Below are 57,671 nucleotides of genomic sequence, written 5' to 3'. Positions count from 1 at the left end.
GAAAAATGATACGAATATCAAAGACCGTATCATCGTTGGAAAACGTTGGGTGAAGCATACTTTGCTGACTCTGAATTTTGAGTTATTAAACATACGGAAGTCGTTTTTTTAAAGGACGACTTCCGTATGTTTTCGTGAAATTATTCCTTACTGCCTTGCACTTTTCCGCCAACTTTCTTTTCCATTCCAGGCTGAAAAATTTCAAAATTCTCCTTCTTCTTGGCATCAGCAACGATTTTTTTGACATCATCCAAGAGTTTTTTAGCATCATAAATCACCCCGTCTTTAATCGTATATTTCACGCCACCTACTCGCACGACTTCGTTCTTATCAGTTAATCTAATAGCCCCCGTTCCGTAGAGATTTTTGAGATTTTTTAAAGGATTTTCTTCCATAATGATCATGTCCGCCAATTTTCCAACTTCCACCGAACCAATTTTATCTGCCATGCCCAAAGCTTCTGCACTTTTGAGTGTTGCAGCTCTGATAACTTCCAATGGATGAAAACCGGCCTCACGCAAAAGTTCCAATTCACGGATGTAGGCAAAACCATATAATTGAAAAATAAACCCCGAATCCGAACCCGTCGTCACTCGTCCACCCCGATTTTTATATTCATTCACAAACGCCATCCAAATTTTGTAATTTTCTTTCCATTGCACCTCTTGTTCCGTTCCCCATTCTTGCCAGTATGAGCCATGCGAAACCCTTGAAGGTTGATAAAAACGCCATAATTGAGGTAAGGTATATTCCTCATGCCACTCCGCCCGACGAGCCAACATCAACTCACGATTTGCTTCATAAATATTAAAAGTTGGGTCAATGGTAAAATCTTATTTTAACAATTCGTCCATCACGTCATTCCAACGTTTTGAGCCTTGTTTTGCCGCTTGTTTCCACAATTTCCCCGCTTCTTCAAAACGATTTTGTTCGTTCGAATAATTATAATCGGCCGGGTAATCTTGAATCGTCTGACTGTCAAAAAGTGCCTCTGGAAGTCCGTACCAGTGTTCCATCGAAGTTAAACCTGCTCTGGCGGAGTTCAATACATTCCACCGAGCCACATCCACTTGGGCGTGGTGAAATGCCGAACGTAACCCTAATTCTTTATTTCTACGCAAAGCTGCATCAATTACTTCGGGTCTTGCGCCAAAGAATTTAATGCCATCCGCTCCCTTTTTTGCATTTTCTTCTACCCAAGCTCTGGCTTGTTCTGCGGTAGTGATTGACTCCTTTGAACCCATTCCAAAAGCAGTATAAGCCAAGATTCGGGGAGCAGTAATTTCATTTTTGGCAGACTTCATTTTTTGATCGAGTGTCCAGTCCAAACCATTACCCGCCGATGGGTCACGAATGGTGGTGATACCGTGTCCAAGCCACAATTTATAAACGTATTCCGCTGGTGTTCCTTGCGATTTTCCGCCAATGTGTCCGTGCATATCTATAAATCCTGGAAGCATATACATACCCGTACAATCCAATTCTTTATCGCCCTCATTGAGTTTCGGACGACTTTTGGGGTCAATTGGCACACCCGGATAACCCACTACTTTAATTTCAACGATTTTATTTTTCTCCACCACAATATCACAAGGTCCTTGCATGGGCGAGCCCGTACCATTGACAAGATTTACACCCCTGATTATCAGACGATTAAATTGCCCATCACCTTCAGCCCGTGGAGGAGCTTTTTCTATTTGGGCTTGGGTGGCAAATGTGAAAAAGAATGTGAGGAGAATAAGGGAAAGTTTTTTCATGATTGATGAATTTCTATATGTTTGTATGTAAGTTAATAATTTTACTTCTTTAAAATAAATTTCCTGTAATTTTACAAAACTTGAATCTAAAAGCACCATGAAAAAAATCTATTTTCTTTTCGTTACCAGCCTAATAACGTTTAATACTTACGCCCAAACTACCCTCAAATATTCGGGAAATGCCACTACCACCTATTTTGGATTTAATTACAAAATAGCGGGTATTGGCGACATGGATGTTTCAAATAATGCAGACCAAATTGGAACTCATATTGGATTATTTGGTCAAGCTACTAATGCTCGAGGCATCAATATTGGAGTTTATGGAACAACAAAACAAAATACACTTACCAGTAATGTATATTACACAGCAATATATGGAAACAATCTTTCAAACCAATTGAGTATTCCCAGTGGGTATGTTACTGGAGGTTCATTTTTTGCCAGAAATTATGGTGATTATGCTATTACTAAAGGCATTGAGGTGGCTGCAAGTGGAACTAATAATTCTTCAAATGTTATTGGGATGGATGCTACGGCATATAACACAGCTAATACAACTTCAAATAGAACAATTGCAGTAAGAGGAATAACAACCTCTGGCAATTCCACGACCCTATTTTATCAGGATACTACTAACCCAGGGGGTTACTTCAGTAGTAATGATGGACAAGGAGTTTATGGAACAACCACTGACGGTTATAATTATGCTACCGTTGGCAAAATTTCTCAAGGGGTTACAGGCTATAGTAATATAGAAAATGCGTACATTAATGCTGGTGTTTTAGGGGCTGTTGCGGGTTCGGGAAAGAATAAATATGGTCTTTGGGGCTATCTGTTGGGACCTGCTGGAACTGATTTATCGGCAGCAGTATTTGCTACTGATGTAGTTGGAGCAAATAACACTCATGCGGGATATTTTCAGGGAAAAGTTACTATAAATGGCAATTTAACGATAAATGGAAATTCAAGTGCCTCGGGCGTAAAAACTTTTAGAATTGACCACCCCCTTGACCCTAAAAACAAAATCCTTCGCCATGCCGCCATGGAAAGTAATGAGGTTTTGAATCAATATAGTGGCAATATTACCACAGATACTTCGGGTTACGCTACCGTTACTTTACCCAACTATTTTGAGACTTTGAATAAAGATTTTCGCTATCAGTTGACTGTAATTGGTTCTTTTTCACAAGCCATCATTAAACAGGAAGTAATTAATAATCAGTTTACTATTCAAACCAATCAGCCTTCTATAAAAGTAAGTTGGCAAGTTACAGGTGTACGAAATGATAAACTAATGCAATATACTCCATTTGCAGCTGAAACCGAAAAAACAGATACTGAAAAAGGAAATTATCTAAGTCCAGAAGCATACGGGAAGCCTTCAAATACCAATACATTGCCATCAATTCCATCTTTGAGTTTACCAAAAGATAAGAAATGAAAATTGGGTCAACTCAGAGTTGATTAATTAGTTTTATCAAAATTGGTTTGAAAGCATAATAACTTTCAAACCGATTTTATTTTCTACCAATTCTTCCAAATAAATATGGTTTTTGTTGAAATTGCGTAAATTGCCAACCACTCATTCAACAACATTATGAACAAATTTATCCGAAACAATTTTTTAGCCATTTGCATCACTTTGGCAGTTATTTATGCCTTCGCCAAAAAAGCAACTATTTTTCAGCAAGAATCAAAACCTAAAGTGGAAACTATTTTGTCCATCAATCAAGAGACAAATAAAACGTTTACTGATTATTGGAAAAATGGTAAAATAGAAATTACAAAATACGACTTAAAAGAAGATTCAATATCAGTAGGAGAGGGGAGTTTAACTTTTTCTATTGACTACGTAGAAGGCGTAAATAAAACCGATTCAATTCAAACATTACATTCAGATTTTTCGGGTAAAATTCATCAGGAAAAATATGATTATTCTGCGATGACTTCTACCTATTTACCATTAAATCTTACAGTTCGTCCTCATGCGATGAAAGTGATAAATTCTGTGCAAGAACCAACCGAGAGTTCATTTTTAGCATTATCTCAGATTCCGAAATACTACGAAATGATTGCCAAAAATACTTTTAAGGAAAAAACAAAAGAGCATTTTGTATTAGAACGAAAAAATTTAGAAGATGAATTATGGGCAAAAATTAGAATAAATCCTAATGATTTGCCTACGGGAGATATTGAGATTATTCCAAGTTTCGCTTTTTGGCAATCGGTCAGAAAATCGCCCAATATTTATGAAGCAAAAGCAGAATTGAAAGATTATGTAGGAACAGAATTTACGGGTAAAAAACTAAAAATTTACACATTAGATTATCCCGATTTGAAGCGAAATTTGTCAATCGTTTTTGAAGGAGCATTTCCTTTTGAGATTGTGGGTTGGAAGCGGGTTAGTGAAGGGAAGGTTGCGGTTGGAGTTAGGGAATAGGCCTTATCTACAAAGGTACTAAGACTCCAACAAAACTTTGTGACTTAGTGCCTTTGTGGCTAAAACTACTACACTTTCACCCCCAAAATCCCATCGGGAGAATCATAGAAAGTGATATGTCCAGATTTTTTTGTTAATTCCGCCCACGTCAAATTTTCAATGGTCATTCCCACTACCGCACACGTTGGCATTGAACCAATTTCCTCACCCGTTAGATATTCAGCTAAGTAACTAATACTTGGATTATGCCCCACAATCATGACTGAATCCATACTTTCTGAAACTTCACTCAAGGCATCTAAATAATGCTTTGGCGAACTCTCATACAAATCTTCAACAACTTTAACTACTTGATTATCAAGTTTTAATTGCTCGCAAAAAACTTGAGAAGTCATTTGTGTACGTTCTGCGTGTGAGGTTAAAATTAGGTCAATTCCTTGCATTTTTGAAGCAAGGTGTCTGCCCATACGAGCGGCATCAATCATTCCATTCGCAACGAGCGGACGGATTAAATCTGGACTTACGGAGTCAGATGCCTGTGCGTGACGGACTAAATATAAGGTTTTTGTCATTATTATTTAATGGTAAAGTTTTAAAAATTGAGCATTGAACATTAATACACTTTTAGAATTCCTCCTACCGAATTACCACCGTCCCTAATTCTTTTGCAATATCTTTCTCAATATTTTTGGCTTGCATAAACATTTCCAAAAGGCGAGTTTGCTCGTTCATGTTGGAGGTTTGGGACATTTTTTTCATAATTTCCTTCATCTGTTGCTCGTTATAAGCCTTTTTCAGTCGGAGAATATTTTGATAAGCCAAATCTGCTAACTTGTCGATTTCCGTTGGAACGATAATGTCATGTTTAACCCAAGCTTCAGAAATTGAATAACGTTCAGACGAAAGATTGATTGCTTCATGTTGAATTTTCTCTAATTTGTGGCCAATAAAATGTTGGGCATTCAAGATATTTCCTTGCAAAAGTTGTTCTCGAAATATGGTTAAAATATCTTGATAAATAGGCGTTGCAAAATTCATTCCGTCTATTTCGGCTAAAATATAATGCGTCACCGTTACGCCAGGGGCCACGCCAGGGTCAACATCTTTTGTGCCATGATTTATCAATAACCGAATACACTCCAATTCCTGCAAACCCATACCCGAAATAACCGTTCTGGGCGCTTCGGGAGGATCAATGATGGGTTGAGCAACTTGTTGATTTGGCGCAAAATCTCCTAAAAATCCAGAAAATTCTTCATCTTCCGAAAAACTGGGCATATCGCCCAAATTGATGTTCGGAGCGGGTTTACTGAGCGTTACGCCTTTCGGTAAATCGTTCTGCAAACGTTGGCGATTATTATCTCTTTCTCGGTCTTTATCTTTTTGTCGGCCTCTTTCAATGGTTATTTTATTACTTTCCGAAATCAATAATTGTTCATCAATCTGCATCAAACTGGCCGTTTTTTGAAAAAATATCGACCTTTTTATCGAATCTGGAATTTTGGAAATACTTCCCACCATATCCTTAATTAACTCGGCACGTTTGAAAGGGTCGCCTCCTGCTTCTTTTAAGGAAAGTTCAGCTTTGAAGGTAATAAAATCGGTAGCGTTATCTTGAATATTTTTTACAAATGCTTCAGAACCAATCTTTTGAACATAACTATCAGGATCTTCGCCTTCTGGGAAAACGACTAATTTTACGTTCAATCCTTCTTCCAAAATCATGTCCATTCCACGCAAAGAGGCTTTTATACCAGCCGAATCACCATCATAAAGCACCGTAATATTTTGCGTAAATCGACCGATTAAACGAATTTGTTCAATCGTCAAGGACGTTCCCGAAGAGGCAACTACGTTTTCAATACCTGCTTGATGCAAAGAAATTACATCCGTATATCCTTCCACCAAATAGCAAACGTCCTTCGTTCTGATGGCATTTTTGGCTTGAAAAATTCCGTAAAGAACATTCGATTTATGATAAACCTCCGTTTCGGGCGAATTCAAATACTTCGCTTGCGACTTATCTGCCTTTAAAATTCTCGCTCCAAAAGCAATCACTTTTCCAGAAACGTTATGAATTGGAAAAGTTACCCGATTACGGAAGCGGTCGAATGATTTATGCTGGTTGCTACCAAAGCTTGACTGTTCACTATCCTTAATAATCGTTAGTCCCGCCTTCTCCAAAACCTCTAAACTATACCCATTTTTTAAGGCTTCTTTCGTGAAGGCATCCCAAGATTCGAGACTGTACCCTAATTCAAAAGTATTAATTGTTTTATCCGAAAAACCTCTTTCTTTGAAATATGGATAACCGACAGATTGCCCTTCGTCATGTTTCAAAAGGTTATTTTGGTAATAATTTTTGGCGTAATTCAAGACAATTAAAAGGCTTTCTCGTTCATTTTGCGACTGTAATTGCTCGTCAGTCATGACGGTTTCTTGAATTTCGATGCCGTATTTTTTCGCTAAATGTCTGAGTGCTTCACCGTATCCCAAACCTTCAATATCCATGATAAAACGGATAGAATCTCCCGCTTTTCCACAACCAAAACATTTATAAATTCCTTTGGCGGGCGATACCGAAAATGAAGGTGATTTTTCGCCGTGAAAAGGACAGCACGCCCAAAGATTCGCCCCTTTTTTCTTCAAAGACACATAGTCTCCGATGACATCCGCCACATCGGCAGATTGTCTTATTCGTTCTATGGTTGCTGGATCAATTCTCATGGGTTCTTTCTTTATTCAAAATTACATTTTTTGTTTGATTTGTACTTCTATTTTGCTCGATATTCATACAGACCTACTTATTATACAACGGAATCATCGCTTTGTAATATCAATTTCAAATTATTTTGTAGCTTAGTATTTACCAATTATTCAAAAAAAAACTTCAAAATCTCAATGAAAATACTCTCCATTTTAGGAATAATACTCATTTTAGGCTCATGTACAGTATTCAAAGGTCAGAAAATGACGAAAACCGAACTGTTTTTTGGTCTATCAAAACCTGGTGGACAAATTATTTCAACGAAAGATTGGCAAGCTTTTGCCGATACTGTCATTGCTAAAATTTTCACCGAAGGTTCAACAGTTATTGATGTTCGTGGGCAATGGCTTGGACAAGATGGAAAGCTCGTTTCTGAATCTTCAAAAATGTTAATTGTCATTTCAACATTAAGTTCAGAACGCTCAAAACAGATAGATTTAGTAAGAGAAAAATACAAAAAATATTTTCAACAACAATCGGTAATGCGGGTAGATAAGGCTGTGCGGGTAGAATTTTAAAATAACTTACCAATTAAATTGTAAAAATTGTGACTATTCATAAAATGTCTTGTCATACATAGATAGGAGGTAAATACCTAACCGTTGGTTGTATCGCCTTGCTGTTATTTTTGGATAGTAGAAACTCTTCGCCCTCGTGGTAAAGAGTTTTTTTTTGATTACTTGATTATATAGTTGAAAACTAATAACTTAATGTTCTATTCAAACTCAAAATGTAGATGATTTCTCAACAAAAAGATGGCAAGAATTTTGTTAAGATATTTATGAACACAACCAATTTTATCAATATAATTAATTATGTTCAACCAAAATTTCTTACTGATGAAAACACAACAACTAATTATTTCTTTTAAGAGAATTCTAAAAAAACACGCCCCATTATTGGTAATTGCCCTTTTTACGTTATTTTTAGATTCCTGTAAAGTGAAAGAAACGGACGTTACGCCTGTTACTCCTGCAACGGATACGTCTCCTGCTAATAAATTTTCCGCAGAAGTTGCCACCAAATGGGCTGATTTACAACTTCAACTTACCAAAACCACAGCGGGTTATACGCCACCAGTTGCTTCTCGGGCGTATGCCTTAGGAGGTTTAACGATGTATGAATCCGTAGTGGGCGGATTACCAAATAATCAATCGCTTACGGGGCAACTATCCGCCTTAACGACGTTGCCTACCCCCGAAACAGGCAAAGAATATAACTGGGCTTTAAGTGCTAATGCTGCCGAAGCTACCATGATGCGAGCTTTATACGCTGAGGTTTCTCGTCCACAAGCGGTGGTGAATAAACGAGTTATCGATTCGGTAGAAGTGGTTTTGAAAAATTCTTATAAAGTAAACGTGGCGCAAGATATTGTAGATCGTTCAGAAAAATTAGGACAAGATATTGCCAATGCGATAGTTGAATGGTCAAAAACTGACGGTGGTCACGAAGGATATAAACGTAATTTTCCTGCAACTTACATAGTTCCCGTGTATGATGGAGCGTGGCAAACGACTGAAAATGGGCAAAAAATCCCGATGCAACCTACGTGGGGAGCTAATCGTACGTTTGTTCCTTCCAATCAAAATATGACAGTGCCAATGCCAATACCATTTTCTTCGTCCTTAGTATCGCCTTATTTCTCAACTTATTTTGAAGTTTATACCAAAAGTAAGTCATTAACGGATGAGGAAAAAGCAATTTCAGTGTGGTGGGCGGATAATCCAGTAGAAACTTTTACGCCTCCTGGACACTCGTATAATATTGCTAATATCGCCGTAAAACAAACAAAAGCTGGTTTAGGAAAAGCAGCAGAGGCATTTGCTCGTACGGGAATTACCGTAAATGATGCGTTTATTAATTGCTGGAAATGCAAGTTTAAATTTAATAATGAGCGTCCTTATACGATGCTCCGCAGAACAGTTGATGCTAACTGGAAACCATTTTGGCCAGCACCGCCTTTCCCAGGTTTCCCATCGGGTCACGCCACGCAATCAGGAGCCGTCTCAGCAGTTTTAACGGATTTCTTTGGTGATAATTTTGCTTTTGTGGATGATTCTCACGTGGGAAGAGGAAAAGATCCAACCACTGGTATTGCATTTAATGCCCGTTCTTTCAAAAGTTTTAATCAATTTGCAATCGAATCTGCTGATTCTCGTTTTTATGGTGGAATTCACACTCGCCAAGATAACGAAACGGGTTTGTCAGAAGGGCAGAAAATTGGTAAAAATGTAATTGCTTTGAAATTTAAAAAATAAAGATTCATTAAAAAAATTGCCAAATTTCAGAAGTTGGCAATTTTTGTTCTTTAATCAAAATAAACTTCTTTCTGTGGATTATTTCGATAATCAAACATCATTTTTATTTGTGAAAATACATTTCTTGGCTCTGAAAGCAGAGGGATATTTTCCAAACTAAAATATTGAATATCAGATGTTTCTGTGGTATCTTTTGAAATCTCACCACCAATTTTTTCACAGAGAATAAAAATCTTATAAACGTACCAACCTTCAGGAGGATGCGGATGATTTCGTTTATCGAAAATACCTAAAACTCTCACCGTTTTAACATCCAATCCTGTTTCTTCTTGTACTTCTTTTACAGCTACTTCCGCAGGCGTATAACCCACATCTGCCCAACCACCTGGGAGCGACCAACGGCCATCTACTTTTTCTTTGACCATCAAAATTTCTCCCGATTCATTAAAAACGACCGCTCTAATATCCACTTTTGGCGTTTGATAACCGTCTCTTTCTTGGGTAAAAAGATTGCCAATTTTTTCGATGGGTTCATCCGTTAATTGCCCCAAAATCTGGACACTAATATCCGCTATTTCTTGGTAACGTTCACGGTCAAAAGGTTTGTCATCGCTGTAAAAAATGCCCGCTTGAGCGATTGATTGTAGGCGTTTAGCGATGGAAAGGAGGGTGGTATTTTGCATAAGATTATTTTTTTTGCAAATTTAGCGTAGCTAAGGCTTTAACTGTTATTATTTCATATTATTAAAATATTTTAAAGACTACAAAATGAAAAAGAATATCGAATTATTAGAACCAGACCGTATTTATCACCTTTACAATCGTGGAATTAATGGCGATAATATTTTCAAAGAAGAACGAAATTATTCCTATTTCTTAACAAAATACGCTCAATATATCGAACCAATTGCGGAAACTTTTGCTTATTGTTTACTCAAAAATCATTTTCATATTGCCATTAGAACAAAAAGTGAAGATGAGATAATTGATTTTTATGTGAAGAAAAAGACGAAAAACGTTTCGGATAAGGATGAGAACGTTGGCAAGGTTCAAAACCTTGCCAACGTTAAACCTTTCAAAGATGAGAATATCAATATACCTTCTGCGTCACACATAATTAGTAAACAATTTGCATTTTTATTTAACGGATATGCACAAGCTATTAATAAAGCCAATAATCGAACAGGCGGACTTTTTGAAGAACCATTTCGCCGAATTTTAGTAGATACAGATGCTTATTTTACAGAATTAATTTATTACATTCATTTTAACCCAGAAAGGCATGGCTTTGTAAAAGATTTCAGAGCATATCCTCACTCATCATACCATTCACATTTAAGTAAAGCAATGACAAGGTTAAGACGGGAAGAAGTTTGGGATTGGTTCGGAAATAAAGACGAGTTTGAAAAATTCCATACTGGGAATCCAGATTTGAATAATTTGAATAAATTTATTCTTGAATTTGAATGAAAATAAGCTGTCACTAAAACGTCGTCAAGTTTCAACCAACCGGGGAGGAACTTGACGACGTTAAAACGTTACTTAAATTTACTCTAATTCGCTTTTGGAGCTTTATAATTCAACGGTCTCCAAGTATTATTTTTAGAATTTATATCTGGGAAAACGTGGTCAGGGTCAATGGTTACTGACTTTAACGGTAAAGTTGTCGTACTCTTGAATGTCCAAGAACCACCTCGTTGCCAAATTTCAATGGGTAATGTAACTCTTTCTTTGGTACCTCCCGCCATTTCCATTTCAACGATGGCAGGCATAGCTAATTTTTCCAAGTTTTCAATCGTAATAATTGCCCCGTTTTTTGGGTCTTGTTCAATGTATTGCACATCTTTTACCGATTGGTCGAGTTTCCACGTTTCATAAAACCAACCTCTCCAAAACCACGATAAATCTTCACCAGCGGCATCTTCCATTGTTTTAAAGAAATCATGAGGTGTTGGATGTTTAAATGCCCAACGCTTAATGTATTCACGGAAAGCATAGTCAAAACGTTCTGGTCCAAGAATTTGCTCACGCAACATTTTTAATCCTAAACCTGGTTTGTAATAAGCTTCAAAACCCAATCCGTTTGGTTGAATTACGTCTGGAATATTCATAATTGGCTCAGCAGACTCACGAAATAATTGCTTCGACATTTGGTGCATATCAATTTTTGCTCCTTTGTATTCGCCATTATTAAAGCCATCGGTTGAATAAAAATTGATAAAAGTATTAAAACCTTCATCCATCCAAGCAAATTTGCGTTCGTTTGAACCCACAATCATGGGAAACCAGTTGTGCCCAAATTCGTGGTCAGTTACGCCCCAAAGGCTTTCTCCTGAACTATTACTACCGCAAAAAACAATTCCTGGATATTCCATTCCACCCACAACTCCCGCCACATTGGTTGCCACAGGATACGAATATTCGTACAGCCATTTCGAGTAATATTCAATGGCTCCTTTCACGTATTCAGTCGAGCGTGACCAAGATTTATTTCCATCTGATTCAGAAGGGTAAGCCGACATTGCCAATGATTTTTTACCGCTTGGTAGATTTATTCTGGCTGCATCAATGATGAATGCTTTTGAAGAAGCGAAAGCCACATCACGAGCCATCGAACAACGGAATTTCCACGTGATTTTACCCTCTTTTTTCGGACGAGAATTTTCTTTGCCAACCTCATCTTTCTCGATAATCATAACTGTTTTGTCGCTATTTGCGGCCTCAGCCAAACGCTTTTGCTGTTCAGAAGTCCAACATTCAGTTGGGTTAGTCAATTCTCCCGAACCTACCACAATATGCGTTGAAGGCACCGTAACGGCATATTCAAAGTTGCCATATTCCAAGTAAAATTCGCCCGCTCCTAAATATGGAAGCACGTTCCAACCTTCGATATCATCATACACGCACATGCGTGGATACCATTGGGCGAGTTCAAAAACAGTTCCATTTTTGGCCTCTTGTGTACCCATACGGTCAGAACCATATTTTGGGATATTGAAAGAGAAAGTTACTTTAATTTTTGCGGCACCAGTTCTTTCCACCAAATGCGAAGCCAACTTGATTTGCATGCGGGTGTCAGTTACGTAAAAATCAGCGGGTTTTCCATCAATCGTTACCGATTTTACTTGGTAACCACCCTCAAAACTTGTGTTGCCAAAACGTCCACCCGAGATTGGCGTTGTCAATCCACCCCGAGATTTTGTGTTGAATTGGTTTTGGTCTAACTGTAACCAAAGAAAATTTAATTTATCGGGAGACGCATTTTTATAAGTAATCTCAACGTCTCCATCCACAATATTTTTAACATCATCTAAAGAAACATTGATTTTGTAATCAGCCGAATTTTGCCAATAATTAGCTCCAGGTGTTCCTGAGCCACTTCGAGTAGGCGTTGAGAGGGTGTAATTGAACAAGGGATTGAACAAATCATATTGACTATAATTTGACTTTTGTGGGACTTGTTGGGCCATAGACCCAAATGTGCCAAGCAGGGCGGTGGCAGCAAAAAATAGTTTTTTCATTCCTTAATGTATTTGCGTAAATAATTTTAAATCACAATATAGTCAAATAACAGAAAAATATAATCAGTTGTTGTTTAGAGGGTTTTAATAAATGATATTTGGTAAAATTTGTCAAACAAAAAGGTCTTCCAAAATTTATAGAAGACCTTTTTAGTTAAATTTCTTAAAATTATATTTATTTTTTTACTGGTGGGGCGGTGGTAAATGAAATTGGTAAAACGTGATAAGCACTCACCGCATCCCCTTTTACAGAGGCTGGCAACCAAGTGGGCATCATTTTAATTACCCTAATTGCTTCTGAATTACACTCATCATTTGGTCCTTTTACCAAGTGAACTTTATCTACTCTTCCATCTTTTCTAACGACAAATCTTATAAAAACACGACCCTTAATTTCTTGTCCCTTTAAGACTTCTGGAATCTTTAAATTTTGGGCAAAAAATGCTTTCATAGCATCTATACCCCCCATAAAACTCGGCGCAATTGTTGGACTAATATAAATAGAATCTCTGTCAATTTCATCAAGATCGTTTACTTTTAAACCTCCCGTATTATAAAATTTCTTTTCTTCCTCCGTCAAAATTGTTTGTTTGAATTCCGCTTTTGGCTTGTTTGATTCCGTGACAACCCTGCCATTGATCATCAAAGAAGGTGATTCATAAGTATTTGTAGGATCAGCAATGATTCCCCTATTTTCTTCAACTTTATTACTCACTTCTCTGATTTTAGAAGGAACACTTTTTGCAGAAGTCGTTGAAACATTTTTTATCCCTAACGTTGCTTTTGCTTTTGCGATACTGGCTTCTAATTCATCCAATTCTTTCTCATCAAAATCTTCATCTTCGTCCGCAATTATTTGTTCTGTTACCGATTTTTCGGGCAACAATGACTTCGTTGCTCCTGTCATAGGAGACGTTTGAGTTTCAGCGATTTTTTTAGGGGTAGGTACAGAAGCAGTGTCAATTTTTGATGAACTGACTGTAGGCTTAACGATATATTGGGCAAAGGAGATTAGTCCAAAAAAGCATAAAAGTACGCTTAAAAATAATATCTTTTTCATGGATTGTAAGGGAATAATTGGGGTATAGTCAAACGAAATATTTGCAAATCTTATGCCAAGACAAGCTCATCATTAATGATATTTCAGATTTAAACTAAAAATTTTATACCGCCGCCGATAAATAGAAAGGACAGTAAACATAACACGCTCAGAATGAATCAACAAGCGAATGGCGGTAGGCTTTTGAAATGACTAACCAAAAGTATTACTTTTTTGCAAAATGTAATACTTTTTTTAATACTTTGTTTTATATACTTACTTTAAAAGCTAAAAATCGTGATAAAGTTTGTTTTAGTGATTTTGTTAATACCTCAATGTAAGCACAGTATCGGCTTTAAAATATCGTTTTACGGTAATATCAAGCGAATTTTCTTTCTTCGCAATAGAATTATACGGCAATACAAAATCACCAATATTCGACTTTTCATTTAAGAAACTGATAATTCTCTTTTGATTGTTAGCGGTCTGAATTTCAACCACATATTCAACCTCATTTTTAGGAGGAATTACGTTGTACCATTTCCTCAAAATTTTACCGCTAAAAGGGGCTGCTTTCACTTCATTTTCACCTCTAAAAGAAGTTTTTGGTGCATTTCTTTTCGTAAAATAATCAATCCCAAAGGCAATTACAGCGATGGCAACGATAACGGGTACAATCGTTTTTGTGAGGGGATGAGGTTCTTCTTTAGACCGTTTTGGACCGCCACCACCTCCTCCAAGCATATTGCCAATAAGGGGCATTTTTAATTTTGGTCTTTGGCGACTTACGGGTCTATATGACGAAGGTGTTTGTTCCATTTTATTTTGTGCGTTTTTTTGTAAAAATAAACAAAAATTAGGAGAATAATATGGTTTTATTCTCCTAATTTTGAACGAAATGATTTTCGAAATATTATGAAAGAAAAAGACAAATCTCTTCCGCCATTCATCAAATCTTGGCAGCAATTATATTGGCTTGTTGTGGGAAACTTAGCCTTAATGATTCTGCTATTTTATCTTTTTGGGGAATATTTTGGGTAACTTTTTATGCAGTTACTTTCACCAACTCCACTAATTTATCCACGACAAAATCAATTTCTTCGATTGTATTATATTTTGAAAAAGAGAACCTTACTGATGGACGGTCGAGTGAGGCGTTTAGTGCTGTGAGTACGTGCGAACCGATATCCGAACCGCTTGTGCATGCACTTCCTCCCGAAACTGAAATTTTGTTGATGTCTAAATTAAAAATAAACATATCTCCTTCGTCGGATGGGGGAAAACCTACGTTTAAAACGGTATAAAGGCTTTTTTCTAAGTTATCCGAATCTCCGTTGAATTGTATGTCTTCTATGTTTTGTCTTAATTTATTAATCATTCTTTGCTTCAAACCCTCAATGTGTTTACGGTGTTCGTCCATGCCCGAATAAGCAATTTCTAAGGCTTTCGCCATGCCTATAATTCCATAAACATTTTCAGTTCCACCACGCATATTGCGTTCCTGTGACCCTCCGTGAATAAGCGGTTGAATCTTATTTTTTGAATTAATGTATAAAAATCCTACGCCTTTTGGGCCATGAAATTTATGCGCTGCACCCACCAAAAAATCTATCTTCATCTGTTGCAAATCATGGCGATAATGTCCCATCGTTTGTACGGTATCAGAATGGAAAATTGCCCCGTAATCTTCACATAATTGACCCAAGATTGTCATATCCAAAAGATTTCCCACCTCATTATTTCCGTGCATTAACGAAACCAAGGTTTTTGGATTATCCCGTAATAATTCTTCCAGATGATTCAAATCAATGTGTCCTTTTGAATCCAAATCCACAAAACTGAGTTTGATTTTACCTTTTTTCTCTAAATATTCTAACGTGTGTAAAACGGCATGATGTTCAAGTGGCGAAGTGATGGCGTGCGTAATTTCAAATTTTTCAATAGAGCGAACAATCGCCATATTATCGGCTTCCGTTCCACCCGAAGTGAAAGTGATTTCTGCGGGCGAAGCATTCAAAAGTCCTGCGATGGTTTTTCTGGCACGTTCAACAGCACTCCTCACCTCACGCCCGTGTCCGTGAATAGAAGAGGGGTTTCCGAAATTCATTTCCATCATTGGCAACATGGCTTCAATTACAGCTTTGTCGATGGGAGTAGTAGCGGCGTTATCTAAATAAATTCTGTTCATTACTCTATTATATCTGTAAGTTTGATAGGAAATATATAAAATGTAAAATGTCAGGAACTTCGCCTGACATTTATATTAGTTATTATTATTTTAGTCAATGGTGAAAGATGAAAATTAAGTACAAGGACAATAAAACAGGAAATAGTTTTGCGGAAGTAACAAAAATAAGAAATTTGATGCTATTTTTTTTCTATTTATTAGGAGTAATTACTGTTAATAATTGTGTTGATAATGATTTATCGTAAATTTTTCTAATTCCCAGCCACAAATTCTTTCATATCATTCATCAATTTCTTCGCCAAAGCATCGGCTTTGTTGATTGAATCTGCCTCTGAATATATCCTGATAATGGGTTCCGTATTTGATTTACGAAGGTGTACCCATTCTTTATCAAACTCAATTTTCACACCGTCAATGGCATTAATTGGGTTTTTAGAATACTTCTTTTTCATTGCCTCCAAAACGCCATCAACGTCAATGTCAGGGGTTAATTCTATTTTATTTTTTGAAATATAATATTCTGGATATCCTTTTCTAAGCGCTGAAATTTTTTTGCCAAAATTTGCTAAGTGCGTTAGAAACAAGGCAATACCCACCAAAGCATCCCGTCCGTAATGTAATTCTGGATAAATAATTCCACCGTTTCCTTCACCACCAATCACGGCATTTGAAGATTTCATCAAAGACACCACATTCACTTCACCCACGGCAGAAGCATAATATTTTCCACCCGCTTTTTCGGTTACGTCACGCAAGGCACGAGTTGATGAAAGATTTGAAACAGAATTGCCTTTTTGGTTTTGCAAAACATAATCTGCCACCGCCACAAGGGTATATTCTTCACCAAAAGGAGAGCCATCATCGCACATAAAACAAAGTCGGTCAACATCTGGGTCAACCACAATTCCTAAATCAAATTTCTCTTTTTGAATGGCTTTGGTAATGTCCATCAGATTTTCGGGAAGCGGTTCTGGATTATGCGCAAAGTGTCCTGTGGGTTCGCAGTGCAATTTAGTGATTTGTGTCACCCCCAAAGCCTCCAACATCATCGGAACGGCAATGCCTCCCGTTGAATTGACGGCATCAACGATAACCTTAAAATTACGTTTTTTGATAGCTTCAACGTCCACCAAAGGCAATTTTAAAATCATGTCAATATGCTTTTTAAGCCAAGTGTCGTCGGTGGTATATGAACCTAATTTTTTAACATCAACAAAATCAAAATCTTCATTTTCAGCGATTTCCAATAAATCTTCTCCATCTTGTCCTGAGATAAATTCACCTTTATCGTTCAATAATTTCAAGGCATTCCATTGAATTGGATTATGACTTGCTGTTAGAATGATACCACCCGCCGCTTTTTCAACGGGAACGGCAACTTCTACGGTAGGCGTAGTTGAAAGTCCTAAATCAATGACGTTCAAACCCAAACTTTGGAGAGTTCCCGATACTAATTTAGAGACCATATCGCCCGATAAGCGAGCATCTCTTCCAAGTATAATGAGCTGATTTACAGGCTTTTTGCGTTTAAGCCAAGTGCCGTAAGCAGCAGTGAATTTCACTACATCAAGAGGGGTAAGGCCTTCGCCAACTTTTCCTCCAATTGTGCCTCTGATGCCCGAAATAGATTTGATTAGTGTCAATTTTTTATGAGTTATATGTTGTGAATGATGTGCCATTTTTTGTTTCTAAAATGTGGTTAATCAAAACAACTGTACAAGGGAATATTTGAGTACATTAATAAAGTTATAGAAAAAACGTGAATGTATCCTATAAAATTCAATCAACAATGGTTTTTTCTTATGAAATGTTATCAAACGGTATTACCATTCCATCCTCGGTAAAGGGCTGACTTCTTGCGAACAAAATTCTCCTTGTTCGGCTTTGAAGTGCGCAGCCATTGCAATCATGCCCGCATTATCGGTGCAATATTGAAAGGCAGGAATATAAACATTCCAATTTTCGATTTCCCCCAATTTTTGTATTTCAGACCTTAATCCCGAATTCGCAGAAACTCCTCCAGCAATAGCTATTTCCTTTATTTTATATTCTCTGGATGCTTTTCTGAGTTTTTGAAGAAGAATTTTTATGAGAATATTTTGCATGGAAGCACAAATATCGGCTAAATTTTCTTCTATGAAATTGGTATTTTTCTTTGTTTCTTTCTGCAAAAAATATAAAAATGCGGTCTTAATTCCAGAGAAAGAATAATTCAATCCTTTCATCTCGACCATCGGAAATTCAAAGCGATTTAGGTTACCTTGTTGGGCATATTTATCAATTAATGGCCCTCCAGGGTAGGGTAATCCTAAAAGTTTTGCGGCTTTATCAAACGCCTCGCCAACGGCATCGTCTTGGGTTTCACCGATGATTTCCATGTTTAAGGGCGAGCGTACCATCACAATTTGTGTATGTCCACCGCTTACAGTCAAGCACAGAAAGGGGAAATTAGGTTTTGGTTCATCAATAAAATGGGCCAACACGTGGGCTTGCATGTGGTTTACGTCAATCAACGTAATGTCCAAACCCATCGCAAAGGCTTTAGCAAAGGATGCACCCACTAAAAGTGAACCTAAAAGTCCAGGTCCACGAGTAAAAGCAATGGCGTTTAGGTCGTTTTTGGTTATATTTGCTTTTTGGAGAGCCTCTGCTACCACTGGAACGATGTATTGTTGATGTGCTCGACTCGCCAATTCAGGCACAACACCACCCCATTTGGTATGAATAGCCTGACTTGCCACAATGTTGGAACAAAGTTTGCCGTTGATAATAACAGCCGCCGAGCTGTCATCACAAGAAGATTCAATTGCTAAAATAATCATATTGCAAAGATAATATGTACTACTACAAAATAGACCACGGATTTTACGGATTGTACAGATTTTCACTGATAAAATTTTATAATGGATAATGAAAAGCTATTATTAGAAGATGTTACAGATGAAATCATTAATGCTTTTTATCTCGTTTATAATGAGTTAGGTTATGGTTTCTTGGAAAAAGTTTATCAAAACTCACAGTACTTAGAATTACTTTCAAGAGGGTTTAAAGTAGAGCCTCAAAAGCAAATAAAAGTGTATTTTAAAGGCAGACAAGTAGGAGATTATTATGCTGATATGGTGGTTAATGATTTAATAATTTTAGAATTGAAGACATCTGGAGGAATTGAATTGGAGCATGAAGCACAATTACTAAATTATCTAAAAGGCACAGAAATGGAAATTGGATTATTATTAAACTTTGGTTTAAAGCCTCAAATCAAAAGAAAAATATTTACGAATGATAGAAAAAAATCTTTGTCTAAATGGGCGAATGATTAGACCACGGATTCTACGGTAGTTACAGATTTACACGAATTTTTTTAAGATTTGTTAAATGTGCAACTCAGAATGAACGATAGAATCTATGAATCTGAAAATAAAAAAATCCGTACAATCTGTGGTCTAATATTTTGAATAACCATTATAAGAAAATCTGTGTAAATCCGTGGCATCCGTACAATCCGTGGTCTAAATCTGAGTTCCATTATTATATGTTATTAAAAATTTCTAAAATACTGACAAAACTTGTCCTCTATTCGATAGTAGGACTGCTTTTGCTTGTTGTTTTATTAGTTTTTTTTGGTCGTAACTCCTATGTACAAACCCGTTTAGCGCAATATTATGCCCCTAAAATTTCTGAAAAATTGGGCTATCCGATTGAAATTGACAAAGTAACCTTACGTTTTTTTGACGAAGCAACTTTGGAGGGCGTGCGGGTGAGAGATTATCAAGGAACCCAAATGCTTAATATTGAAAAGTTAGAGGTGAATTTGGATGCGGGAAGATTTTTAAATCTGACCATTCCATCTTTGGGATTCAAGGGAGATTCTACCAAAACTCGCTTGGATTACGTTCGCCTCTATCATCCTATTGTAAGAATAGTGACCGATAAAAAAGGCGACGTAAATATTGATGAATTTATCCGCAGAATTAATAAATTATTGGCTTCTCCAACGCCTAAACCAATTAATGCTAAGCCAACGCCTTTTATTATTACCGAAGCCGACATTGTGGACGGAATTCTGGTCATGGATGATGAAACTGAGAAACCTATGAACGACCCAAAATCGTTCGACCATTATCATTTTAAACTCGATGCCCTCAACGCCCATCTCAACGATTTTACGTTAATTCGTGATACAGTTTCTTTCCGAACCACGCTTCGAGCGTACGATAAAGCCTCAGATTTTAAGATTAAGACCCTGAAAACCAATTTCTTAATCTCGGATACGCAAATGCGATTTGATGATTTATTGTTGCGAGTAAATAATACGGTGATTCGTAATAAAATCACGATGTCGTTTAAAAGTCAGAAGGATTTTAAATATTGGAATTCACGGGTTAGGATGCAAGCGAACTTTGATTCATCGGTTGTTTTTACGAATGATATTGCCCGAATTGTGAATGATTTATACCAATACAAGGACATCTATTACCTCAATGGGAAATTTGACGGAACGGTTAACGACTTCAAACTCCAAAATTTTGATTTGTATTTTGGCAAAAAATCTAAATTGAAAGGAGATTTTTCATTCAAAGGATTACCCACCATTCCTATGACTTTGATGGACTTGAAAATGCGTAAATCTTACGTGCAAGTGACTGATTTAGAGAAATATATTGGAAAAGATGTGGCAAAAACGCTGGAGAAATTTGGTCATGTGATGTTTGATGGCACGTTTAAAGGCACAACTTCTGATTTTAAAACGATGGGTTTAATGGAATCTGATTTGGGCAAAGTTGATGTGGATTTAGCCATGACTTTAAAGTCGAATTCTGCCAATTCTTCCTACGATGGTTCTTTGAAATTAGATAGTTTTAAGCTAAGTAAACTTCTCGAAGATGCCGAATCTTTCGGAGATTTAACGCTTTCGGGGAAGATAAAAGGGCAAGGTTTATCCATTAAAAGTGCCGTTTTGGACTTTGACGGCACGGTTAACCAGTTTACTTACAATAAATATAATTATAAAAATATTCGTATTGACGGTAAACTTTCCAAAGAACTTTTTGATGGAAGAATAGCGGTAAAAGATACCAATTTAACTTTCGATTTATTCGGAAAAGTAGATTTACGAGAAGGCAAAGACCAAGTGGATTTATTGGGAAAAATTTCAAAAGCAAATCTCAAAAATCTCAATTTTACTAAAGAGGATATTAGAATTTCAACGATTTTAGATGTGCAATCGAGAGGGCGAAAATTGGATAATTTAGTGGGACGAGCCAATTTCTTGAATTTCTATTTAACCCTTGATAAAAAGAACTTAGTGCTTGATTCTTTGCAAGTTATCTCTCAATTGAGTGATAATAATCGTCGCTTGGCAGTACTTTCTGATTTAGTGAATTTGAATTTTACGGGGCAATTCAACCCTTCGCAGGCGATTAAAGATTTGAAGGTTTTAATTGAAGAATATAAAATTTATTTTACGGGCGATGAAGCCACTCGTCAGGCCTATTACGCTGCAAAACCTGCCATTATCCCTCAGACTTACAAGATTGATTATCAGTTTTATTTAAAGAATTTTGACCCAATTTTGGCTTTTATCTATCCCGAAGCACACATTTCGAAAAAGACCTTAATTGAGGGGAATTTTGGTATTGGCAATACTTCAACGTTCTCCTTAAATTCTAAAATTGATACGCTTTTATTGAATGAAAGGTATCGTTTTTTTAAATCAGAAATTGACCTCAACTCTTCAAAATTTTATAACAATCCCGAGGTTTTAGCATCCTTGATTTTGAATTCTGGAAGCCAAAAAATGAACGTATTGAGTCCAACAGAAAACCTTGAAGTTGAGGCTTCTTGGGAGAAAGATAGAATTGCTTTCACGAGTGGATTAAAACAAATTGGCACGACCAACAGAGCCAATTTGAATGGTACTTTGCGTTTCATTCAAGATGGGTTAGAATTGCAGTTCAAGAAGTCAAAATTTCATTTGTTGGAACAAAATTGGAACATAAATCCTGATAATTTGCTGACGATTATTGGGGATGAGCTGAAGTCTAAAAACTTGATTATCAATAATATAGAGCAATTTATTTCTTTAAATGGATTAATTTCTCAAGATTCATTGCAACCTTTAAAGTTTTCGGCAAAAAACTTTAAATTAGAAACGCTGGCGCCGCTTATTTCCATGAATTTGAAGGGTATAGTGAATGGCGAAGTTGATTTGAAAAATATTTATAAAAACGTAAATGCCGAGAGTAATTTGCGCATTGAAGGACTGGAAATTGATAATTTTTTAATCGGTAATATTTTTGGAAATGGCGTATTTGACAATGAAAAACAACGATTGAATGTAGATTATTCACTGGAACGTTTGAATACAAAAATTCTGGAAGTTAAAGGGATTTATGACCCAAAAAACACTGAAAATTCTTTAGATTTATTAGCCACTTTGAGCAAAACCGATTTGCAAATTTTAGAACCTTTCGTGAAAGGAATTTTCTCAAAAATGGGTGGCACAGCAGATGGGAAATTGAATATTTCGGGTAAATTGTCGCATCCAATTGTTGAAGGTGTAATTGATATTAAAAGAGGAACGTTATTTTTCGATTATTTGAAATCTGTTTTGAATTTTGAAGATAAAATTACGTTTGAACCCGATGAAATTAGAGCCAAATCCTTGCGTTTGACCGATGACGAAGGCAACAAAGGAACCTTGAAAGGAAGTGTATTTTATGACGGTTACAAGTCTTTTAACGTTCAATTAGCCGCTGAGATGAACCGTTTCAAAATCTTGAATACTACCCGAAGAGATAATGATTTATATTATGGAATTGGATACGCCACAGGGACGTTAAAATTAGGCGGAAGTTTTGATAATTTAACGATAAATACTAACCTTAAAACCGACCGAGGAACCCGCTTGTACATTCCGTTGGATAAAGCACAAGATGCTGGTAGTCAAGAAGATATAGAATTTGTGAGTGCCATCATCAAAAGAGATTCTGTTAATAAAAAACAACTGGTTTCAAACGTAAATACGAGTGGAATTAAGATGGATTTGAACTTTGAACTCACGCCCGATGCTTACGGCGAAGTGCAATTTGACAAACAAACGGGTGACATTATGCGAGCCAATGGTTCTGGAAAACTCAATTTTAAAGTGGATACGAGAGGCGGTTTTGATATGACGGGCGACTATAATATTGAGCGAGGAGATTATACGTTTACCTTCCAAAATATTCTGAATAAAAAGTTTAATATTACTCGTGGCAGTAAAATTTCATGGACTGGCGACCCGTACGAAGCCGTGGTGGATATTAAGGCTGTATACACCCAAAATTTGAGTTATTTAGGTTCTGTCATTGATACTTTGAATAGAGCAAGCCAATTTAAAGATGGACAATTTACTCGTCGTTATCCCGTTGATGTAACCATAAATTTGAGAGATAGACTCTTAAAACCAACTGTTACTTTTGATATGAAAATGCGAGATTTTCCGCAAAATCCCGAGTTTAATTCGGGGGTTACTGCCTTTGAAAATCGCATTAAAACGGATGAACAAGAGTTGAATAGACAAGTAAGTAATGTGCTTTTGTTGAACTCAATGTTACCTCAAAATGCGGGTGCTTTTGCCTCAATAAATTTGGTGAGTAGCCTTTCAGAACTGCTTTCTAATCAAATTAGTAATGTTTTCTCACAGATTGACCCAAATCTAAATGTTGATTTTTCGGTGAATGGAACAGCTTTAAATCAGGATTTAATTAATAATCTTCAATTGCGACTTTCGTACAATTTCAACGACCGTTTCAGACTTACTCGAAGTGGAGGTTTTACCACAACTACCAATCAAACAAATGCCCAATCACTCATTGGTGACTGGGCGTTGGAATGGTTTGTGACCCGTGATGGAAGTCTTCGTTTTAAGACCTACAATAGAAATTTGCAAACATCCTTGGGAGGATCTTTAAATAACAGTCAAACCTTCACGGCTGGTGGCGCAAGTTTCCTTTATACCAAGAGTTTTAATTATTTGTTTTCGCCAGAAAAGAAAGTGGAAATACCTGCCCCCGCCGTTCAAGTGAATAAAGATTTGAGTGAAAAATAAGGGTAAATTTTAAATTACCTCAAATCTTTTCTGAAAAATAAATTCAATATTCCGGCAAATATGATTACCAAAACACAGCCAATCAAATTGAGCCACAAAAAAGCCGTTAAGTCAATCCACCAAGTATAAATCACGATGATTTCTGCCAGAATTGCCGCATAAAAAACGGCATTGCTTTTGATGGATTTGAAGTAAAAGGCGACTAAGAAAACGCCCAAAATTGTTCCGTAGAACCATGAACCTAAGATGTTTACGGCTTCAATTAAACTGCCAATGTTGGCGGTAAATTGTGCTACAATAATGCAGAAAATCCCCCAACACAAAGTTGAGATTTTAGAGGCGTTCAAAAAATGCTTTTCGGTATCAATTGGGTGAATAATTCGTTGATAAATATCCACAATCGTTGAGGACGTGAGCGAACTAAAAGCCGAAGCCATCGAACCCATAGAAGCCAAAAGAATGACCGCAATCAATAAACCCACCAAACCCTGCGGTAAATACTTTGTTACGAAAGATAAAAAGATATAATTTGTATCGTTGGTATCGGCTGATTTATCCGTTTTTTTGAGTAAGTCTTTCACTTCATTTCGTAAATCATTCGATTGTTTATCAGCTTCTTGAACTTTATTTTGCTGGATATTGACATTTGCTTCATCACCCGATTTTAAGGCAATCGCTAATCCTTCAACGGCTGCTTTTTTCTGCCTAAAAATTGTCGTGTTTTTCTTGGTAATTTCTTGATATTCAGTACTTTGCTCTATTTTTGATAATTCGGTTTTGTTGAAAAATAAAGGCGCTTCGTGAAATTGATAGAAGACAAAAACCAGTACACCGACCAACAAAATCAAAAATTGCATGGGAATTTTGAAGATGCCATTCATCAATAATCCCAAGCGACTTTCACCTACCGATTCGCCGGAAAGATAACGCCCTACTTGCGATTGGTCAGTGCCAAAATAGGAGAGTTGTAAAAAGAAGCCGCCAATTAATCCCGACCAGACATTATAACGGTTATTAAGGTCAAATTTCCAATCAATCACGTTCATTTTACCCATTTTGCCAGCCACTTTCAGCGTATCGACAAATCCTATTTCAGTAGGTAATAAATGCACAACCATATATCCTGCCAAAAACATTCCGAATAATGCCACAAACATTTGTTGTAATTGGGTATATGAAATGGTTTTTGAACCACCAAATACACAATAAGCCGTTACGATTGTCCCCGTGAGAATGTTGGTCCAATAAAGATTCCAACCTAAGATAGCAGACAGAATAATGGAAGGTGCGGCAATCGTTACGCCCGTGGATAATGCCCGTGGGAGAAGAAACAGAAATGAAGTTAATGTTCTGGTTTTCAAGTCAAAACGTCCTTCTAAGAATTCGTAGGCCGTAAAGATTTTCATTTTGTTGAACATCGGAACGAAAGTAATTGAGAGTACAATCATTGCTAATGGAAGTCCAAAATAGAACTGAACAAATCGCATTCCGTCCGTATATGCTTGCCCAGGCGCCGACAAAAACGTAATGGCACTCGCTTGAGTTGCCATCACCGAAAGCGTAACGTGATACCAAGGCATTTGTCGGTCTGCCAATAAAAATCCCTCAATATTTTGTTTTGAAACCCGCCCTTTCCAGAATCCGAAACCCACAATTCCCCCCAAAGTAAGTGATAAAACCAACCAATCAATATTTGTCATTTTTGTAAGTGGTAATGGTTAGTTCGATATGTCGATGAAAGTTAATACTCTTTAAAACGCCTAAAGTATCAAAGCTATTGCGGATAATATTAATCTGCAAATTCTTGGCTAAAAAATGTTGAACGTTTACATTTGTTAAAAGCATTTATAAAAATACAAAATATGGCCCAACTCAAAAAAGTAATCAATACTTATCAACTCTGGTCAATTGCAGTAGGATTAGTCATTTCGGGGGAATATTTTGGTTGGAATTATGGTTGGCAAACTTCCGGAACGATTGGTTTTTTGATTTCTACCTTGCTCGTAACGGTCATGTATGTGACTTTCATCTTCTCTTATACCGAATTAACGGCTGCCATTCCCGATGCGGGAGGAGCTTTTGAATATGCCAATCGTGCCTTTGGTTTGGTGGGAGGATTTATTGCTGGATTCGCCACTTTAGTTGATTTCCTGCTCGCTCCGCCTGCAATTGCCTATGCTTTGGGGAGTTATGTTCATTTCTTAAACCCTAATATTTCCGAAATTCCTGTGGCAATCGGGACTTATTTTGTTTTCATTGCCATCAATATTTTAGGCATTAAAGAATCTGCTCGTTTTTCATTAATCGTAACCATTTTGTCGGTGTTGGAATTGGTAATTTTCATGGTTGTGATTTTTCCCTATTTCAAAACGGAGAATTTTATGGCTCATAATCCTCCAAATTTAACAATCAAGGGAATTTTTGCGGGAATTCCTTTTGCCGTATGGTTTTTTGTGGCAATTGAAGGCGTGGCAATGGTTGCCGAAGAAGTTAAAAATCCCAAAACCACTATCCCAAAAGCCTATATTTCGGGCATTATTACCTTGGTAGTTTTGGCATTAGGAGTCATGATTTTGAGTGCTGGCGTGGGCGATTGGCGAACCTTGAGCAACATTGATTATCCATTGCCAGAAACGCTTTCGATGGCTTTGGGAAAGAATAGTTATTTGGCAAAACTCTTTGCCAGTATTGGTCTTTTCGGTTTGATTGCTTCTTTTCATTGCAATACAATTAGTTACTCCCGACAAATTTTTGCACTCGCACGGGCGGGCTATCTGCCAGACTTTCTGAGTGTTGTCAATAAAAGATTTCAAACCCCCCATTGGGCTTTGATTGTGGGAGGATTGGTTGGCTTCGTGGCAATTTTTACGGGAACAACCTCCCAAATTATCATCCTTTCGGTTTTGGGAGCGGTGATTATGTACGGAATCAGTATGTTGAGTTTGATTGTTTTACGTAAAAAAGAACCCAATCTTGAACGTCCTTTCAAAACTCCTTTTTATCCAGTTTTTCCGATAATTGCCTTTGTTTTATCAATGGTTTGTATGGTGGCGATTGTGTATTATAATCAGGATTTAGGAATGATTTTCTTTGGAGGAATGTTGATTTGTTTGGGGGGATATTATTTGAAAAATAAATAAAATGCAAGATATAAATAACAGGACAGACATAGAAAACTTGGTCAAAACTTTCTATGAAAACGTCCATAAAGACCCACTTTTAACGACAATCTTTGAAATGCCCGAAGAAGCATGGAATAAACATTTGATTCGTGCCGTTAATTTTTGGGAAAACTGGCTGTTTCAAACCGGTTCATACGTAGGCGGAATGATGTGGACACACGCCGAAGCACATCAAAAACATGGACTCACAACAGAGCGTTTTGAGCATTGGCTTTCGCATTGGTTTTCGACCGTGGATATGCTTTTTGTTGGCGAAAACGCTACATTTGTCAAGAATAAAGCCTTAGAAATTGGGCAAATATTGAATTCTAAGTTTAACAATTCTCCCTCAACATTATGAAAAAAGCCGTAGTTTTATTACACGGATTTGGTGAAGGTTCCACGATATGGAATGATTATGCTGCCGTTTTAGCAAAAGAATATACCGTCATTCTACCCGAATATGCAAGATTGAGTCATCTGAAAACGATTGAAGATTATGCCGAATTTGTGCATGATAAAATCGTAGAACAAGGCGTTGAGAAATGTGCCGTTATCGGACATTCGATGGGTGGATATATTGCCTTAGCTTTTGCCGAAAAATACCCACAAATGTTGTCTGGATTTGGGCTTTTTCATTCAACTTCTTTTGCTGATTCGGAGGAAAAAAAAGAAGCAAGAAATAAGATTATTGAGACGATAAAAAAGAGTGGTTCAGCCGTATTTGTGCGTGCTTCAACGCCTACTTTATACGCCGAAGAATTTGCAAAAAAACACCCTGAAATTATTGCAAAACATATCGAATTTGCTTCTCAATTTCCCCCAGAAGCATTAATTTCGGGTATGCAAGCCATTCGTGACCGTCCAGACAGACGTTTAGTTTTGAAGGCTCTTCGTGTTCCAGTCATGTTTATTATTGGTGAAAAAGATAAGAGTATTTCTCCTGCCGATGCTAAATCTCAGATTATGATGCCGAAGTTTTTTTCTTCTTCAATTTTGGATGAGGTTGCCCATATGGGCATGGTTGAAGAAACTGAACATTGTTTGGCATTTTTGGAGCGGTTTTTATTGAAATGTTGAGTTCTAAATTGATGAAAAAACTGGTTCAAATCTCCAGACTTGCACTAAACTGAGCGTCCACGCTCAAACGACATAAATTATGTACATAGAAAAAAATGCAATCGCTTTACAACAACTTTTTGCGGGGGAAAATATTTATTTATTGAAGGATGAATTTGTGGATAAAACGTTGTTGTCTGTACCTTTACAAACGACGGTGAAGTTGCCTGTGGAGACACAGACAACAACCTCATATTACCAACCCAAACAAAAAGTTGTCATCATATTAACCAGTTTAAACACAGCCGATAGTGAACTTTTTGGGAAAATCTTGGGGGCAGTGAAATTAGATTTGCAATCAGTAGATATTATTGAATTAGCACAAAATAAAGACGTAAATTTAAGTCAAATTTTTGTTCAAAAATCTGTAAATCAAGTCATTACGTTTGGAATAAATTTATCAGAATTGAAACTGGATGTGCCTTTAACGCCTTATCAAATTCTGGAAAAGCAAGGAATTAAGTTCATTTATTCAGATTCATTATCGGATATTCAAAATGATATTCCGAAGAAAAAAGCACTTTGGGGAAGTTTGAAAGGGATGTTTTGAAATTTTGAAAATATGATTTTAATGATTGTAGTGTAAAAATGTGATTTTAAAAATCAATAGAAATTACGAATTTAAAATGATTGTTTATCTGCTGTTAAACTTCCCGAAAGTTTTAAACTTTCGGGAAGTTAATTAAAGCAATTATTCCACCTCATTACTCAAAACCCCAATCCCTCCAATCGTAATATTTACGACGTCACCACTCAATAAAGTAAAATCATTATCAGGCACAATCCCCGTTCCTGTCATCAAATAAGCACCGTTTGGAAAAGACATTTCTCGGAATAAATAATGCGCTAAATCCACTAATTTTCTTTTGATTCGATTGATAGAAATATCTCCCGAAAACATTGATTTTTTCCCACGTAAAATCTCAATCGAAATTTGAGTATCTGGATGAATTACTTCTTTTGGAACGTACAAACAAGGGCCAATGGCCGCCGCTTTGTCATAACTTTTGGCTTGGGGCAAATACAGTGGATTTTCGCCTTCAATATCCCTCGACGACATGTCGTTGCCAATGGTGTAACCCACAATTTTACCACTCGAAGTAATAAATAAAGTCAATTCTGGTTCAGGAACATTCCATTTGGAATCTTTGCGAATGCGCACTTTTTCGCCCGTACCCACACAGCGGGCAGCCGTTGATTTAAAGAATAATTCGGGACGTTCTGCTTCATAAACTTTAGCATAAAAATCGGCTCCACCAGATTCTTGGGATTCTTCCATCCGTGCCTCACGACTACGCATATAGGTTACGCCCGAAGCCCAAATTTCTTGGTTTTCGATGGGTGCGAGAATACCTTCATAATGCCAAGATATTTCATTAAGTGATTGAATATCAATAGTTAATACTTCAAAAAGATTGTCTTGATTGACATAAGTATCCCAATTTTTAGCGTTTGAAAGATAAAATTTTTCGGATTCTTCAATAATAACACCTTTGTTTGTTTTGTATAATTTCATAGAGATTTTGATAATTTTGGAAATGATGAGATAAAAATAACCTAATTTTATGGACTAAATGAATAAAGAATAATAATGGTTAAATAATACTCGTAAATATAGTTTTATGATAGGTTTTATTTTAAAAACTTCAAATTTGAATAAATATATTGGAAAATTACGGAGGCAAATTATTGAGAATTAGTGCTATTGTTGCCTGATATGTAGGTATTTTTGCCCATTGAAAAATAAAAAATAGAAAGCAAAATTCCATTGATACTAAAGCGAAAGCGTGCTTGAACGGAATGGGATTTTAGAAATTATTACTTACTTTCGTTAATAAAAACACAAAATTCATTAAATATTATGAAGTACCTAAAACATATTTTTATTGTAATAATTATTTTTTTGTTTATTCAAAATTCTAATGCTCAGGCAATTAGCTATTATCCTTTCGGTAATGCACAACAATTATCAATTGCCACAAATCCTACAAAAGTGGTATGGATGGATTTTCGTTTTCAGATGAATTCTTTCATTTCTTCGTTAAATACTGAGCCTGCTTTAATGGTCAATTTAGGATACACTCGCAATGCCAATTTCTACGTAGGAGGGGGGGCAAATTTAGGAATCGTGGGTGCAATTGTGGATAACAGAAGGCTGATAAACGGCTATTTTGGGAGTTTTGGCGTACGTGCTTATCCACTTGAAAAAGCACCCAAAGTAAGTGTCAATTTCGAATTAACGCCTTACGTTCAATATGATGGTGCGGCAGGTCAATTTAGAGCTTGGTTGGGCTTGGGTTATCATTTTGGCGGAAAATAATCGACTTAAAAATCTATCTCAATTTTACTCACGCCTAAATTATCAATAGAAAATACTAAATAATTAGAATTCTCTATTTTATTGATAATCAATGGTTTGAAGTTTCCATTTGTTCTTAAAGCATTCGGTTTTTTATCCATTGGCAATAGAATTTCCCAATCAAAAATAGTGCCTGTTCCTGTAAAATTAATGGATAGTTTATTGCCAGTAAATTTATATTGATAGGTAATATATCCCCCCGATGCTTCGTATTTCACCGTTACAGACACTTCTTTTTCGTTTGTGGCTTCCCATCGAGGCGAAATTTTTACCTTTTCAAACATCGTAGCATTATCTTTCACGCCTGCTAAACCTTCAATTAAGGCATAAGTTACGGCAGCAGCACCCCAACGGTCAGGAATTCCGAAGGATAACTCCTCTTTTGAGGTATCTTTTGATTTTATGTCAAGTACTGTATCGCCCAAAGTCAAACCCGCAATCATCCAACGAGATTTTGAATTTTTCATCCCAAATAACTCAATCGCCTCAATTTTTTTATCAGGATTTGGATTCACTATTTGTGTGATTCCCAAGCCTACAAACGCACATTTTTTGTTTTTGCCAGACCATCCCACTTTGAAATTGGCTTTATCTTGGGGAAACCACCAATTATCAATTTTATCTCCGTGAATATAATCGGTGAAAGTGGAACCATCATCGTATCGTAAAGCTATCATGCCAATTATCTCTCCTTTCGAGCGTGCATGAAGGAGATAAATCGTAGCAGTTTTTCTGCCTAAAATTACCGCCGTTGAGATTTGATAATCCTTGTCTAAATCATCAGAAAGCACAATTGCTCCTTTCCCAGCGTTATCAATTGGGTCGGTTATTTGGAACGGAATACCCGAAAATAAGTGTTGCCCCAAAGGGATTTCAGAGGCATCGTTTTCTTCGCCATCACCATTCCAGCCTGGAATTCCTGCTCCACCTTTTCCCGAAAAATCGGCATTGGCAGCTTTGGCTAAACTGAGGGTGGTGAAATTGCCAATTTTTGGTTCGGGCAATTTCCCTTTATAGGTTGCGTGAAGATAATTATCGTGTTTTCTGGCAAGATTTAATACACGGTTTAGGATATCAACGCCGTAACTTTCATAGCCATTTTGAAAAGCTCCGTGCGCCAATTCTCCCGCTACAATCGTGCTCACACCGCCATTCATATATTCCCACATTTCAGCATCTTTCTGAAAGCCTTTTTCAAAAGGTGGGTAAATATTATACCATTCTGCCACCGAAGTTTTAGGCATTTCACCCCTGATTTTCTGATATTCATTCAAAATTCCGAGCGCTTGCAAATGCGAAACTCCACGATTGAGGGCGTAGGCATTCGAAAGTGAAATTTGGTCTTCAGTCTTCGTTTTTCCGAGGTTTCTTTTGGTAAAAAAATTGGGGTCTTCGGGTACGAAATGCACATAATGTCTGCCATTCCAAGTCAATTTATCCAAGCGTTCTTGAAGGCTTCGGGCTTCTTGGTTATAATAATTTTCATCCTCTTTTCGTCCGCTTGCCAACAACATTTCGGCCAACATTCGATAAGCCATAATTAACCCATTGTTGTCCCCAAACATGATTCCGAATTCGGTTTTTTCGTTGATTATCATATTTGCACCGTCCGTTGATAAATTATCGAATTCATGCTTAAAGTCCCACGTATCAATCGTGAAGGCTCTTTTTACCAATTGATATTTGCCCGACCAACGATATTTATCCGTCGTCAGATATCTTAAAGCTTGCAAAGCAGGTTCCAAGTTCTTGCGCATCCAAGCATTGTCGCCCGTTGCTTTCCACGATTCATAAAGGCATTGCACGAACAAATATTCCACATCAGCTTCAACGGGTTGGCGTTTTAATTCATACGTTCCGCCTTCTATTTTTTTGATAAAATTATCTTTCGTCAAAACACCATCCCACCAATTTGGTTGTTTGGTTCTTGAGTAAATATTATCCCAAACCATACCATCTTCTCGTTGATAATCAGCGTATAAATCGAATCCGTCTTTGAGGTTTGGGTTAAAATATTTCATGGCCTTCATCGTATGTGTATGGTCACGCAACCAGCCCACGAAAACTTTGTATATTTTTCCGTTAATTCTGTAAGCAGAAGTCTCCCCAAATTCCCCAATCATCGACCAATAAAGAGTGTTTAATAGCTCTTTGTAAAGGCCCGAACTATCCACAATTTCGGTTTGACAATCTACCGAAAAGTATATTGAATCAATCCTATCGCCATTACTATTCCGTAATTCACAAAAATGATTTCCTAATGCTCCGCCTATTTTGAAGGTAATACTGTTAACTTTCCCATCGCCTTTGCGGTACATTCTGAATCTTCCATCACGGATGAAAAAGTATCCAGATTCGGAAGTTGTAATCGTAACGACATCAAGCGTTTTAATGATTTGCCCTTTTTCATGAGAAGTTATGGTGAGTTTTCCATTCTGACTTTCAATCGGGAAAATTGTGGTTGGCCCTTGGGCAAAGTTGGTGTAGCCTATTCCTGCGAATAGAGAAGTATTTTTAAGAAATTTACGACGACTTTCGTGGTTCATTAGGTTGAAGGTAGTTAATTAGGGTTTGGTAAGTTTGAAGAAAAAAACATGGAAAAATGTTTTGTTTCTAAGATTTTTCGGGCGGAAAAATTTGGAGCGGAATGGAATTACGAAATAACAAAATTTTACCTTAGCGTACAAAGAATATTGATTGAATTTGTGATTTTTTTGGTGGGTTTGTAGTACGGAGAGTGTTGTCCGTAATTAAATATCTTACGGACGTGGCTGTCAAGTTGTCGAACCGCTGTAATTCAAAATAAATTTGCATTTTAAATTTTCCAAGTTTTACTTTGCAACATCAAATCAATTTTTCCTCCGAGAGATTCCTCTCTTTTGGTAATTTGATTTATAAAGAAGAAGGGAGAGAATAGGCTCAATGAACTTCTGGCAACCTACCAAACCGTAAAGGCAAGGTGCTAATTCCTACCTGTTTTTAGTTATTAATGATTAGTTATTAGTGATTAGTTTTTCTACTCACTGCTTACTGCTCACTACTCACTGCTCACGGGAAATATAAACCAATTACGATTCAATTCCAGTCTGTTTTACTGTTAATTATTCGTCAGGTTTAAGTATTAATCGATTTTCGTTTAGGGCGGCTTTCCGCTTCGATGCTTTATGCTCGTATTGTGCCAACTGGATCATTCCATTTATTCAAAATACTTCACGAGTATGTAATGTCAAATCACGAACATCTAATCACGAATATCAAACATCGAAAAAAAATGACACTCGAACAAATCCAGTACCCAATCGGGAAATGGGCTGCCAAAGACCATTATTCAGCCGAAGAAATCCAGCAAAATATTGCTGATATTTTAGCTTATCCTTCGAAATATAAGGAATTAACGTCAAATCTCTCGGACGAAGATTTAGAAAAAACGTATCGTGATGGAAGTTGGACGGTTCGTCAAGTGGTACATCACGTAGCGGATACGCATTTGTGGCATTTTATCAGAATTAAACAGGCTTTAACGGAAGAAAACCCTCAAGGTATTTTTGGCAACGTGAATGCGCTTTCGGTTTTACCAGATTCGGTAAAAGCACCGATTGAAGATTCTTTACAAATGATTGAGAGTACGCATAAACGGTATGCGTATGTATTTTTAAATATTCCTGAAAGTGATTATCAACAGACTTATTATCATCCATTCAGACAAATAAATGTTACGCTTCCGCAAGCCCTTGACATGACGGTTTGGCACGCAAAACATCATTTGGAGCATATTTCGATTGCTTTGGGCAAATAGGTAAAACTCAAAACCTTGACAGATTTTCAATTGGATTGATAATTTGTCGAGATTTTTGGATAAAGAAAATAGATATTAAATTGAAAACAACTACTTTCAAATATAAACATCCCTTCCCATTAGAAGCAGGGTACATTTTGCCCGAAATTGAATTGGCATATCAGGCATTGGGAACAATCAATGAAGACTGTTCAAATGTCGTGTGGGTATGTCATGCCTTCACGGGGTCGCAGGATGTGGAGGATTGGTGGCAAGGTTTGGTAGGCCGTGGAAAATTATTCGACCCCGACAACCATTTTGTCATTTGCGTAAACGTTCTGGGTTCTCATTATGGCAGTACGGGACCGCTTTCGATAAACCCCGAAACGGGAAAACCTTATTACCACACTTTCCCTTTAATTACCATTCGGGATATTGTTAATTCCTTCGACATTCTTCGTGAACACCTCGGAATTCACCAAATTAATACTTGCATTGGGGGTTCTTTGGGTGGTCAGCAGTCGGTAGAATGGGCAATTTCTCAGCCCGATTTGATTGAAAATCTGATACTTATTGCTACTAATGCACAACATTCTCCGTGGGGAATTGCCTTTAATGAATCGCAAAGAATGTCGATAGAAGTTGATCCAACTTGGGTGGAAAGTAACCCACAAGCGGGGCTTCGAGGCATGAGTGCGGCAAGGGCAACGGCGTTGATTTCGTATCGTAATTATGAAACCTATAACGTTACGCAAGCCCGTAAAGACGAACCTCTTGGGAAGGTTCACAGGGCGGTAACTTATCAGCGTTATCAGGGTGAAAAATTGGCACAGCGATTTAATGCTTTTTCGTATTACGTCCTCTCGCAGGTGATGGATTCGCAAGATGTTGGACGTGGAAGGGGAGGAGCAATCAAGGCATTATCCCAGATAAAATCAAGAACTTTGGTCATGGGGATAAAATCAGATGCTTTGTTTCCGATAAATGAACAGGCATTTTTAGCAAAACATATTCCAGATGCTACTTTTCAATCGTTGGATTCACTGTACGGTCACGACGGATTTTTGATTGAAAGTCAGTTGATAACAAAAGCCATAAAATTATGGCAAAAATTCATCCGATTTGACGTAAATCCGATGTATGATTTCTTTAAAGGATTGGAGAGAAAGGGAGAATTAGTGTAACCAGATATTTCCATATCGGATTACAGTTTCCTCCGCCGAAGATTTCGCTTATGCCAATACTTCGGCGTTTTTTCATGTATTTTTAATAACCAACTATATACCCACAAACTGCTCAAAGTGCCAATAACCGACCCACCCAAAATGTCAACGGGAAAATGTTGAAATAAATAACAACGGGAATAGGCTACCAACCAAGCCAAAGTAATAAAGAGAAATCCCCAATTTTTGTTCTTGGTAAAAAGCGTTAGCATCGTAAAAATGGCAAAAGCGGTGGTGGTATGTCCCGAAGGAAAACTTTGGTGAATATTCACAATAACGCCATCAACGTAATGCCAAGTAATTTTTAAATCCTTGAAAAAAGCCATCGGGCGAAGCGTATCAAAATACCATTTTAAAGAACTTGAAAATAGGGTACTAACAATCAATGAAGTAGCCAGAATTAAGGCTTTATCGTAACGAATAAAAAGAAAAACGACAATTACTACCGCCCAAAACCACCCTTCACCTAATTGCGTAGCCGCATAAAAAAACCAATCTCCCGCAAAATTATTATGAGCATTGACAAACGACATCTGTTCAAATTTAGTCGTTGTCATGACCACAACAAAAATACAAAGCCAAATTAGAATGTATGGAAGGAAAAAAGGTAGCTTATCTTTAATAATTTGTTTCATGCTGCAAAGGTCGGGAGGGAATGGTTTTAATCAAAATTAGTTTGTTTATTGCTACTTATGCGATAAATTACGGAAGTCGTCCTTCAAAAGGACGACTTCCGTCTTCAACAAAAATCTAATTTACCCCTAATCCCGCCAAACTCTTCATGGCTGCCTCATAATTTGGTTGTAAAGCCAAAGTCTTTCTAAAATCGGCAATTGCGCCTGATTTATTACCCAAAGTTTGCTTTGATAATCCTCGATTATACCAATGAACGGCATCAGTACTGCCTTCTTTATCAATTACTTGATTAAAATTTTCCAAAGCTTTTGCGGCATTTCCAGTGGCTAAATAAGCTGTTGCTAAAAAGCCCCTTGCTTGGGTTTGTTTTTCATTTTTCATCGTTAAAGATTTCTCAAAATCGGGCAATGCTTTTGCCACTTGATTGAGGTTGAAATAGGCAATTCCACGGTTCATATAAGTTTCGCCCGTACTTGCTCCACGCTTGATGGCTTCTGAGAAATATTCGATGGCTTTTTGGGTGTCTCCTTTGATTCCGTAGGCAGTTCCCAAGTTTTCCCAAGGGCCAGCATCGTCTTTGTAGCCCAACTCAATGGCTTTTTTATTGGCAGCAATGGATTCGTCTAACTTGCCTTCCTTCTCGCCAACGTACTTTCCGTAAGTATAATAAGCACGGTAATCATTGGGATAAAGTTTAATAATTTGTCCGAATAAGGTACCCGTATTTTGCCAAGTTTCGACTTGTTTTTTGGTTTGAAATAAACAAAATCCCGCAAAGGCAAAAGCACTTACCCAAACAACTTGTTTTAGGCTCTGATTTCGTTCCGCCAATTTATCCAACAGCATGGCTGATACGAAAAATAATCCAATGTAAGGAATGTATGTATAACGGTCTGCCATGATGGCGGCACCCACCGAAATAAACTGTAAAACTAAAGCAACGGTAACGGCAAAAAAGCCAATTCCGAAAAGAAATAATTTGGTACGACGAGCCGATAAAATGGTCAATCCAACTACGATTAAGGCAAAAACTACACCCACTGAATAGAATTTCACGTTTGGTCCAGTGGCTTCGTAAGGATAAAAAGTACAGAGATTTATCGGTAAAAATAGATGATAAAAATACATCAAAAAGCCATAGCCAGCGTACTGAATTCTATCCATCATCGTAAAGACTTTCATGCTCAAAGCGGAACGTTGTTCGCCAATAATGTGAATCATTCCGTGAAAATCTCCTCCACTTTGAACGTTGGTGGCAATTAAACCGAAAAGCAGTGAAAACACGAAGAAAGGCACTTTTTCGAGGATAACTTTGGTGTCAATTTTACGGTCACGCCAGTAATCAAATAATAAGAAAACGACGGGTAAAACAACCGCTTGGGCTTTTGATAAACACGATAAAATAAACAGTAATAAGCTGATTATTAAATATTTACGCTTTTTTTCTGAATCTAAATAATACAAATATGAAATACAGCCTGCAATAAAAAAGAAGCCATACAAAACGTCTTTTCGCTCCGAAATCCATGTAACAGACTCAACTCGCATTGGGTGAATGGCGAACAATAAAGCGGTAAAAAATGAAGGAATTAAACGGCGTTTGGTCAAAAGCAGAATCAACCAAAAAACCATGAGTGTATTGAATAAATGCAGGAAAAAATTAGTCAAAATAAACGCTTTTGGACTCTCTGGACTCGACATCGCAGAATTCATCATCAACGAAACAATCGTTAGAGGATGGTAATTCAAGGCAACGTGGCTTTTGAAAGCTTCGCCATAATGACCTTTTGGTTGCGTTACGAGATAATCATTTTCGATGTAAACGTGGTCGTCCCAATCAACAAATTGATTATCAAATCCACCTGAAAAAGCGACAAAAAGGGTTATGATTAACACGCCAATTGCCAGCCATTTTCCGTAACTTGGTATTGGTTTTGGAGAATTATTTTTGTTTGCAACTGGCTGATTAACAGTCTGTTGAGTAATATTCTGTTTTTTTTGGAATTTGTTATTTTTAGCCATTGGGTAAGGGAATGTACTACGATTTTCTAAAATCGTGAATTTTAATACAGTTAGCACACGATTTTGGAAAATCGTGATACACATTATTTATTTCAACAATCATTCCAAAAATACGCTAAATTTTGAGATATTTATGAATATTAAATCCTTTAATTATGTCTGATAATCAAACAAATACAAAATTTACTTTACGTCATTTCAAAAATGGTGATCAAGAATCTTTGGTTGAAAATGCCAATAACACCAAAATATTCAATAATTTAAAAGATACGTTTCCACATCCTTATACGCATGCTGATGCTGTATGGTGGGTTAATAATGCCAATAAACAAACCGACCAACCTACCACTGGCTTTGCCATTGATGTAAATGGAGAAGTAGCTGGAGTAATTGGAATTATTATAGGTGCTGATATTCAAAGAGTTACGGCTGAGATTGGCTATTGGCTTGGTGAAAAATATTGGGGGAAAGGTATTACTGCTGAAGCCCTCAAACAAATGACAACTTACACTTTTCAAAGTTTTCCTGAACTTGTAAGACTTTGGGCGGCCGTTTTTGAATACAATAAACCTTCAATGAGAGTTTTAGAAAAAGCAGGTTATGAATTGGAGGGAATTCGTAAAAAAGGAGCGATTAAAAATGGCGTAGTGATTGATGAATATGTGTATGTTAAGTTTAGGGATTGATATTTTGCTGTCACCGAGACACGAAGCCTCTAATTTTCTTTGAGACTTCGTGTCTGGGTGGCAATTAACTTTTAATAATCAACGCTACACATTGCGCCGCCACACCTTCGCCACGTCCCACAAAACCGATGTGTTCGGAAGTAGTTGCTTTGATAGATAAATCTTCTTCGGGAATATTCATTACTTCCGCCAAACAAGTTTTCATCGTTGGGATATGTGGATTGAGTTTTGGTTCTTGCAAAATAATGGTTACATCCAAATTATTGACTTCCCAACCTGCTCCACGTACCATTTCAAGCACTTTTCTGACTAAAACTTTTGAATCAACGCATTTGTATTGTGGGTCTTTATCCGAGAAATGATACCCGATATTTCGCATATTGGCAGCGCCCAAAAGGGCATCACATATCACGTGACACACAATATCCGCATCCGAATGACCAACTGCCCCATGTGTATGCGGAACAATAATGCCACCCAACCAAAAATCTCTGCCTTCTTCGAGGCGATGTACGTCGTAACCTTGTCCTATTCTTAGTTTCATGTTTAGATTTGAGCTTTGAGCCGTGAGCTATGAGTCGTAAGCGTGAACCTTTACTTGCTCACTACTCATTGCTCACTGCTCATTTCTTCAATCGCTTTTTTAATCAATTGCGGATGCGACCATGGCACAAAATGATTCATGGTATCAACCTTTATTATTTTTAAACTTTTGGCATTTACCAACATTTTCTCGGCAAAATCCGCATTTTTGGGACTTACCAACATATCTTTATCACCTTGAATCACAATGACGGGTTGACGAATATTCTTCCACAAAGGTAACATCTTTTCTAATTCTGGTTTCAAATAAAGTATTTCGTGATTGGAAGCCCTAAAACTGGCAGGAATTAAAATACTTATTGGCATAAACTCCATTGGAATTCTAAACCATTTTTCGTTGGGTTCTAAATCAGGAGCAATTGAACCCGCTACGATTATCAGATTGTCAATTAATTCTGGATAATCCATTGCCATTCGGGCAATTAATGGTCCACCCAAAGAATGCCCGATGAGAATAATTTTCTTGCCTGATTTTTTATATTTTGCTACAATGGGTTTCAAGAATTCGGCTTGCACGGTTAATGATTTTTCTCCATTACCAAAATCTGAATCGCCAAAACCAATTCTATCCACGGCTACCATTTTTACTTTTTTTAGGAGAACTGTATCTTTCATAAAATCAATAAATCCACCCCACGAACCTGGCGAACCGTGTACAAAAAATGCTACGGGTAACGAATCAGAACCTATTTCTGCATAATTCATTTTTACGCTACCCACTTCCATTTGATGTTGAATAGGCTTCATAGGATAACCCATAAATTTCTTATTAATCTCTTTTTGACTGACTTTGAAAGTGAGGCAAGAGGAAAGAATTTGGGAAATTACGAAGAGGATTATGTATCCGATTAATAAGCGTTTTGAGAATTTTAGCAGCATTGGTTTTAGGGATGACAAATTAAACAAAAAGCCTTACAGATGATACAAAAATCTGCAAGGCTTTGTTTTGAAATTGTATGGCAAATGACATTTTTACATTTACGCAGCAACCGCCACTGGACGTTTGCGCATGTATAAATACAAACCTGTAAAAGCAAAAATCAAGATTAAGGGAAAAATAACCATTGTACTCAACGTACTTTGACCTGCGGCTAATTCCATGGCATCGCCCGTTAAACCCGCTGCCGTTTGTTCTGTTTTGGCAGTATCTATCCAACGACCAATAATTGGTTGAAAAATAGAAGTAGAAAACATACCAACTCCTCCTACAATTGACATTCCTAATGCGCCAGAAAGTGGCACTTTCTCCGCAATAAAGCCAAGCATATTTGGCCAGAAAAGCGCTACGCCCATCGCAAAGAAAACCGCAGCAACGTAAGCCATTCCGCCCGTTTGGGTGCTTAATAAATAGATACCGATAGTAGCAAGAACAGCCGAACCAAGTAATACACCTGTTTGGTCAAATTTTTTCACAATAGGACCCGCAAAATATCTAATCACTGCCATTAAACCCGTTACTAAGGCTAAAATCAACATTGGACTTGCACCCGATTTACTCATGATTAAGCCCGTCCATTGTTGTGGACCAAATTCGGTAATGGCAGTAATAGCCATGCAAGCGAAAATGAAAATATACAAAGGTGTGGCCATAGCCTGAAAATTTTTGCCAATTGAAGTAGCACCTTCAGTTTTTGGTTTTGGAAATGTTTGTCCCCAAAATAAATAAGCATAAATCAAAGTTGGAATTAAAATCAACCAGATTTGTGCTTGCCAGCCTAAATTGGCATCCGTCATAAATTTAGAAAGTAAACTTCCTAATACAATTCCACCGGGAAACCACATGTGAAAACGATTCAATTTTGTACTCATTTCAGCACCTTGATAAGTATCAGCAATCATTGGATTGCAGGCAGCTTCTGTACAGCCATTACCAATACCAATTAAGAATGTTGAAACTAAAAGACCTGTATAACCTCCTAAAAGTCCAGGATATAACGTCAAAATAATACCTAAAGCATGACAAACAAAAGCTACCATCATGATATTTTTAGGCCCAAAAGTATGATAAACTAATCCTCCAACAATCATGGCAATCGGGAAACCTAAAAACCACATTGAATTAATAAAACCTAATTGCTCGCCTGATAAATTGAAATCGGTTGCCAATTGGGGCAAAATACCCGCACGAATGCTAAATGAAAATGCCGTCGTAATCAAAGCAAAACAGCTTGCGTTAAATAATCTGGACTTGTTAATAGTTTGACTCATAATGGATTAGGGATTTAAAATGTGAATAAATTGGTTTGTTTCTTGGTTTTATGAAATTTCGTCTTTGAAAAATCTATCAAAAAAACGAAAAAATATTCAGATTTCATGCACCGATTTATCAGTATTTTTATGAAAATTTGTAATTATGTAGCTTTGAGCCATGAGCCATAAGCTTTGAGTTTTTGAAAAATAGACTTTAAAACTTATCTATAAAGCCTATTTTTTGTAAATATTACTCAAAACTTAAAACTTAAAACTCATCGCTCAAAACTCATCGCTTAAATAAAATGGCAAGAAAAATTAGAATGGGTATGATTGGTGGAAGCTTGGATGCTTTCATCGGAGCAGTTCACCGTCGTGGAGCGGCATTGGATGGTGAAGTAGAATTAGTTTGCGGAGCATTCAGCTCTAATCCCGAAAAATCAAAAGCTACGGGCGAATCGCTTTATCTGCCCGAAAACCGAGTTTATGGTTCTTTTGAGGAAATGATTTTAAAAGAAAAAGAACTCCCAGAAGGTGAAAGAATGGATTTCGTAACCATTGTAACGCCCAATCACGTGCATTTCCCTGCTGCAAAAATGGCTTTGGAAAATGGCTTTCACGTGGTTTCTGATAAACCTGCAACACTCAACACGGAGGAGGTTTATTTATTGAGAGATATTATCGAGAAATCTGGGCTGATTTACTGTTTGACGCATAATTACTGTGCTTATCCGATGGTGAAAGAGGCAAAGCAGATGATTAAAAATGGCGTTATCGGAAAGGTTCGCAAAGTAATTGTTGAATATCCCCAAGGTTGGCTTTCACAATTATTGGAAGCTACGGGACAAAAACAAGCGGGTTGGCGAACCGACCCTGCTCGTTGCGGTGCAGCAGGTGGTGTGGGCGATATCGGAACGCACGCTGAGAATTTGGCGGAATACATTACAGGCTTGAAAATTACCGAAATTTGTGCTGATTTGACCATTTTTGTGGAAGGTCGTCAGTTGGATGATGATGCTAATATGCTTTTACGTTTCGATAATGGAGCAAAAGGAGTTTTACATAATTCACAAATTTGTAATGGTGAAGAAAATGATTTAAACATTAGAGTCTATGGAGAATTTGGCGGTCTAAAATGGCGACAAATGGACCCAAATACGCTGATTTTGACCAATCAAGAAAAAGGTTCACGCATTATTCGCACGGGTGTGGGTGATTTATCTCCGCAAGCTCAAGCACATACTCGCCAACCAGCGGGACATCCAGAAGGATACATTGAGACTTTTGCGAGTATTTACCGCAATTTTTCTTACGCTTTACGAGCAAGATGGGGCGAAGTTGCCAAAGAAAATGCAGCGGGCGGTTTAGCAGGAGAAAGCGAAATTTTGACGGGTGGTTATGACCCAGAAATCCATGATTTTCCAGGCATTGAAGAAGGCATTAGAGGCATGGTATTTATTGATACGGTGGTAAAATCTAATGAAGCTGGGGCAGTTTGGACGAAGGTGGAAGTGCATTGATATTGGAACGCAGATTACGCAGATGCTTCGCAACGCAGATTTAAAAGGATTTGATAACTTCCCGAAAGTTCTAAAACTTTCGGGAAGTTGAAATAACTAAAATAGTCTCTAAAATCTTTTTAAAAAAATCCTCTTAAATCTGCGTTGCGAAGCATCTGCGTCATCTGCGTGCCAATTTTGAATCCTACATCCCCTTCACCACAACGCCCATATTCGCAAAAATAAAAGCGTATAAATCAGCCGTTAATTCAATATTTTTCTTCGTGTTACTCGAACCGTGTCCAGAGTTTACGTCAATTCTAATCAATAACGGATTCTTACTTTTCCCCGCTTTTTCCTGTAAAGTCGCTGCGTATTTGAATGAATGCGCAGGCACAACACGGTCGTCGTGGTCGGCAGTTGTAATCATTGTGGCAGGATATTCTACGCCTTCCTTGATGTTATGAAGGGGTGAATAACCGTACAAATTTTTAAAATCTGTCGCATCATCCGAGTTACCGTATTCTGGCGACCAGTTCCAACCAATCGTAAATTTATGGTAACGCAACATATCCATTACGCCCACTTGTGGAATGGCAACTTTGCATAAATCTGGACGCTGATTGATAACTGCACCCACCAAAAGTCCTCCGTTTGAACCTCCACGAAGCGCCAAGAAATCTTTCGTACAATATTTTTGAGCAATCAAGTATTCACCTGCCGCAATGAAGTCGTCATACACATTTTGCTTTTTCAATTTCATTCCTGCTTCGTGCCATTTTTCACCGTATTCTGCACCCCCTCTAATATTGGCTAAAGCATACACGCCGCCTTGCTCCAAAAATGGAATTAATGTAGCCGAAAACCCAGGTTGAGAACTAATATTGAAACCTCCATAAGCATACAAAAGCGTTGGATTTTTACCATTTAATTCAATGCCTTTTTTGTGCGTAATGAACATTGGTACCTTCGTTCCATCTTTTGACGCATAGAAAATTTGCTTCGTTTCAAAAGCATCAGGGTTAAACTGGACCTCAGGTTTGCGGAAGATTGAAGTCTGTTTTGTAGCAATGTCATAACGATAAATAGTAGGAGGGAAGGTGAAAGATGTAAAGGTATAAAACACAAATTTATCATCCGATTCACCACCAAAACCGCCCGCAGTGCCTAATCCTGGCATTTTTACTTCATTTTCCAATTTTCCCGCAAGGTCATACACATACACACGAGTCGTTACATCTTTCAAATAAGTGGCAAACATTTTTCCTCCAGCGGTGCCAACTCCTTCTAAAGGTTCCAGTTTTTCAGGAATCACATTTTTCCAAGCCTTTGTAGCAGGATCGTATGATTCTACTTTTGAATTTTGTGCTTTTTCATTGGTTTCTATCAAAAATTTATCCCCAACATTATCCACAATTCTGTACGAAAACTTATCCGCTTCTGGAATTATTGGCGTGAACTCCTTCTGTCCTAATTTCTTGAAATACAATGCATTTCCTTCTTTCCCTTTTCCTCGGTCGCTAATGTTCAGGTATGAATATTTCTCATCGTCCGATACATAAACTGAATTAAAACGTTGTGGATTTTCTTTGTTTTCATACACCAATTCATCTTGGTCTTGTGACGTTCCAACTTTATGATAAAACACTTGGTGATTTTCATTTTTTGCCGCCAAAGCACTACCTGCTGGTTTTGGATAACGGCTATAATAAAACCCATTTCCTTGCCACGAAGCGCCAGAAACCTTTATCCACTCCAAATGGTCAGGTAAATTTTGTTTCGTTGCTAAATCCATAATATAACCTTCCTGCCAATCTGAGCCACCTTTTGAGAGATAATAAACGGCATATTTCCCATTTTTTGACACGGCAAATGCTCCTAAACGAGTAGTTCCATCGGCTGAAAGTTTGTTGGGGTCAAGCACAATTTCGGGCGTTCCGTCTAATCCTTTTTGACGATAAAGTACCGATTGATTTTGCAAACCGTCATTTTTTGAGAAATAAAACCATTCATTTTTGCGAGATGGAGCGGAATATTTTGGGTAATTAAAGACTTTCTCAATTCGCTCTTTCAACATATTTCGGTACGGAATTTTCTCTAAATAATCAAAAGTAACTTTGTTTTCAGCTTTCACCCATTCGGCAGTTTCGGCAGAACGGTCGTCTTCCAACCAATGATAAGGGTCTGATACTTTCACCCCGTGATAATCGTCAGTGTGTTCAATTTTTTTGGTTAGTGGATACTGTATTTGGGCATTCGCAAGGGTTGTTCCCAACAGCAAAGATGTGCCAAGTAGGAGGTTTTTGTGAAGATTTTTCATTTGTTGCTTAGTTCTTGAATGGATGAATAATTTACTAAACAACAAGTTACGAAATGATTTTTTAAGATTTTTAATGAATTTGTGGAATGGTCAAAATTGGTCAAAAGGAAGGCTTGGCTCAAAGTGAAACTTTCTTTGAATAAATTATCTAAGCTCAACACCGTTAAATGATTCGCTTAACATTCTGCTCAAATAGTAAAGAAATATCAACGTACAATCTCTAACTTTGTGCTTTAGAAATCAATATTTTCTCTTTTTAATACGAAATGCAAGCAAATTTTATAGAAGAACTTCGTTGGCGTGGAATGTTGCAAGACATGATGCCTGGTACCGAAGAGCAATTGAATAAGGAAATGACGGTGGCTTATATCGGTTTTGACCCTACGGCAGCATCATTGCACATCGGGAATTTAGCCACTATCATGCTCTTGAAACACTTTCAATTGTGCGGACACAAGCCTTTTGCCCTCGTTGGTGGAGCTACGGGCATGATTGGCGACCCATCGGGAAAAGCGGCTGAAAGAGAGTTTTTATCGGAAGAAACCCTTCGTTTTAATCAGGATAGTATCAAAAAACAATTAGAGAAATTCTTGGATTTTAATGCGGGCGATAATTCTGCGGAGATGGTCAATAATTACGACTGGTTCAAAGATTTCTCTTTTTTAGGTTTTCTTCGTGAAGCGGGTAAACACCTGTCTGTCAATTATATGATGTCGAAAGACTCGGTAAAGAAACGCCTTGAAACGGGGATTTCATTCACCGAATTTTCGTATCAATTATTACAAGGTTACGATTTTTATTGGTTGTATAAAAACAAGAATGTCCGCTTACAAATGGGCGGTTCTGACCAATGGGGGAATATTACCACGGGAACTGAGATTATTCGTCGCAAGGAAGCCACAACGGATGTTGGTGGAAGTGAAGAAATCGAACATCGTGCTTTTGCTTTAACCACGCCTTTGGTAACGAAAGCGGATGGAACAAAATTTGGAAAATCAGAATCGGGCAATGTTTGGTTAGACCCCGAAATGACCACTCCATATCAGTTTTATCAGTTTTGGTTGAATACGGCAGATTCGGAATGTGCAAGATTATTGCGAGTATTTACGCTTTATTCTCAACCAGAAATTGAACGTTTGGAAGCAGAACACGCCGAAGCACCGCACTTACGCATTCTGCAAAAAGCGATTGCAAAAGATGTGACAACTCGTGTACATTCAGCAAAAGACTTTGAAATTGTGAAAGCCGCTTCGGAATTATTATTCGATAAAAATGTAATCGAACAATTTGAATTGGTTGATAGTCAAGTAATTGAGGCCTTAGATTTAATAAAAATACGTAAAGAAGATTATCAAAAATGTGCGAATCTTACGGACTTTTTAGCAACTTTGATTTTGGATGAGAAGGGTGAACCAATGATTTTTAAATCGAAGGGAGATACTCGTAAAGCAATTCAAGCAAATTCTGTTAGTGTGAATAAAGTAAAAATCACTGACCCAAATAAGGCTTTGGACTTTGGATTATTGAGAGGTAAATATTTACTAATTAATCACGGGAAACAGAAAGTTTACGTGGTAGAATTGGTGTGAGTTTTATGGCACTCAGATGAGACTCGCCGTCCGCCTTGATGCCTACGGCAACGCAGATTTAATAAAATTTTTTCATTGCAATGATAATCAAGTCTCTAAAATTAGATTAATCCGAAAAGAAAATCTTCTTATATCTGTGTTGCGAAGCATCTGCGTCATCTGCGTACCATTCACATTTTTAGCATTTTTTTGATATATTTTCCTACAATATCAAACTCTAAATTGACTACATCGCCTACTTTTAGAGTATGAAAAATGGTGTTTTCGTAAGTATATGGAATAATGGCTACTCTGAAAGTATTTATGCCAGAATTGAAAACCGTTAAACTTGTTCCATTAATAGAAATTGAACCTTTTTCTACGGTAACATTCTCTAAATCAGGCGAATAAATAAAATCATAAAGCCATGAGCCGTCTTTTTCGATAATGCTTGCAACTACGCCAGTTTGGTCCACGTGTCCTTGTACAATATGCCCATCAAAACGTCCATGAGCGGGCATACACCTTTCCAGATTTACTTTGCTGCCAATTTGTAAGTTGGAGATATTTGTTTTCTGTAAAGTCTCGTCAATTGCCGTAACGGAATAGTCATTTCCTTGAACATCAATTACCGTTAAACATACGCCATTGTGGGATAAACTTTGGTCGATTTTTAGTTCGTTGGTGAATGGGCACGTAAAGGTAAAAGTGATATTTGTACCTTCTGATTTTGTATTTTTTAGTGTGCCAATGGCTTCTATTATTCCTGTAAACACGTTTTTGGGATTTAGGATTTAGGATTTGAAATTGTCGTTTCAAAATTCTAAAGTTCGTTAATTCAATACGGTGCGACGTTTCGCAATCCAAATTCTGATAATTACTTGCAAGTTAGTAAATTGCGTTTTCTTTACCATAAAATAATCAAAAGCACATAAAATCATGTTCAAAAATAAATTTTTCCTCCTCTCAGTTTTTGCGGTTGTTATTGCCATTTTGGTTTATTCTTTCGTTGGAAATGAAGAAATTAAACCTTCTCAAGTAATTGATAATGAATACGTTAAAACCATTCAAAATTCGAGAAATGATAAAGATTCTTATTTGAAAAAAGATACGGCATCACCGATTGAGGATAAAGTGAAGTTTACAGGTTTGAAATATTTTGAAGTCAATTCTTTGTATAAAGTTGTAGGAAAAATTGACCGTGTAACTTCTGGACAAACAATCAATATTTCGATGTCGGGCGGAGAAGTTGAAGAATACGAGGCTTTTGGAAATCTAACATTTGAAATTGAGGGTATAAAATGTACGTTAAAAATATTCAAAACACCAGAGGGGAATTTGTTTTTACCTTTCAAGGATTTGACTTCCAATAAAGAAACTTACGGGGCGGGACGCTACCTTGATTTCGGGATTGATGATGTAAAAGGGAATCAAATTAACATAGATTTTAACCGAGCATATCATCCGTATTGTGCTTATAATTACACCTTTACGTGTCCAGTACCACCTGCGGATAATTTTTTGAATGTGGCGGTAAAAGCAGGGGAACGGTTGTGACAAAAAATCCTCACCCGAAGGCAAGGATTTTAGTTTGATGATGCGTTGGTAATTTCAAAAAAGCGATTTTATTACGGAAAGTTGCCTTTTAAAGGTTACCCTTCATAAATTTCAAATTATACCGCCAATTCAATTTCTTTATTGATTGTCAACACTTCTGTATCCAACAAGCGAGCGGCTAAACTCAAGGTTTTTATTAATTCATAATGAAAGAAGAATTTCATCGTGTGAATTTTTGATTCATAAAATGCTAATTCATCTCCCTCAAAACTGTTCGTTACTAAGGCATTTTTAGCGACAATTCCTTGCTTTAACCAACACCAAGCTACGGTTACAATTCCGAACATATCCATATAAAGATTTGCATCCGCTAAGAAAACTTCATTGTCTCCTTTGGCAGCAATTCCCAAAAGGTGCATCGTAACTTTTTGTAAACGCCCCAATTCCTTCTCTAATTTCTCAGCATAAGGTTTTAAATCATCGTGCGTTTTTGATTCTTCAATCGTTTTCAAAACCTCCGCAAACAATAATTGAGGCCCTTTTCCACCGTTGGCAGTAATTCCACGACCCAAAAGATTCAAAGAGTGAATCCCCGTTGTGCCTTCGTAAATAGACATAATACGAATATCACGAGCCATTTGTTCCAAAGGAAAATCTTCGGTATAACCATAGCCACCAAAAACTTGCAGGCCTTCGTTCACTGATTTAATACCCATTTCGGCAGGATAAGTTTTGGCGACCGTTGTCATCATATCCAACATCAAATGGTATGGTTTGGCTTCTTCCGAATCACGCCCCAAGGCATTTATCATGTCTTCCCAGAAATAACATTCCATCAAAAGCCCCAAAGAACCTTCCACGATGGCTTTTTGGAATAAAAGCATTCGTTTTACGTCTGGGTGATTGATGATAAAAGTTTGACCTTCTTCTAAATTTTTGTTATTCAAACGTCTTCCTTGCGGACGCTCTTTTGCGTATTCCAAAGATGCGTAATAGGCGGCTGATGCAATATATGTTCCGCCCATACCTACGCCCAAACGAGCTTCGTTCATCATTTGAAACATATATTTCAAGCCTTGATTTGGTTCTCCTACTAAATATCCCACCGAATTATCTTTATCACCAAAAGTCAAGTGCATCGCTGGCGTTGCTTTTTGACCCATTTTATGGTAAATACCCGTTGAAATTACATCGTTATCCTCTGTATATGAACCACTTCCGTTATCTCTAAATTTGGGAACAACCAACAACGAAATCCCCTTCGTTCCGAGTGGAGCGCCATCAATACGAGCCAAAACTAAGTGAACGATATTATCCGCAATATCGTGATCTCCCGCCGATATGAACACTTTTTGACCTTTCATCTTGTACGTTCCATCCGCTTGCGGAGAGGCAGTTGTCACCACGTCAGATAATGAACTTCCTGCCTGTGGTTCTGTCAAACACATCGAACCCGTCCAAGTTCCATCTATCATTTTAGAGGCAAATTTCTCTTTCAAATCGTCCGAACCGAACGATAAAATCAAGTGAGCCGAACCAGCCGTTAAGCCCGTAAACATCACAAAAGCATTATTTGCCGAACCACGGATCATCTCCGCCGCTGCACCCACGAGCGTTGGCAATTGTTGTCCGCCGTGTTCGTATTTAAACATCGAACCAATCATTCCCGCTTCTCCCATCGCCTTCACATAATCCCCCACGGCAGGATGAACTTTCACTTGTCCGTTCACCAATTCAGGCTGATTTCTGTCAGACGAGACATAAGCAGGACGTAATATTTTTTCAGCAATTTCCTCATTGGCATCCAATACCATATCGAACATATCGGGCGTATAGTCTTGGAAATAAGGATATTTAGTCAATTCTCCTGCATTGAGAACTTCCTTTAACATAAAGTCGAGATTGCGACGTGAATATTGTTGTGCCATTGTTTGAATAGATTTGTTATGCTTGCATACAATTTTATGTAAAAATAGTGACAAAAATAATAGTATGCAAGCATAACAAATTTATTTTTTAGGCGTAAAAAAACGTTGTCCTTTTGGGGCAACGTTTTTTGGGAGAATTAAAAATTATACTATTACGTGCTATTAAACATCTAAATTAGTAATTGTACAAATACGATTATTTATTCTAAAAATAAAGTCTAAAAGGCTATCCAATAATATTGAATAGCCTTTTGATTTGAATCAAAAAATCAAATTTACTTCATCTTATGTAATCTTTCAACTTTGTTCACAGATGTTCTTTCGCCAGACATTTTAAACATCTCAAAACCAAAAAGAATCAGAAAGATAAATAAAATGGTTGCAATGCTTCCCCAAAAATATTGAAATGATTTTCTCATAATACGTAAAATTAAACGTTTATCAATTAGCAATGACCAAAAGTTTGACGAATGCTTGCCTTGCAATCATCTAATAATGTTACTCTTAAATTATAAGATTTTCTCAATGAGGTAGGGAGAGTACCCAAATCAAGTCCCATAGTTACAACCCCTGTAACGCAAAATCCAGTACTACCATGCAAATAAACCTGTTGCTGATCCCAAGACCAACCTATCGGAACACCTTCAACATAAATATTTACATTATCAAAACTGTTATTTTACGTTATACTGTAATCTATAACCCATGTAGAAGCAAATCCAGCGGCAACTTCTTGTATATAGTAGTCACCTGCAGTTGAACATACAGGAATTTGAACTCGCCCACTTTTAGATTTAACTTTTGATTTAACATCTAACAGCCTTTCAATTTTTGCCAACTCTTCAAACTGTTCTATAATTTTCTTTACTTCTTCCAACGTTAGTTTTTTATTATCTCCCGCAACTCTGCTCGAAGAGTTAATTTGTGAACCAGAGGGCGTAAACTCTTCAAAGCCATGTGCCTTTAAATATTCAACTATTTGTTTTGATTCATCTGTTGTTTCAGGAACTAATGATGAATTTTTACACCCTTCGGTCACAAATACAAATAAAATTAATAAAAAAAGCGATTTCATAAAAGATATTATTTTCATTTTTTTTAAGTCTAAAATAAAACGCCTACTCAATCAAAGGTCTTTCGGCTACCACCCGTCATTGCAACTGACAATACAAAATTGCAGGACATTTTCTTCAAAGTAAATACTACCAAAGCACCATTTTAGTACCATTTTCGTGGTACTTAGGTAGTATTTTAGCCGTTAAACTTCATCAGAAATCTATTCGTGGCTTGTTTTCCTTTGATGCCTAACTTACGCATACAGTTTTGTCGGTGACGTTTTACGGTGGTTTCCGCAATTTTGAGATGGTCGGCAATTTCTTTATTTAGGTGTCCATCAGAAGCGAGTTTGAGGATTTTAATTTCTTGACGTGTGAATTCTACTTCACGCTCGCCAGCCTTAGAAGGTATTAATTCCATAGAGTTTTATTAAAAAAGGTATTACTATTGATTATTTATCTCAAATATAAAAACTTATTTTGTTTACCCAAATTTATTTTTCAACGTATATAAAATTATTAGGGAAGGGGTGCAATTTCAAAACACTGATAATCAGATAGTTGCAAATAAAAAATCCATGAATTTTTTCATGGATTTATGACAATAATATTAAATGGTAAGTTTTCCCTAAACATACAAATAAGCCCAATAAATAAACACAAACTGCAAGACAATTCTCGTCCACAAAAAGGCTTTTGATATTTTATGAAATTTATCAGAAGTGAGCATGAAAATATGAACGGTAAAGAATATAATCAACATCGCAATAATGCCCCAAGCCGAGAGCGAGCGAGTAGCAGTAAATAATAAACCTACGCCACAAATAATTTCGGTTATGCCACTCAAAAATACCATCAATTTGTGATTAGGAATATAGGGAGGCATCATATAAAGATAAAATTTGGGTTTAACAAAGTGGTAAATACCGCCTGCGGTAAAAAAGAATGATAAAATGTAAAGTCCGATGTTGTACATAAATAATTAGATTGTTTTGAGGGTGATGGTTGTTTGCATTTTACTTGGTCGTAAAAATTACAAAGATCGCTCATTCCCCCGTTTAAAGAAAATGCCCTGGAGTTTTTTATGACTACGAATTATGAGGATTATATATCCAATAATGCAATTGTAAAATATTGGACATTCTAAAAACTGCTACAATTTTAACGTGATTGCTTATTTTAAAATGAAAATCCCAAAGGCTGACAAATTAAGTTGATAATTAATGATTTGCAGGATAGCGTTGAGGCTTGTAAAACTATTGCAGGAATATTAGATGGGTAGGTCTGCGTTACGTAAAATTACCTAATCTATAGGGTAATTTTACGGTATTTTTGTTGCTTTCTTTGGAAGTATTAAGTCTTATTCATAAGTTTAATAATTAATTTATAACCCTTTAATATCACTTAAATATGAGCAAAGTAATTACGCCCCAAGAACATCCAGAAGAACATGAACAAGTTATGGGCTTTGTGCAAAGATTTAAAGATGAAGCTGAGCATAAAGTGCATTCACAGTTTATTTCAAAAGATTCTTTAGAAAAGTTAATCTCCCATCAAGACTTTGGGGGACTTAGAATTCATTATGGTAGAGGTGATGATGGTATGAGACAAATGGTACTTGAAGCAACTGATGAAAGTAGGAATTCGCTTAATTTCTTTTCTGTAAATCATCCAACTTGTCCTACTGACTGTTAACAAGCGCAAGTATGATTCAAGATATAATTTTAATTAGCCGTTTTTTCACTCCAAGATGGATTTTGGTAATCTTTTCATCAGTGATTATACTACTGCCGATTATTTCGGCAATAACAAATCGGAAAGCATTATCAAACTCCTTGAGGATTATTTCTTTTTATCTTTTTGGATCACTTTTCTTTGAGATTTTATGTTGGGCAATTATATTATTACCCTTTTCAAATCACCAAAATCATTGGGCTGTAAATACGTTTAATATATATGAATTTATTTGTTTAAGCTATTATTTTTTAAGTAGGATAACAAATTTTAGGTTAAAGCAATTAATTAAATGTATAACAGTCTTGTCATTTTTTTTAATTATCATCTTTACTGTCATAAACATTCAAGATATTAATCGGTATGATAATCTGACTCATTCAATAGTTTATATAACCTTAATATTTTTTACGCTGTTAAACTTTTATGAAATACTTTATTCGGACGAAACATTGGTTCTTTCTAATTACGCTTATTTTTGGATTGCCTCTGGCATTTTAATCTATTTTTCAGGTGCTTTTTTTGTGAATTTATTTGGAGATGTAATATTATTCAGTGTCCACCTTAAAGATTATTGGATAATCTATTACATTTTATTAATCATTTTTAGAATTATTTTAGCAATCGGTTTATGGTTCAGCAAGACACCGCCACAATTAAGTCCATCATCGAAATAGGCACAATTGCCATGTTGGTATTTTCAAGCACCATCATTTGCTTGGTATACGTTCTGCACGCTCGCCTTATTAAGAATTTAGGGATTAGGGATTAGATTTTAGGGGTTAGGGTAAAGCGAGTCACTCAAATCCTTCATTTTAATCCCTAAATCCAAAGCCCTGATTACCAACCACTAACCCCCAAAAAATGAATGAGGCAAAAATCATTATTCTTGGCACTTCCGCTATGCTTCTGCCCGTAACGGCAATTATTGTTTTCGTCATTTTTTATAATCGTCGTCAGCGTTTTCAGCGTGAAAAAATTGATCTTCTTGTTGAAACCCATCGTCAAGAAATGCTTGAAGCCAGTGTGGCATCACAAGAAAATGTCCGTCGGCAAATTGGTGGAGATTTACACGATGAAATTGGCACGCTTCTGTCCGCTACCCGTATGAGTCTTTCGCAAGTCACAAAACACGGAGATAATCCCGCCAAAAGAGAACTTCTTTTAAACCAAACCCAAGAATTATTAAATGATACGCTTAACAATGTGAGAAGGTTGTCTAAAGAACTGATGCCCAGTACTTTAGATGAGTTTGGATTAATTGTTGCGCTCAAAGATTTCACGGAAAAAATAACTGAATATACGGGTGTGATGGTATGTTTTAGTCACGGGGAATTATCGGAAGTATTCGATAAAAAAGTTGAATTGGCTCTTTATCGTACTGTCCAAGAGTTGGTAAATAATGCGCTTAAGCACGCAAAAGCCAGTGTGATTAGTATTCAATTGCAGGTAAGACATAGTAATTTAGTGCTTCAAGTATCCGATAATGGCATTGGTTTTGATTTGGCAGAAGTCAACAAACCCAATAGAGGGATTGGAATAAAAAATATAGAAAGTCGCATTAGTGTGATTAGAGGAAAGATAAAATTTGATGTTGAAAAAGGTCGAGGTTCAAGTTTTGAAGTAACCGTAGCTTTGTAATATTATGTAGAAGATGGCACGCAGATGACGCAGATATCTTTGGCAACGCAGATTTTCGCAGATGAAAAATTTGACAACAAGTATTATATTAAAATAAAAAATCTAATAAAATCTGCGTTGCAAAGAATCTGCGTCATCTGAGTACCATCTATTTGCGTTCCAACCATTATTAATTATCATCAATATTCCCAAACCATGAAAAATAATAAAATTAGAGTTGCTATTGCTGATGACCATGCCATTTTTCGTCGTGGTATTGTGTCGTTATTACAAAATAATGATGATTTTGAGGTTGTTTTGGAAGCTGGAAATGGTCAAGAGTTGATTGATAATTTGGAGATAACTCGTCCAGAAGTAATTTTGATGGATTTACAAATGCCTATTTTAGATGGGATTAGGGCTACTCAGCAAATCAAAGCCAGTTTTTCGCACATCAAAATTATCATTATTTCGATGCACGATGAATCTCAATTTGTTACGCACTTGATGGAATTAGGGGCGAATGGCTATTTATTGAAAGATGCTGATCCTGATGAGGTTGAAAATGCGATTTATACCGTAAATAATGAAGATTATTACTACGGGAAATTCTTGTTGAAAGTGATGCACAATCGTATGGTCAATAAACCTACACGCAAAGCGATTCCATTTTTATCGGGTCAAATTGAACTGACCGAGCGAGAAGTAGAAGTGCTACAATTGATTTGTGAGGGCATAACGGCAGGACAAATCGGAGATAAAATTAATCTTAGTAGCAGAACGATTGAAGGTCATCGAAATAGAATTATGGAAAAAACAGGCACGAAAAATATTGCTGGTTTGGTGGCTTGGGCGGTGCGAAATGGGATTGTGTAGCGATTTAGGCGACGGAGTTGTACAAATCTTGAATATGCACTTGTTTTTTAAAATTAGTATTATTTCTTGAATTGATAATTTATCAGGCACAGAGGCACAGAGAGAGGCAAAAGATTTTAAACTCGGTTTTTTTGAGCCTTTGTGGCAAAATATATTGATTGCGAGTTACAAATAAATTATCTTACTACTAAAATGGATCCCCTCAAAACGGTGTCACTATCTACTCTCACGACATACGCATACGTTCCTTCAAGCACAGGCTTATCCTTATAAGTGCCATTCCACGGTTCTGAGTAGCCTTTTGAGTAGAAAATGAGTTCTCCCCAACGGTTATAAATTTCCACGATTGCCTCATTATTTCCTGCTAATGAAGCAATCTCCCAAGTGTCATTCATCCCATCGCCATTGGGTGAAAATGCGTTGGGAATCAGAATTTTATCTCCTGCTGTTGGAACGGTGGTACTACAAAATTTAATAGTAACGTTCTGATCAACGATCGAAGGTTTCTGAGGAAAACAAGGGTCATCATCCGTCACTTCAACGGTGATTTTTACAGAATACTCAGCCATCTTTTTTACAGAAGTATAATCAAAGTTTTTGCTATTTGTGCCTTGGTTTATGCCATCAACTTTCCATTGATATTTTGAGGTGTTTGTACTTCCATTGGCTGTAAAGGTTATTTTATCACCTCCACATGGTGCTGAGTTACTGGCGGATATTGTAATAGTTTGAGGCGTATTTCCATCGTAAAGTGCTTTGACTTCAGCAGCGTTTATTGCTCGATTGTATAGGTGGATATCGTCAAGCGAGCCTTTTAGTAATTCGTAATAATCTGTGGGATTAAGAGAATTTTGTCTGCCTCCAATAGTAGCATAAGAATTACTTGAGTAAATGGGAGTAGTGCCATTAGTAATAGTTTTTGAGGAATTATCGGCTATTAATATCCCATCAATATATAGTTTGATAGATGTATTATCTCGGGTAGATACTACATGATACCATTTATTTTTATTTGGATTTGTGCCAGTCCAATTACTTGAAATAGGAGGATTCCCCGTATTGTATCCCCAACAACTAAATCCATTTGCTATTCTATTAAAGTTGGTAGATGGTGTTGTAACCAATAGATTCTGGTCTGATGTTAGCCAGCCCACAGAAATAAGCGCATATTCATTTTCACTCGTTGGAAGATTATCCAAATATACCCAAGTCGCATAAGAATAACTCTGATTTTTAAATTGGTTAGGACTAACGGAGATATAACTATTTCCATCAAATTTATAAGCACTATTTGCCTTTCCGAAACGGTCGGTCGTTAAAGTTGCTCCGTTTACTGTTCCGTTGTTTACATTGCCCGTTTCGTCTTTGGCATTTCCATTGAAAGGATAACAAGCTACCAAACCGTTTTTGAGGTTTACGCCCGTGGGTGTAATGGCACAATCTTTGATGGCAATGATTTGGTCGGTAGCGGCTGGTTTTTGAGGAAAACAAGGGTCATCATCCGTCACTTCAACCGTTATTTTTACAGAATAATCACCCGTCTTTTTCACAAAGGTATAATCAAATGTTTTGCTATTTGTGCCTTGATTTATGCCATCAACTTTCCATTGATATTTTGCAGTATTTGTGGCTCCGTTGGCTATAAACGTTATTTTATCACCTCCGCATGGAGCTG

At 37.0% G+C, this 57,671-nt stretch carries 46 protein-coding genes, 1 pseudogene and 1 riboswitch; of the genes and pseudogenes, 22 read left to right on the top strand and 25 right to left on the bottom strand.

Annotated features, from left to right (window positions below):
- Positions 1 to 140: 140 nt before the first annotated feature.
- Positions 141 to 1,757, bottom strand: a pseudogene (locus tag AC1W31_RS02510) (amidohydrolase family protein).
- 97 nt (positions 1,758 to 1,854) lie between these two features.
- Between AC1W31_RS02510 and AC1W31_RS02505 the strand changes: the two are divergent.
- The gene (locus AC1W31_RS02505; protein ID WP_481732820.1) at positions 1,855 to 3,201 is read left to right on the top strand and encodes a hypothetical protein; all 1,347 of its coding nucleotides are present in this window, start codon (positions 1,855 to 1,857) and stop codon (positions 3,199 to 3,201) included.
- 156 nt (positions 3,202 to 3,357) lie between these two features.
- Complete coding sequence (locus AC1W31_RS02500; protein WP_481732819.1) at positions 3,358 to 4,200, top strand: hypothetical protein; 843 nt, start codon at positions 3,358 to 3,360, stop codon at positions 4,198 to 4,200.
- A gap of 68 nt (positions 4,201 to 4,268) precedes the next feature.
- Here the strand turns inward: AC1W31_RS02500 and AC1W31_RS02495 are convergent, their stop codons facing one another.
- Together AC1W31_RS02495 and dnaG are read right to left on the bottom strand one after the other, a co-directional pair.
- Positions 4,269 to 4,772 carry a SixA phosphatase family protein gene (locus AC1W31_RS02495; RefSeq protein ID WP_481732818.1) on the bottom strand — a complete coding sequence of 168 codons (504 nt, stop codon included), beginning with the start codon at positions 4,770 to 4,772 and terminating at the stop codon, positions 4,269 to 4,271.
- 64 nt (positions 4,773 to 4,836) lie between these two features.
- Complete coding sequence (gene dnaG / locus AC1W31_RS02490; protein WP_481732817.1) at positions 4,837 to 6,927, bottom strand: DNA primase; 2,091 nt, start codon at positions 6,925 to 6,927, stop codon at positions 4,837 to 4,839.
- Between the two features lie 174 nt (positions 6,928 to 7,101).
- On the opposite strand from dnaG, the gene AC1W31_RS02485 reads away from it, so the two are divergent.
- Together AC1W31_RS02485 and AC1W31_RS02480 are read left to right on the top strand one after the other, a co-directional pair.
- Positions 7,102 to 7,485, top strand: a complete 384-nt coding sequence (locus AC1W31_RS02485; protein WP_481732816.1) for a DUF3574 domain-containing protein — start codon at positions 7,102 to 7,104, stop codon at positions 7,483 to 7,485.
- A 321-nt stretch (positions 7,486 to 7,806) separates the two neighbouring features.
- Positions 7,807 to 9,225, top strand: a complete 1,419-nt coding sequence (locus AC1W31_RS02480; protein ID WP_481732815.1) for a vanadium-dependent haloperoxidase — start codon at positions 7,807 to 7,809, stop codon at positions 9,223 to 9,225.
- A gap of 50 nt (positions 9,226 to 9,275) precedes the next feature.
- Here the strand turns inward: AC1W31_RS02480 and AC1W31_RS02475 are convergent, their stop codons facing one another.
- Complete coding sequence (locus AC1W31_RS02475; protein WP_481732814.1) at positions 9,276 to 9,908, bottom strand: NUDIX hydrolase; 633 nt, start codon at positions 9,906 to 9,908, stop codon at positions 9,276 to 9,278.
- A gap of 85 nt (positions 9,909 to 9,993) precedes the next feature.
- Between AC1W31_RS02475 and AC1W31_RS02470 the strand changes: the two genes are divergently transcribed.
- The gene (locus AC1W31_RS02470; protein ID WP_481732813.1) at positions 9,994 to 10,695 is read left to right on the top strand and encodes a transposase; all 702 of its coding nucleotides are present in this window, start codon (positions 9,994 to 9,996) and stop codon (positions 10,693 to 10,695) included.
- Between the two features lie 83 nt (positions 10,696 to 10,778).
- Here AC1W31_RS02470 and AC1W31_RS02465 read toward each other — a convergent pair whose 3' ends face one another.
- The 6 genes from AC1W31_RS02465 to tsaD form a co-directional block, all read right to left on the bottom strand.
- Positions 10,779 to 12,746, bottom strand: a complete 1,968-nt coding sequence (locus AC1W31_RS02465; RefSeq protein ID WP_481732812.1) for a M1 family metallopeptidase — start codon at positions 12,744 to 12,746, stop codon at positions 10,779 to 10,781.
- Positions 12,747 to 12,921: 175 nt separating this feature from the next.
- Positions 12,922 to 13,806: an energy transducer TonB gene (locus AC1W31_RS02460; RefSeq protein WP_481732811.1), complete on the bottom strand. Its 885-nt coding sequence runs from the start codon at positions 13,804 to 13,806 to the stop codon at positions 12,922 to 12,924.
- A 303-nt stretch (positions 13,807 to 14,109) separates the two neighbouring features.
- Positions 14,110 to 14,604, bottom strand: a complete 495-nt coding sequence (locus tag AC1W31_RS02455; RefSeq protein ID WP_481732810.1) for a hypothetical protein — start codon at positions 14,602 to 14,604, stop codon at positions 14,110 to 14,112.
- 226 nt (positions 14,605 to 14,830) lie between these two features.
- Positions 14,831 to 15,973, bottom strand: a complete 1,143-nt coding sequence (locus tag AC1W31_RS02450) for a cysteine desulfurase family protein (protein WP_481732809.1) — start codon at positions 15,971 to 15,973, stop codon at positions 14,831 to 14,833.
- Between the two features lie 251 nt (positions 15,974 to 16,224).
- Positions 16,225 to 17,616 carry a phosphoglucosamine mutase gene (glmM, locus tag AC1W31_RS02445; protein ID WP_481732866.1) on the bottom strand — a complete coding sequence of 464 codons (1,392 nt, stop codon included), beginning with the start codon at positions 17,614 to 17,616 and terminating at the stop codon, positions 16,225 to 16,227.
- Positions 17,617 to 17,796: 180 nt separating this feature from the next.
- Entirely contained in the window at positions 17,797 to 18,795 is a 999-nt protein-coding gene (gene tsaD / locus AC1W31_RS02440) for a tRNA (adenosine(37)-N6)-threonylcarbamoyltransferase complex transferase subunit TsaD (RefSeq protein ID WP_481732808.1), read from the bottom strand.
- Between the two features lie 81 nt (positions 18,796 to 18,876).
- Here tsaD and AC1W31_RS02435 point away from each other — a divergent pair, with 81 nt between their 5' ends.
- Both AC1W31_RS02435 and AC1W31_RS02430 read left to right on the top strand, forming a co-directional pair.
- A complete protein-coding gene (locus AC1W31_RS02435) occupies positions 18,877 to 19,293 on the top strand; it encodes a GxxExxY protein (protein ID WP_481732807.1) in 417 nt (138 codons plus the stop codon).
- Positions 19,294 to 19,424: 131 nt separating this feature from the next.
- On the top strand, positions 19,425 to 24,065 hold the full coding sequence (locus AC1W31_RS02430) for a translocation/assembly module TamB domain-containing protein (protein WP_481732806.1): 4,641 nt from the start codon (positions 19,425 to 19,427) through the stop codon (positions 24,063 to 24,065).
- A 14-nt stretch (positions 24,066 to 24,079) separates the two neighbouring features.
- Here AC1W31_RS02430 and AC1W31_RS02425 read toward each other — a convergent pair whose 3' ends face one another.
- The gene (locus AC1W31_RS02425) at positions 24,080 to 25,765 is read right to left on the bottom strand and encodes a sodium:solute symporter family protein (RefSeq protein WP_481732805.1); all 1,686 of its coding nucleotides are present in this window, start codon (positions 25,763 to 25,765) and stop codon (positions 24,080 to 24,082) included.
- 162 nt (positions 25,766 to 25,927) lie between these two features.
- On the opposite strand from AC1W31_RS02425, the gene eat reads away from it, so the two are divergent.
- From eat to AC1W31_RS02405, 4 genes are all read left to right on the top strand, one after another.
- Positions 25,928 to 27,205: an ethanolamine permease gene (eat, locus tag AC1W31_RS02420; RefSeq protein ID WP_481732804.1), complete on the top strand. Its 1,278-nt coding sequence runs from the start codon at positions 25,928 to 25,930 to the stop codon at positions 27,203 to 27,205.
- Position 27,206: 1 nt separating this feature from the next.
- Complete coding sequence (locus AC1W31_RS02415; protein ID WP_481732803.1) at positions 27,207 to 27,587, top strand: group III truncated hemoglobin; 381 nt, start codon at positions 27,207 to 27,209, stop codon at positions 27,585 to 27,587.
- Positions 27,584 to 28,306, top strand: a complete 723-nt coding sequence (locus tag AC1W31_RS02410; RefSeq protein WP_481732802.1) for an alpha/beta fold hydrolase — start codon at positions 27,584 to 27,586, stop codon at positions 28,304 to 28,306. Before AC1W31_RS02415 ends, AC1W31_RS02410 begins: the two co-directional genes overlap by 4 nt.
- Positions 28,307 to 28,385: 79 nt before the next feature.
- Entirely contained in the window at positions 28,386 to 28,895 is a 510-nt protein-coding gene (locus AC1W31_RS02405; RefSeq protein ID WP_481732801.1) for a hypothetical protein, read from the top strand.
- A gap of 141 nt (positions 28,896 to 29,036) precedes the next feature.
- On the opposite strand, the gene AC1W31_RS02400 is transcribed toward AC1W31_RS02405, so the two are convergent.
- On the bottom strand, positions 29,037 to 29,861 hold the full coding sequence (locus AC1W31_RS02400; RefSeq protein WP_481732800.1) for a fumarylacetoacetate hydrolase family protein: 825 nt from the start codon (positions 29,859 to 29,861) through the stop codon (positions 29,037 to 29,039).
- 345 nt (positions 29,862 to 30,206) lie between these two features.
- Between AC1W31_RS02400 and AC1W31_RS02395 the strand changes: the two genes are divergently transcribed.
- The gene (locus AC1W31_RS02395; protein ID WP_481732799.1) at positions 30,207 to 30,665 is read left to right on the top strand and encodes a hypothetical protein; all 459 of its coding nucleotides are present in this window, start codon (positions 30,207 to 30,209) and stop codon (positions 30,663 to 30,665) included.
- 5 nt (positions 30,666 to 30,670) lie between these two features.
- On the opposite strand, the gene AC1W31_RS02390 is transcribed toward AC1W31_RS02395, so the two are convergent.
- The gene (locus AC1W31_RS02390) at positions 30,671 to 33,250 is read right to left on the bottom strand and encodes a hypothetical protein (protein WP_481732798.1); all 2,580 of its coding nucleotides are present in this window, start codon (positions 33,248 to 33,250) and stop codon (positions 30,671 to 30,673) included.
- 343 nt (positions 33,251 to 33,593) lie between these two features.
- A riboswitch (SAM riboswitch) is annotated at positions 33,594 to 33,696 on the top strand.
- A gap of 279 nt (positions 33,697 to 33,975) precedes the next feature.
- Here AC1W31_RS02390 and AC1W31_RS02385 point away from each other — a divergent pair.
- Positions 33,976 to 34,500: a YfiT family bacillithiol transferase gene (locus AC1W31_RS02385; protein WP_481732797.1), complete on the top strand. Its 525-nt coding sequence runs from the start codon at positions 33,976 to 33,978 to the stop codon at positions 34,498 to 34,500.
- Positions 34,501 to 34,580: 80 nt separating this feature from the next.
- A complete protein-coding gene (locus AC1W31_RS02380) occupies positions 34,581 to 35,663 on the top strand; it encodes a homoserine O-acetyltransferase family protein (protein ID WP_481732796.1) in 1,083 nt (360 codons plus the stop codon).
- Positions 35,664 to 35,683: 20 nt separating this feature from the next.
- On the opposite strand, the gene AC1W31_RS02375 is transcribed toward AC1W31_RS02380, so the two are convergent.
- Complete coding sequence (locus AC1W31_RS02375; protein ID WP_481732795.1) at positions 35,684 to 36,337, bottom strand: phosphatase PAP2 family protein; 654 nt, start codon at positions 36,335 to 36,337, stop codon at positions 35,684 to 35,686.
- 115 nt (positions 36,338 to 36,452) lie between these two features.
- Positions 36,453 to 38,417, bottom strand: coding sequence for a tetratricopeptide repeat protein (locus AC1W31_RS02370; RefSeq protein WP_481732794.1), 1,965 nt, complete (start codon positions 38,415 to 38,417; stop codon positions 36,453 to 36,455).
- Positions 38,418 to 38,515: 98 nt separating this feature from the next.
- Here AC1W31_RS02370 and AC1W31_RS02365 point away from each other — a divergent pair, with 98 nt between their 5' ends.
- Complete coding sequence (locus tag AC1W31_RS02365) at positions 38,516 to 39,046, top strand: GNAT family N-acetyltransferase (protein WP_481732793.1); 531 nt, start codon at positions 38,516 to 38,518, stop codon at positions 39,044 to 39,046.
- 64 nt (positions 39,047 to 39,110) lie between these two features.
- Here AC1W31_RS02365 and ispF read toward each other — a convergent pair whose 3' ends face one another.
- The 3 genes from ispF to AC1W31_RS02350 all read right to left on the bottom strand — a co-directional run bounded on the left by ispF (position 39,111) and on the right by AC1W31_RS02350 (position 41,857).
- Complete coding sequence (gene ispF / locus AC1W31_RS02360; RefSeq protein ID WP_481732792.1) at positions 39,111 to 39,590, bottom strand: 2-C-methyl-D-erythritol 2,4-cyclodiphosphate synthase; 480 nt, start codon at positions 39,588 to 39,590, stop codon at positions 39,111 to 39,113.
- 65 nt (positions 39,591 to 39,655) lie between these two features.
- A complete protein-coding gene (locus AC1W31_RS02355) occupies positions 39,656 to 40,528 on the bottom strand; it encodes an alpha/beta fold hydrolase (protein ID WP_481732791.1) in 873 nt (290 codons plus the stop codon).
- Positions 40,529 to 40,627: 99 nt separating this feature from the next.
- Complete coding sequence (locus AC1W31_RS02350; RefSeq protein WP_481732790.1) at positions 40,628 to 41,857, bottom strand: MFS transporter; 1,230 nt, start codon at positions 41,855 to 41,857, stop codon at positions 40,628 to 40,630.
- A 305-nt stretch (positions 41,858 to 42,162) separates the two neighbouring features.
- Here AC1W31_RS02350 and AC1W31_RS02345 point away from each other — a divergent pair, with 305 nt between their 5' ends.
- Positions 42,163 to 43,359, top strand: coding sequence for a Gfo/Idh/MocA family protein (locus tag AC1W31_RS02345; protein ID WP_481732865.1), 1,197 nt, complete (start codon positions 42,163 to 42,165; stop codon positions 43,357 to 43,359).
- 184 nt (positions 43,360 to 43,543) lie between these two features.
- Here the strand turns inward: AC1W31_RS02345 and AC1W31_RS02340 are convergent, their stop codons facing one another.
- A complete protein-coding gene (locus tag AC1W31_RS02340; protein ID WP_481732789.1) occupies positions 43,544 to 45,658 on the bottom strand; it encodes a prolyl oligopeptidase family serine peptidase in 2,115 nt (704 codons plus the stop codon).
- A gap of 266 nt (positions 45,659 to 45,924) precedes the next feature.
- Between AC1W31_RS02340 and tyrS the strand changes: the two genes are divergently transcribed.
- Positions 45,925 to 47,247 (top strand): tyrosine--tRNA ligase, encoded by a 1,323-nt coding sequence (gene tyrS, locus AC1W31_RS02335; RefSeq protein ID WP_481732788.1) that lies wholly within the window; start codon positions 45,925 to 45,927, stop codon positions 47,245 to 47,247.
- A 170-nt stretch (positions 47,248 to 47,417) separates the two neighbouring features.
- On the opposite strand, the gene AC1W31_RS02330 is transcribed toward tyrS, so the two are convergent.
- A complete protein-coding gene (locus tag AC1W31_RS02330) occupies positions 47,418 to 48,002 on the bottom strand; it encodes a riboflavin synthase (protein WP_481732787.1) in 585 nt (194 codons plus the stop codon).
- A gap of 163 nt (positions 48,003 to 48,165) precedes the next feature.
- On the opposite strand from AC1W31_RS02330, the gene AC1W31_RS02325 reads away from it, so the two are divergent.
- The gene (locus AC1W31_RS02325; RefSeq protein ID WP_481732786.1) at positions 48,166 to 48,783 is read left to right on the top strand and encodes a DUF1684 domain-containing protein; all 618 of its coding nucleotides are present in this window, start codon (positions 48,166 to 48,168) and stop codon (positions 48,781 to 48,783) included.
- Positions 48,784 to 48,899: 116 nt separating this feature from the next.
- Here AC1W31_RS02325 and AC1W31_RS02320 read toward each other — a convergent pair whose 3' ends face one another.
- The 4 genes from AC1W31_RS02320 to AC1W31_RS02305 all read right to left on the bottom strand — a co-directional run bounded on the left by AC1W31_RS02320 (position 48,900) and on the right by AC1W31_RS02305 (position 52,742).
- Positions 48,900 to 50,711, bottom strand: a complete 1,812-nt coding sequence (locus AC1W31_RS02320; protein ID WP_481732785.1) for an acyl-CoA dehydrogenase — start codon at positions 50,709 to 50,711, stop codon at positions 48,900 to 48,902.
- Between the two features lie 679 nt (positions 50,712 to 51,390).
- Complete coding sequence (locus tag AC1W31_RS02315) at positions 51,391 to 51,804, bottom strand: hypothetical protein (protein WP_481732784.1); 414 nt, start codon at positions 51,802 to 51,804, stop codon at positions 51,391 to 51,393.
- 158 nt (positions 51,805 to 51,962) lie between these two features.
- Positions 51,963 to 52,187, bottom strand: a complete 225-nt coding sequence (locus AC1W31_RS02310; protein ID WP_481732783.1) for a response regulator transcription factor — start codon at positions 52,185 to 52,187, stop codon at positions 51,963 to 51,965.
- Between the two features lie 207 nt (positions 52,188 to 52,394).
- Positions 52,395 to 52,742, bottom strand: a complete 348-nt coding sequence (locus AC1W31_RS02305) for a DoxX family protein (RefSeq protein ID WP_481732782.1) — start codon at positions 52,740 to 52,742, stop codon at positions 52,395 to 52,397.
- A gap of 434 nt (positions 52,743 to 53,176) precedes the next feature.
- Between AC1W31_RS02305 and AC1W31_RS02300 the strand changes: the two genes are divergently transcribed.
- From AC1W31_RS02300 to AC1W31_RS02285, 4 genes are all read left to right on the top strand, one after another.
- Positions 53,177 to 53,461: a hypothetical protein gene (locus tag AC1W31_RS02300; protein WP_481732781.1), complete on the top strand. Its 285-nt coding sequence runs from the start codon at positions 53,177 to 53,179 to the stop codon at positions 53,459 to 53,461.
- Positions 53,462 to 54,131: 670 nt separating this feature from the next.
- Positions 54,132 to 54,272: a hypothetical protein gene (locus AC1W31_RS02295; RefSeq protein WP_481732780.1), complete on the top strand. Its 141-nt coding sequence runs from the start codon at positions 54,132 to 54,134 to the stop codon at positions 54,270 to 54,272.
- Between the two features lie 92 nt (positions 54,273 to 54,364).
- Positions 54,365 to 55,141, top strand: coding sequence for a sensor histidine kinase (locus tag AC1W31_RS02290; protein ID WP_481732779.1), 777 nt, complete (start codon positions 54,365 to 54,367; stop codon positions 55,139 to 55,141).
- A 195-nt stretch (positions 55,142 to 55,336) separates the two neighbouring features.
- Positions 55,337 to 55,996, top strand: coding sequence for a response regulator (locus AC1W31_RS02285; RefSeq protein WP_481732778.1), 660 nt, complete (start codon positions 55,337 to 55,339; stop codon positions 55,994 to 55,996).
- 176 nt (positions 55,997 to 56,172) lie between these two features.
- On the opposite strand, the gene AC1W31_RS02280 is transcribed toward AC1W31_RS02285, so the two are convergent.
- The coding region (locus AC1W31_RS02280) for a T9SS type B sorting domain-containing protein (protein ID WP_481732777.1) at positions 56,173 to 57,671 on the bottom strand (1,499 nt) is incomplete at its 5' end.

This window comes from Arcicella sp., assembly GCF_964672035.1.
The sequence above is the reverse complement of the archived record's forward strand: the minus strand, read 5'-3'. Positions and strand labels throughout refer to the sequence as shown.

Excerpts from the sequence above, each read along its gene's own strand:
- AC1W31_RS02505 (WP_481732820.1), top strand. The coding sequence starts at position 1,855 with ATGAAAAAAATCTATTTTCTTTTCGTTACCAGCCTAATAACGTTTAAT.
- AC1W31_RS02500 (WP_481732819.1), top strand. The coding sequence starts at position 3,358 with ATGAACAAATTTATCCGAAACAATTTTTTAGCCATTTGCATCACTTTG.
- AC1W31_RS02495 (WP_481732818.1), bottom strand. The coding sequence starts at position 4,772 with ATGACAAAAACCTTATATTTAGTCCGTCACGCACAGGCATCTGACTCC.
- dnaG (WP_481732817.1), bottom strand. The coding sequence starts at position 6,927 with ATGAGAATTGATCCAGCAACCATAGAACGAATAAGACAATCTGCCGAT.
- AC1W31_RS02485 (WP_481732816.1), top strand. The coding sequence starts at position 7,102 with ATGAAAATACTCTCCATTTTAGGAATAATACTCATTTTAGGCTCATGT.
- AC1W31_RS02480 (WP_481732815.1), top strand. The coding sequence starts at position 7,807 with ATGAAAACACAACAACTAATTATTTCTTTTAAGAGAATTCTAAAAAAA.
- AC1W31_RS02475 (WP_481732814.1), bottom strand. The coding sequence starts at position 9,908 with ATGCAAAATACCACCCTCCTTTCCATCGCTAAACGCCTACAATCAATC.
- AC1W31_RS02470 (WP_481732813.1), top strand. The coding sequence starts at position 9,994 with ATGAAAAAGAATATCGAATTATTAGAACCAGACCGTATTTATCACCTT.
- AC1W31_RS02465 (WP_481732812.1), bottom strand. The coding sequence starts at position 12,746 with ATGAAAAAACTATTTTTTGCTGCCACCGCCCTGCTTGGCACATTTGGG.
- AC1W31_RS02460 (WP_481732811.1), bottom strand. The coding sequence starts at position 13,806 with ATGAAAAAGATATTATTTTTAAGCGTACTTTTATGCTTTTTTGGACTA.
- AC1W31_RS02455 (WP_481732810.1), bottom strand. The coding sequence starts at position 14,604 with ATGGAACAAACACCTTCGTCATATAGACCCGTAAGTCGCCAAAGACCA.
- AC1W31_RS02450 (WP_481732809.1), bottom strand. The coding sequence starts at position 15,973 with ATGAACAGAATTTATTTAGATAACGCCGCTACTACTCCCATCGACAAA.
- tsaD (WP_481732808.1), bottom strand. The coding sequence starts at position 18,795 with ATGATTATTTTAGCAATTGAATCTTCTTGTGATGACAGCTCGGCGGCT.
- AC1W31_RS02435 (WP_481732807.1), top strand. The coding sequence starts at position 18,877 with ATGGATAATGAAAAGCTATTATTAGAAGATGTTACAGATGAAATCATT.
- AC1W31_RS02425 (WP_481732805.1), bottom strand. The coding sequence starts at position 25,765 with ATGACAAATATTGATTGGTTGGTTTTATCACTTACTTTGGGGGGAATT.
- eat (WP_481732804.1), top strand. The coding sequence starts at position 25,928 with ATGGCCCAACTCAAAAAAGTAATCAATACTTATCAACTCTGGTCAATT.
- AC1W31_RS02415 (WP_481732803.1), top strand. The coding sequence starts at position 27,207 with ATGCAAGATATAAATAACAGGACAGACATAGAAAACTTGGTCAAAACT.
- AC1W31_RS02410 (WP_481732802.1), top strand. The coding sequence starts at position 27,584 with ATGAAAAAAGCCGTAGTTTTATTACACGGATTTGGTGAAGGTTCCACG.
- AC1W31_RS02405 (WP_481732801.1), top strand. The coding sequence starts at position 28,386 with ATGTACATAGAAAAAAATGCAATCGCTTTACAACAACTTTTTGCGGGG.
- AC1W31_RS02400 (WP_481732800.1), bottom strand. The coding sequence starts at position 29,861 with ATGAAATTATACAAAACAAACAAAGGTGTTATTATTGAAGAATCCGAA.
- AC1W31_RS02395 (WP_481732799.1), top strand. The coding sequence starts at position 30,207 with ATGAAGTACCTAAAACATATTTTTATTGTAATAATTATTTTTTTGTTT.
- AC1W31_RS02390 (WP_481732798.1), bottom strand. The coding sequence starts at position 33,250 with ATGAACCACGAAAGTCGTCGTAAATTTCTTAAAAATACTTCTCTATTC.
- AC1W31_RS02385 (WP_481732797.1), top strand. The coding sequence starts at position 33,976 with ATGACACTCGAACAAATCCAGTACCCAATCGGGAAATGGGCTGCCAAA.
- AC1W31_RS02375 (WP_481732795.1), bottom strand. The coding sequence starts at position 36,337 with ATGAAACAAATTATTAAAGATAAGCTACCTTTTTTCCTTCCATACATT.
- AC1W31_RS02365 (WP_481732793.1), top strand. The coding sequence starts at position 38,516 with ATGTCTGATAATCAAACAAATACAAAATTTACTTTACGTCATTTCAAA.
- ispF (WP_481732792.1), bottom strand. The coding sequence starts at position 39,590 with ATGAAACTAAGAATAGGACAAGGTTACGACGTACATCGCCTCGAAGAA.
- AC1W31_RS02355 (WP_481732791.1), bottom strand. The coding sequence starts at position 40,528 with ATGCTGCTAAAATTCTCAAAACGCTTATTAATCGGATACATAATCCTC.
- AC1W31_RS02350 (WP_481732790.1), bottom strand. The coding sequence starts at position 41,857 with ATGAGTCAAACTATTAACAAGTCCAGATTATTTAACGCAAGCTGTTTT.
- AC1W31_RS02345 (WP_481732865.1), top strand. The coding sequence starts at position 42,163 with ATGGGTATGATTGGTGGAAGCTTGGATGCTTTCATCGGAGCAGTTCAC.
- AC1W31_RS02340 (WP_481732789.1), bottom strand. The coding sequence starts at position 45,658 with ATGAAAAATCTTCACAAAAACCTCCTACTTGGCACATCTTTGCTGTTG.
- tyrS (WP_481732788.1), top strand. The coding sequence starts at position 45,925 with ATGCAAGCAAATTTTATAGAAGAACTTCGTTGGCGTGGAATGTTGCAA.
- AC1W31_RS02325 (WP_481732786.1), top strand. The coding sequence starts at position 48,166 with ATGTTCAAAAATAAATTTTTCCTCCTCTCAGTTTTTGCGGTTGTTATT.
- AC1W31_RS02320 (WP_481732785.1), bottom strand. The coding sequence starts at position 50,711 with ATGGCACAACAATATTCACGTCGCAATCTCGACTTTATGTTAAAGGAA.
- AC1W31_RS02315 (WP_481732784.1), bottom strand. The coding sequence starts at position 51,804 with ATGAAAATAATATCTTTTATGAAATCGCTTTTTTTATTAATTTTATTT.
- AC1W31_RS02310 (WP_481732783.1), bottom strand. The coding sequence starts at position 52,187 with ATGGAATTAATACCTTCTAAGGCTGGCGAGCGTGAAGTAGAATTCACA.
- AC1W31_RS02305 (WP_481732782.1), bottom strand. The coding sequence starts at position 52,742 with ATGTACAACATCGGACTTTACATTTTATCATTCTTTTTTACCGCAGGC.
- AC1W31_RS02300 (WP_481732781.1), top strand. The coding sequence starts at position 53,177 with ATGAGCAAAGTAATTACGCCCCAAGAACATCCAGAAGAACATGAACAA.
- AC1W31_RS02295 (WP_481732780.1), top strand. The coding sequence starts at position 54,132 with ATGGTTCAGCAAGACACCGCCACAATTAAGTCCATCATCGAAATAGGC.
- AC1W31_RS02290 (WP_481732779.1), top strand. The coding sequence starts at position 54,365 with ATGAATGAGGCAAAAATCATTATTCTTGGCACTTCCGCTATGCTTCTG.
- AC1W31_RS02285 (WP_481732778.1), top strand. The coding sequence starts at position 55,337 with ATGAAAAATAATAAAATTAGAGTTGCTATTGCTGATGACCATGCCATT.